Source organism: Thalassolituus alkanivorans, assembly GCF_020447205.1.
GTDB lineage: Bacteria > Pseudomonadota > Gammaproteobacteria > Pseudomonadales > Oceanobacteraceae > Venatoribacter > Venatoribacter alkanivorans.
Genome location: NZ_JAJAEL010000006.1, coordinates 405,351 through 448,659, shown reverse-complemented (window position 1 = coordinate 448,659; position 43,309 = coordinate 405,351). Strand labels below are relative to the sequence as shown.

Sequence of the window (43,309 nt, the reverse complement as noted above, 5' to 3'; positions counted from 1 at the left end):
AAAAAAAACGGGCGCCAGGCGCCCGCTTTCAGGTTGCAGCAGCTCAGGCTTACAGTGCCCAGCGCAGACCGGCAGCGAAGGAGTTTACTTCGGTTGTGACTTCACCGTGCAGGCGGGCACCCGCCGTCAGCAGATCGTTCTGATCAATATCACGCTTCTGCGTCAGGGTGTGCTGATAGCCCACGTCCAGAGTCATGGCTTCGGTCAGTCCGTAGCTCATACCCAGAGAGATGGCTTTGTAATCATCAAAGGCAAAATCGATCTTGGTTTTGTCTTTGTCGATCGGCGTCATATCCAGAGCGAAACCACCACGCAGCGTCAGCTGTGGGCTCAGCTTGTAGTTAGCGCCCAGAGCAAAACGCTGGGATTCACTCCAGTCGTAAACCTGTGGCTCGGCAGCCAGCATGGCGACGGTGCTGTTGGTGCTTTCCACCTGCAGTTTGTCGAAGCGCGACCACTTGGTCCAGGAAGCGTCCGCCTGCAGCGACAGGTCGCCGAGCTGGTGGAAGTAACTGATGTTCGCGGTTTCCGGCGTAACAAACTGCACGCGGCCATCGGCTTTGGTGTTCTCAAGGCCGGCCAGACCGGTGAAGCCTGAAGCGGCGGCCGGGAATTCCACCGTTGCACTGCCGGTCAGCTCATGGGCGATACGGGTGCGGTAGTTCAGACCCAGACGACTGTTGGGGGTGAACTCAACCAGAGTACCCAGGCTGAAACCGAAGGCTGTGTTGTGGCCTTCCATCACGAAGCTGCCGTCGTAGGTGTTGTTGCCCAGCTCTGCAGGGTTAATGCCCAGGCTATTGCAGGTGGAGGCATCAAGCCCACCTAAACACAGGGCTGCAGTATTGACCGCCAGGGCCGTTTTGGCATTCATATACTGAGCAATAATACTGCCGCCAATGCTGACTTTTTCGTGTACACGGAAGGCCAGTGACAGGCCGGCGTCGATACCGGTGATTTCGCTTTCCGTTGTCTGATAACGGGCGATGGAGTCATCACCGAAGTCGGTGCCGGTAGCGTATGGAGCGTTAATAAAAGCACCGGCAGAGAAGCCTTCGCTCAGACTACGGACAAAATACAAGGTTGGCAGAAAATCGAGGTTATCCGCTTCGGCATCTTCACCGCTAATCGGGATGCTGCCGTCGCCGGTTTCAGCACTGCCTTTCAGTTCTGAGCGTACAGAAATAGCCGCTAGGTTGATGGCCAGCTCGTCACGTACCAGCAGCATAGCCGCCGGACTGTAGTAAGCGGCGGAAGCATCGCTGGCTGAGGCTGCACCACCGGAGAAAGCATCTCCCAGGCGCAGGGCGGATTGTTCGTCGACATAGTAGCCCTGGGCGAATACCGGGCTGATGGCCAGCAGAGTACCCAAACCGGCGCAGGCTGTTGCGATGGTTTTAGCAAGGGGTTGGCATTTCATGTTCGTCTCCATCCAATATTGGTCTTTTTATTAGCAATTCAATATCGGGACTAAGGTACATAAATGCCGGGTGATTGCCAAACTGAAATTTTGTCTGACAATCCTGTACTGCAGACGCAGGAGTCGGTTCAGGATAGGAATACGGCTGGTTCTGAGATTAATAACAGCAATGTTCAGCGGCTTTGCTGCTGACTATCGGGAATGGATAAAGGCAGTGCACAGCTGCGGTTCCTGCCCTGATCTTTGGCCAGATACAGCGCTTTATCAGCCTGTTGGTAAAGTACCTCCTGCTGATCACGCTGGGGAGGGATTGCCGCACACAGGCCGACACTGACGGTCAGGCTGAGTATTTGCCCTTCGTGTTCAAGACGCAGGCGCTCAATGCGCTGGCGTACCAGCTCGGCGACCTGTATGGCTCCGCTTTCATCCGTGTTGGGCAGTAAAATTGCAAATTCTTCTCCGCCGTAACGATAAACGCTGTCCTGTGGACGCTTGATGGCCTGCTGCATGGTTTGCGCAACCTTTTGCAGTACCGTATCGCCCAGCTGATGACCATGGGTATCGTTAAATTGCTTGAAGTGGTCAATATCAATCAACAGTAATGCGAGTGGCGTTTGTTGTCTGAAGGCATCCTGATACAGGGTATAGAAACGCTGATCGAAGTAACGCCGGTTGCGTACCCGGGTCAGGGCATCGGTGGTGGATTCTTCCCGCAGGCGCTGGTTCAGCAGCTCCAGATCTTCTGTACGCTCACGGACCTTCTGATCCAGCACTGCATTGGCTTCGCGCTGCATGTTGATGATGACATCCTGAGCCGCTAACCGTGCCTGACGTTCGCGGTTATGGCGCTCGGCCATGCTCAGTGCCAGCAGTACAACCAATATGATGCTGCCCAGCTCGGCGGCATGTTCGGTAACGACATTGACCGGAATGACACCAAACTTCTGCATTGCATACAGGAAGAGGCCAATCAGCAGTGAGAAGGCGGCAAGGAAAAACAGGAACACATCCCGTGAACGGGTTTGCCACCAGAGCAGTTGGCCCAATGCCAGCGCTGACAGACTCATCAGCACAGCCTGGCCTGTAAGCAAACGAATCATGGTGTGATACGGCAGATAGAAGGCCAGTACGGCAAAGACTAGGGCACTGACGACGTAGCTGCTGTACAGCATAAAAGCACGGGGATGCAGTTTACGCAGGCGCAGGAATGAAACCCCGAACAGTGCAAGAAAGGCCTCAGACAGGGCGAGACTGAGCAGAATCGCCAGATCGTTCAGGTGTGGAGATTCTGGCCACAGTAACGCATAAGTCCAGCCATGCAGAGCGGCCATCATCATGGCAAAGGCGCCGATGCTGAGCGAATACAGGAAGAAAATCAGATCGCGGCTCAGTAAAAAAATCAGCAGGTTATAGGCCAGCATACTGAACAGGATTGCGTGAAATGCAGCGTCAAAGGTAACTTCGCCGACCCGTTGCTGCCAGTAGTTCTGTTCCGGAAAAGTGCGGATGGGAATCTGCACCGATGACTCCGAATGCACGTACAGATACAACCATTGTGCCTGGCTGAGTGGCGGCACGGGAAAGGCAAATTCGGGCACAGCCAGAGGGCGGGAAGAATAGGGCAGGTCGTTGCCGGCATCGGTGTGCAGCAGTACAACATCACCGTGCATAATATAAAGCTCGATATGGTCGAGCAGTGGATATCCCAGTTCCAGAATCCAGGGCTGCCGCTGATAATCAAAGGGCAGCTGACTCAGTGGCATCCGTACCCAGACGTGGTCATCGCTGAAGCCAAGGTTGATGCTGGCAGCCGGCATGTCCCGCCACATATCGTCATTTAAGCCCACAACCTGTTGCAGGCTGGAGAACTCTGCAGCCTGGTAAACCTGAGCCATCAGTGGGGCAGGAGCACCCGTTTCGCCGCCCGCATAACGGGCAGTCGCAAAAGCACCGCCGAATAGAAACAGTGCGAGTATGAACAAACGATAATATAAAGACATAAGTACAACAGGCAGCAATATCCCCTGAGTATAGACGGGTCGTACAAATGCACGTCGTGATTGGCCCGGCGGCAGGGTATTATGCAGGCTGTAATATCAGTGGCCCTCAGTCTGGCCCCAGCGCACAGGAGACCCGGAGTCTTGGCTATCAGCAGTTTTCACAGCTTTATCATCGGCGCTAACCGCCCGGTGGGACACTTTCTTACCCGCAGTCTGGCTTCTCAGGATCTTATGTATAAAGGCTTTGGCCTGGAAAGCCGTGAGCGTTTGGCTATGGCGGCCGTTGGCAAACCTTTTTTTGTACTGGTGCCATCACTGTTTCATCCGGATGACTATGCGCATGTTCCTTTCTGGCTGGAACAGGCGGAAGAGCAGGATGTCCCGGTGGTATTGCTGTCCTCCAGCGCTGTTTTCCGTGCCCGCGCGGATGCTGTCTACCAGGAAAGTGATGAGGATTATGCCGATCATCCACTGGCGCTGGATTTACTGGCTCTGGAAGCCTTGACCCGTAATAACCGTCGTCATCTGATCCTGCGCATTGGCCAGGGGTTTTCGCTGATGGCTGACGATTTTGCCAACCGCCTGCTGACGGCTATCCGTGATGAGCATTCCCTCAGCCTCGATATGCAGCGTAAGTTCAGTCCGACGCCTGCTGATGATATTGCCGAAGTGATTCTGGCGATGCTTAAACAGGCAGCCTGCAGCGACGATTTATGGGGTACCTATCATTTTTGTGGTGTGGAGCCAATCTCTTCATATGCCTTCGCAGAGGCGCTGCTGGCGGAAGCCGGTCAGTATGAAAATCTCAGTGGCGTGGAGCTGAAATCACAGGAAGGCGGCTTGATGCCGGCGGTCTGGGCACCGGTTACCGATAATACGCTGCTGTTTCACACCTTTGGCATCAAGCCGAAAGCCTGGCGTAAGGGATTAAGTCGCCTGATCCGCCGTTATTATCGTGCCGAAGGCTAGTGGTACGGGAGACCGTTGCAGGGCGTTAAGATCTGGCCTGGGAATCAGGCCAGGTTCAGGGCTGATGATTCCTGATACAGTTTCATCAGCTTGTCAGTAATGATGGTGCGGATACCTTCGCGCTCAAGGCCGGACAGCGAAGTCAGCTCTTTCAGGCGCAGACGGTTCAGGTGCAGACAAGGCATCTGATCATTGAATTCACGCAGGTCGCCTTTCATCAGTACCGGCAGGAATGGATCTTCGGTATTGGAACGGCGCAGAATCTGGCGGATACCTTCCTGAAAAGGAATCGGTACCGAGCGCACGTTTTTGTCTTTGTGTGAGATCACCAGATACAGGCCGGTTTTACCGATCAGATTGCCAGGGATAACATGCAGACCGGTTGACTGTACCGCATCCGGATTCAGATGGCTGAACGTATCGTGGAAGGCGTAAGGGTCGGGCAGAATAACCATCTGACGGTTGGCTTCTTCGGGGAAGAAAATACTGTAGTTGGTATACAGCTGACGTACGGAGCCGGAGAATACGCAGAAGCGGTTTTCAAACTGCTTAACGAAATTCATAGCGCGCTGGTGCTGGTGGATTTTCTCCAGGTCCCAGACCAGATCTGAATTTTGTTGTTTGTTTACGGCGCTCATAACGAACATCCTCTTAGTCTGCATACTCAGCTTAGCATTACGTCATATTATTATATTTTAACGTTTTTACCACGACGCTTAACGTTAAAAGGCATAATGTGACAAAAATTGTCATCCGAATACGGCAATTGCCGCCATTACCACAGCAGTATCTCAGTTAAATGTTGGGATTTCTGTGACAGCGGTAGTGCTGAAACTGTTAACCAGTCGTCAGCCTTACACCTGTTAACAGTACAGTTAACTCACTTAACAGAAGCCAGGGATCATCGCCGCTGCCTTTAATGGCTGCATCGATTTTTTCGGCCTTACGCAGGGCGGCATGGAGCTGTGGGGCGCGCAGGTTCTGCAGAGCTTTTTTGTAGGGAGGCTGTTGTTTGGGCCAGATATTCTGTGCCTTGAAGGCTTCACTCAGCTGTTGTCCGCCAAGATCCTGCATGGCAATCAGCTGGCGGATCTTGCGCGTCAGGGCGCCGAGTATCATCAGCGCATCGACACCTTCACCTTTTAAATGCGAAAGAATGCGGCTGGCTTCGGCCAGATTACCGAGCAGGCAGGTATCGGCCAGACCAAAGGCGTCAAAGCGGGAGCTGTCGCCAATGGCTTCGTTAATCATCTCTTCGCTGATGGTGGTCGTACCCAGCAGGCGCAGCTTTTCAACTTCCTGCACGGCAGCGAGCAGGTTGCCTTCGGTCTGATGCGCCAGAGCGGCCAGGGCGGGAGGTTCGATCTGCAGGCCGGCAATCTGCAGGCGGCGTTTCAGCCAGCCCGGATATTGCGAGCGTTCGATGGGCCAGATCGGCAGGAAAACACCGGCTTTATCCACCGCTTTAAACCAGGCGCTGCGCTGAATGGTGCTGTCGAGGCGCGGGCAGATAATCAGCAGCAGGTTATCCGGGTTGGGATTATCAAGAATCTGCTGAATAGCCGCGCCTTTATCGGAAGGCTTGCCGTTACCAATGCGTACTTCAAGAATACGGCGACTGGCAAATAACGACATGGCGTTGGCTTCTTCCAGCAAATGGCGCCAGTCAAAGCCGGCTTCAGCATGGAACAGCTCACGCTCCTCGACACCGGCCTTACGTGCAGCGGCACGGATCTCGTCGCAGGCTTCCATCACCAGTAAAGGGTCGTCACCGGACACCAGATAGCAGGGTGCCAGTCCTTTGGCCAGCAGGCCGCTGAGCTGGTCCTGGCGGATTTTCACGGCTGTGTGCCTGTTGCAGAGGACCCCTGATTATTCTGGCTGCTCTTGCCGAGACTCTGCAGGCGGCGCAGCAGCTTGTTGACCAGTTCGCGCTCCAGCTCAGCCCGTTGCTGGCTTTCGGCGCTGGCAGTACCGACGACGTTGTTCACATCGTTGGTCAGGGTGCGGCGTGCTTTCAGTTCAATTTCGACATCGGTGTCGCGGCCAATATGCAGGATATGAGCGGTCAGACGGCCGTTCAGTTCGAACTCGCCCACCTGACCACTGCTGCTGACCGACAGCGTACGCCGTTCGATATCCACCGGCTCAATACGCAGAATGGCCGGGGCGTCTTCGGCGCTGGCGGTCAGCACGACATCGTTGAACTCCAGCTGCAGCTTTAACTGTTGGTTAAAGCTGTTACTGGCCTGACTCTGCAGATACATCACCCGGTATTCCGGCGGCAGCGGCGTAACACCACGCAGATGCCAGCCGCAGGCAGAAAGTAATGATAATGTGAGAATCCAGGCAAGAGGGCGCATAGGCTTCCTATCAGCTGTTCAATGTGGGCGGAGCGTTGGCGAGGCCGCCGGAACAAGGCAAAAATACGTGAGAAGGCGCAGTTTATAAGTCATAAATGAGCATTTCGAACGTATTTTTAACACAGTACCGGCAACGCAGGCAGCTCCGGATCAGTTAGCGACGATATTAACCAGCTTACCCGGTACCACAATCACCTTGCGTACGGTCACACCTTCGAGCTGCTGGGCAACGGCGTCTTTGGCGGCGGCTTCAAGATCGTCTTTGCTGGCGTTGGCCGCCACTTCGATCTTGGCACGCAGCTTACCGTTCACCTGAACCACCACTTCGATGGAATCACGCACCAGAGCGCTCTCGTCAACCACAGGCCATGGCGCATCAATTACCAGACCATCGTTACCGAAGGCAACCCACAGAGCCTGGGTAATGTGTGGCGCAATCGGCGACAGCATGCGGATCACCGCATCCAGGCCTTCTGCCACTACCGCACGGCCACCGGCAGATGCCATATCGGCTTTCTGCAGGGTGTTCATCAGTTCCATAATGGCGGCGATACCGGTGTTGAAGTTGTAGCGGCGACCAACGTCATCGCTCACCTTCTGAATGGTTTCGTGCACCTTACGGCGGGCGTCTTTCTCATCTTTGGACAGGTTCGCCGCATCACCACGATCTGCCTGTTGCAGCAGTTCGTAGCTTAAACGCCAGACGCGCTGCAGGAAGCGCTGGGCACCCTGTACGCCGGAGTCAGACCATTCCAGAGTTTGCTCCGGGGGCGCTGCGAACATGGTGTACAGACGCACGGTATCGGCGCCGTACAGTTCGATGGCTTCCTGCGGATCAACACCGTTGTTTTTCGACTTCGACATTTTGCTCATGCCGGAGTACTGCAGTTCTTTGCCGTCGCTCTTACGCTTGGCAGCGGTCAGGCGGCCTTTGTCGTCGCGCTCAACGCTGACTTCGGTCGGATTAACCCACTCTTTGGCGCCGTGTTCGTTGGTGTAGAAGAACGCATCGGCCAGCACCATGCCCTGGCACAGCAGGTTTTTGAACGGCTCATCGCTGTTCACCAGGCCGGCATCGCGCAGCAGCTTGTGGAAGAAACGTGCATACAGCAGGTGCAGAATGGCGTGTTCGATCCCGCCGATATACTGATCGACCGGCAGCCAGTAATTGGCTTCTTCCGGGTTCAGCATCTGCGTATCGTCGCGCGGTGAACAGTAGCGCGCGTAGTACCAGGAGGACTCCATAAAGGTGTCGAAGGTATCGGTTTCGCGGAACGCCGGCTGACCGTTGTATTCGATGTTTTCGAATTCCGGGTTGTTTTTGATCGGTGAGTTCACACCATCCATGACAACCTCGGTTGGCAGAATCACCGGCTGCAGGCTTTCCGGCGCGGCAATGGAGTCACCATCGGCGGTACGGATCACCGGAATCGGTGCGCCCCAATAGCGCTGGCGGCTCACGCCCCAGTCGCGCAGGCGGTAATTCACTTTGATCTCGCCTTTGCCTTCTGCCGCCAGTTTGGCGGCGATGGCGTCGAAGGCGGCGTCAAAACTCAGGCCGTCAAATTCGCCGGAGTTAATCAGGGTGCCTTTTTCGGTATAGGCCGCTTTGCTCAGGTCGCACTCGTCGCCTTCGTTGGCGGCGATGACCTGATGAATTTCAATGCCGTATTTCTGTGCGAATTCCCAGTCGCGCTGATCGTGTGCCGGAACGGCCATGACCGCACCGGTACCGAATTCCATCAGCACAAAGTTGGCGACCCACACCGGTACTTCTTTACCGGAAATCGGGTGAATGGCAGTAAAGCCGGTTGCCATACCTTTTTTCTCAGCGGTGGCCAGATCGGCTTCGGCGGTACCGGATTTGGAGCATTCTTCGAGGAATGCGGCCAGCGCAGGATTGTTGGCTGCGGCTTCTTTCGCCAGTGGGTGACCGGCAGCAACAGCAACATAGCTCACGCCCATCAGGGTATCCGGACGGGTGGTGTAGATTTCCAGTGCGTCTTCGCGGTTTTTCAGGCCAAAGCGCATCTGTACGCCACGGGATTTACCAATCCAGTTGCGCTGCATGGCTTTTACCTGATCCGGCCAGCCGTCGAGCTGATCGAGGTCGTTCAGCAGTTCTTCGGCGTAATCGGTAATGCGGATAAACCACTGTGGAATTTCTTTACGCTCAACCACAGAGTCACAACGCCAGCAGCAGCCGTCGATGACCTGTTCGTTGGCCAGAACGGTCTGGTCATTCGGACACCAGTTAACCGCGGATACTTTTTTGTAGGCCAGACCTTTGTCGATCAGTTTGGTGAAGAACCACTGTTCCCAGCGGTAGTATTCCGGGTCACAGGTCGCCAGTTCGCGGTTCCAGTCGTAACCGAAGCCCAGCGATTTCAGCTGGCCTTTCATGTAGGCGATGTTTTCTTTGGTCCATTTGCCCGGAGCAACCTGATGCTTGATGGCGGCGTTTTCTGCCGGCAGACCGAAGGCGTCCCAGCCCATTGGCTGCATGACGTTTTTGCCCTGCATGCGCTGGTAGCGCGAAACCACGTCACCAATGGTGTAGTTACGCACGTGCCCCATATGTAGCCGGCCGCTTGGATACGGGAACATGGACAGGCAATAGAATTTCTCTTTATTGCTGTCGACAACGGCTTTGAATACCTGATTTTCTTCCCACTGAGTCTGTACGGAAGGTTCGATAATATGGGGCTGATAAGTCTCTTGCATCATGGCGTATGGTCTGAATCTGAGCGCAGTTAGAAAGGCGGGAAGTGTACCTGAATGCGGGTGCAGGGCACAGCCCCTTATCCATAAGCCTGGCGGTGCGGGAAGCGGATTTGGGCAACTCTGGCCGGAGTTCGCGGTTAGCGCTTGATACAGGTCAGCCTTTATTTAGAAAAGGCTAATACGAAAGGCGATTGGCTCTTGGCCTGACGAGAGCAGACGCGTATGTTTCACTCCCTAATAATAAGTTGATCAGGGTCTTCAGGGCGTTTTGTCCGCGAAAACAGCCGCTCCTGAATAACTCCATAACAGCAAAAGAACAGAAAAGTACACTATGAACAGATTAAGCAGTACGTTGGCAGGATTGCTTCTCTTACTGGGCAGCCAGGTGCAGGCCGAAAGTGTGGAGTCCATGCTGCAGGAAATGGCCATCATCGAAAAAAATACACCGCTGTTACAGGCCGCTATTGAAGATGGTGTTGAGCGTGCGCAGTTGTGCTTCCGCTGTCATGGTGATGATGGCAACAGCAAGCGCGACTATATCCCGAATCTGGCCAGTCAGAATGCCGCTTATCTTTTTACCCAGTTTGAGCATTTTGCCGATGGTGTGCGCAAAGATTATGTGATGAGCAAACTGGCCACCACGCTGAGTAAAGAAGACCGCATTAATATCGCGCTTTATTTTGCTCACAAGCCGGTGGTTAGCCGCGAACAACCCGTACCCACAAGTGCAAAAGGCGAACAGATTTATAAAACCACCTGTTTTGTCTGCCATGGCAACGCCGGCCATGGCAGCAGCCTGTACCCGCGTATCGCCGGTCAGCCATATGAATATCTGACCAAAACCCTGATGCGTTTCCTGCATAACGATCCGGAGCGTAAAAACTCACCGATGATCGGCGTGGTGCAGAATATGGATGAGCAGCAGCTGCGTGATGTGGCCGCCTATATTGCCCATATGCCATAAATGCGCAGGGCAGATACTGCCGTGCTGTATGTATCTGCTGGCGGTGTTGTTTGCCGGCTGTGCCCGTCTGCCGGACTATCCGCATCCCACCTCTGAAGTTCATACTCAGGCTCCGCCGCACAGTCCGCTGACGGATTGGGCGGAGCCTCTGTTACAGCAACATCCCGGTCAGGCCGGGCTGGTGTTGCTGGCCTCCGGAACCGATGCTTTTCTTGCCCGCCTGTTGCTGGCGGCCAATGCTCATGACCGTCTCGACCTGCAATATTATCTCTACCATCAGGATCTGACCGGCAAGGTTTTTACCTGGGCCTTGCTGCAGGCCGCCGAGCGCGGCGTACGCGTGCGGCTGCTGCTGGACGATATGGCAACCCGCGGCGCCGATAACGAGCTGCGGCTGCTGAACCGTCATCCCAATATTGATATCCGCCTGTTTAATCCGTTTCTGCGCGACTATCCGCGCGATATGCAGTTTCTGACCCGTTATGGGGTGTCGACCCGGCGCATGCATAACAAAACCATGATTGCCGATAACACTCTGGCGATTACCGGCGGGCGCAATATCGGTGATGAGTACTTTGATGCCGCGCGTAATGCGGTGGTGTTCGGTGATCTGGATGTACTGACACTGGGGGCGGTGGTCGATGACGCCTCAACCGAGTTTGACCGCTACTGGAACAGCGAGCTGGCGGTGCCGGTGGAGCACGTGTTGCAGGATGCTGATCCGCATGACCAGCAACCGCTGAACGGACTGAGCCAGAAACTGCAGAGCTGGCTGCAGAGTAATCAGCAGCACCCTTATGTGCAGGCTTTACAGGCACGGGCCCAGAACCTGGCGGCGCACTATGAACCGCGGCTGTTCTGGGGAAAGGCGTACGTAGTGGCTGACGCACCGGATAAAATCCGCAGCCGCCGTTACCAGTCGCCGTTGTTGGGAAATCTGCTCACTCTGCTGGAAAATGCGCAGCAGGAAGTGCTGCTGGTTTCGCCCTATTTTGTACCGGGCGATGAGGGGGTTGCCTTTCTGGCGGCACTGGTCGCGCGTGGTGTTAAGGTGCGGGTGCTGACCAATTCGCTGGCCAGCACGGATGTGCCCGCGGTGCATTCGGCTTATAAACATTACCGCACGGCCTTGTTGCGTGCCGGAGTTGAACTGTATGAGCTGCGCCCGGATGCCAGCTCCGGGCGTGAGAACCGCCGCTGGACCGGCTCTTCTTCCGCCAGTCTGCACGCCAAAATGCTGGTGATCGATCAGCGCTACTTTTACGTTGGCTCAATGAATCTTGATCCGCGTTCCATTCGCGAGAATACCGAAATGGGTGTGCTGTTTGAGCAGGCGCAACTGGGTCAGGAAGCCAGCCGGGATCTGCAGCAAAACCTGCCATTCGAAAGTTATCACCTGCAGCTACATCAGGGAGAAGTCCGCTGGCAGGAGCTGTACGGCGATGGCTCTGTGCAGAGCTATAACAGCGAACCCCGGGCCAGCCTGTGGCGGCGCCTGCAATCCTGGCTGCTGGGCGTTCTGCCGCTCGAAGCGGAACTCTGACGACCAACATCGTCCACGTAAGTTCAGGAATTCTTCTTATTATTTGTTGATAATCATTCTCAGACTCAGTAGCATTCGCGTCCTTTCGTATTGCTAATTACCAATCCGTATCAGGACATGCCCATGAAAACTGCTGTTTTTGCGATGATTCCAGCACTGCTGGCTCCGGTGGCTTATGCCGCAGACACACAGCTTCCGGCTGACGCTTCTGCGCCAGCGGAAAAAGTAACGCTGGACCGGGTTACGATCTCCGCCGTTCGTGGTGAGCGTGATGTTGCTACCATCCCGCATATGGTGACGGTCATCGAGCGTGAAACCCTGCAGGCCACTCTCGGTGCCAGCGGCGATCTGACCAGCGCACTGAGCCGTCTGCTGCCAAGCTTTGCGCCGTCGCGCCAGAAAATGACCGGCTCTTCTGAGAGTTTCCGTGGCCGTTCGCCGCTGATTCTGGTGGATGGTATTCCGCAGACCAACCCGCTGCGCGATGGCTCGCGTGACGGCTTCACCATCGACCCGTCGCTGATTGAACGGATTGAAGTGGTACACGGTGCCAACGCTTCCATGGGGCTGGGCGCAACCGGCGGCATCATCAACTTTATTACCCGCAGCGCTGCCGACGGCGATAACGAAATCCGTCTGAATACCGCGCTGACCAGCAGCAACGATTTTGACGGTGACGGTTTTGAATACCGCCTGGGTGGCTCGCTGCAGCGCAAGCAGGGCGCTTACGATGTGCTGGCCTCGGCGCAGTATCAGAACAGCGGGCTGTACTACGATGCCAACGGCGACAAAATTGCCGTGAACGAAACCCACGGCGATCTGATGGATTCTGAATCCCTTGATCTGCTGCTGAAACTGGGTATGGATCTGTCGGCTACCCGCCGGGTGGAGCTGATGCTCAACCGTTACGATCTGGAAAACAGCGGTGATTACCGCAACGTACCGGGCGACCGCGATCAGGGCATTGCCGCCACCACCGAAAAAGGCAAGCAGGTGGGCGACCCGAACCGCAATAAAGCCACCGCCGCCGCGCTGAGCTACAGCGACCGTGATCTGGCCGGTGGTAACTTCAGCGGTAAGTTTTATTACCTCGACCGTACCTCGCTGTACGGCGCAACCCAGACCAAAACCTTTCAGGACCCGGCTTATGGCAGCCAGTACGATGGCACTGGTGCGCTGACGCAGAGCATCTACGATCAGTCGCAGATTGAAGTGCAGCGCAGTGGTGTGCGCCTGAGCTGGAACCGTGACGATTTCCTGCTGAATGAACTCGACTGGGTGCTGGGCTTTGACTGGGTGCGTGATGAATCGAAACAGACACTGGCGATGACCGGCCGTACCTGGGTGCCGGAAATGAAGTTCGACAACTACGCGCCTTTTGCCCAGCTCGATTACGCCCTGACCGATCGCCTGCAACTGACCAGTGGTGCGCGTTACGAGACCGCCAAACTGCAGGTGGATGATTTCACCACGCTGTATAACTACGGCTCGCGTGATGTGGCCGGTGGTGATGATGAATTCTCCGAACTGCTGACCAACCTCGGCTTTACCTACCGCATCAGTGATGGCCTGAACGCCTATATCTCCTACAGCGAAGGCTTCAATATGCCGGATGTGGGTCTGGTGCTGCGCGGCATCAACACCGACGGTCAGGATGTGGATAATCTGGTGCGTATCAAGCCGATCATCACCGATAACTACGAAACCGGTTTCAACTATCAGGGCGAAGCGCTGAGTCTGAAAGCCAGTTACTTCCGTTCGACCTCGGCCTTTGGTTCACGCCTGGCCGACACCAATGGCGATGGCAGCTACGAAGTGATCCGCGAGAAAACCCGCACCCACGGTTACGAACTGCAGACCGCCTATATGTTTAGTTACGATCTGGAAATCGGTGGTTACTACTCGAAGCTGTTTGGCCGCGTCGACTCCGATAAGAACGGCAGTCTCGACAGCGACCTGGGTGCGGCTAATATCAGCCCGGATAAACTCTCGGCCTATGCCCGCTACGAGCTGAATGGCCGCACCAGTGCGCGTCTGGCCAGCACTTACTACTTTGACCGCAGCTTCCACGGTCAGGCCAACGCCAATGCCGAGTCCTTTGCTGGCTATGCGCTGGTGGATATGAGCGTCAGCTACCGTGGCAACAACAGCACTACCAGCCTGTCGCTCGGTAACCTGCTGAACCGCGATTACTTTGATTACTACGCACAGACCTCCGATCTCGGTAATACTGCGCGCTATTACAAAGGTCGTGGCCGCAGTCTGATGCTGGCGTACGAGCACAGCTTCTGACAACGAGTCTCTGAATGACCGCTTATTACTGGTTCCGCCGCCTGCATCTGTGGGTCAGCCTGGTGCTGGCCCTGCCGCTGCTGATTATTCTGCTCAGCGGACTGCTGCTGTTGCTGGAGCCGGTATTACAAACGGGGTTACGTGCGCCGGAGCCTCTGCCTCCGGCAGCGACACAAAGGCTGCAGCAACGCATGGAAGCGTTGCAGGCTGAGCATTACGGTTGTGCGGTCAGTTATCTGGGGCTTTCTTCACCTCTGATTGCTCAGCCGCGTCTGTATCTGCGTTGCGCCGACGGCTTCCGCTCGTATGAACTGGCCGCCGATGGCAGCGCCAGCCCCCTGAGTGACGGGTTTTTCAACTGGGTACTGTCACTGCACCGCACGCTGTTACTGGGTGAGGGCGGACGTCAGCTGGTGGCGATCAGCAGTGTGTTGCTGGCGCTCAGTTGTCTGCTAGGCCTGTTACTCTGGCTGGTGCGTGGCGACCGGATTCAGCTCAGCCGCGAGCATTTTCTGCCGCAGCGTTTACTGAGTGGCAAAGCCGATGGCCTGCGCCGCTGGCATGCGCTGAGCGGTCTGTACATCACGCCGCTGCTGATCGTGATGGTGATTACCGGTATCTGCTGGCCCTGGCGCGCGCCGCTGTACAGCCTGCTCAGCGCCGGGCAACTCGATCAGCCGGCGCTGAAAACGGTGATGGCGGGGCCGGTGGCAACCGGCATTACGGCGGATGCTGTCGCAGCAGTGCCCGATCTGCTGGCCTTAAAGAGCCGGGCAGAAGCTCTGCTGCCGGGCTATCAGCTGACCGGTATTGTGACGCCACGGCCTCCGGCCTTTAACTATCAGCTGCGTATGGTTGCCCGCGATGGCCTCAGTCTGGTGCCGCAACATTATCTCTTTTTGCACCCGGCCGATCTGAGCCTGTTGCAGCAGGTGGATATCTGGCCGGTGCCCTCGTCAGAGCCGCAGGTATCACAAAGCGCCGGAGAACAGGCGCTGACCAGTCTGCGTTTTCTGCAATACGGTCTGCACACCGGTTTTGTGTTCGGCCTGCCCGGTGTGCTGCTGTGGGCGCTGGCATTGTTACTGACGGGCGGACTGTTGCTGGTGGGTGGCATTGTACTGTGGCAGAGGCGGCGCTCATGAGTTTACTGCCGTTGTTGATTCTGGCGCTGATGCTGTTGGGGGGCTGCCTGTTTGTGCTGTATGGCAGCTGGTCGGTGGTGCTGTTCTGGCAATTACGCCAGTTGTTGCGGCAACCGCCTGCGGCCGGAGAGAAAGCACAAAAACGGCGTCTGGGGCAGGAAAAAGCACTACGCCTGTTGTTGCTCAGTGCCCGCCGCTGGTTAGGGCGGGCATTGTTGCTGTTGCTGATTCCGGTGGCGGCAGCGCTGTTCAGTTTCTGAAGAATCCCGCTGTTTGCTGGTATGATCGCTGGCAGTAAATTACGGGTGGAATCATGTCTTCAGTTTCTTCTTTTTCCTCTGTGGATTCTTCGGCCGCGGATGCTGCGCACTCCGGGCAATGGCAGTTCTGGGTCGACCGCGGCGGTACCTTTACCGATATCGTTGCGCTGACACCGGCCGGTGAATTAATTACCCATAAATTACTGTCGGAAAATCCGCAGCATTATGCCGATGCGGCGGTTGAAGGCATCCGTCAGCTGCAGGCCCGTTATCCGCAATACGACAGCGCCATTGCCAGTGTAAAAATGGGCACAACGGTGGCCACCAATGCGTTGCTGGAACGTAAAGGTGCGCGCACTTTACTGTGTATCAGTAAAGGTCTGCGCGATCAGCTGCGCATCGGTTATCAGACCCGCCCGGATATTTTTGCCATTCATATTGAGCAGCCAGAACCGTTATACGAACGGGTGTACGAAGTACCTGAACGTATACTGGCCGACGGCACGGTGGATTATCCGCTGGATGAAGAAACCCTGCTGGTGCAGTTAATTGAAGCGCGCTCACTGGGTTACGACAGCATCGCCGTGGTGCTGATGCACGCCTATAAATATCCGCAGCATGAAATTCGTATCGGTGATATTGCCCGCCAGCTTGGCTTTAAACAGATTTCGTTAAGTCACCGCGTCAGTCCGTTAATTAAGCTGGTGCCGCGTGGTGATACCACGGTGGCTGATGCGTATTTGTCGCCGGTATTACGCCGTTATGTTAATCAGGTCGAGCAGGCGTTGCCGCCGACGGTACTGCAGTTTATGCAATCCAATGGTGGCTTATGTGCGGCGCAGAATTTTCAGGGGAAAGATGCGATTTTATCCGGCCCGGCCGGTGGTGTGGTCGGTATGGTACGCACCGCTCAGGCCGATGGTTTTAACCGCATTGTCGGGTTTGATATGGGCGGAACCTCGACCGATGTCAGCCATTTTAACGGTACGCTGAATAACGATCTTGAGCGTGAAACCCTGACCGAGGTTAACGGCGTAAAACTACGCGTACCGATGATGAATATTCACACCGTGGCCGCCGGTGGCGGTTCGCTGGTGCATTTTTCTGATGGCCGCTTTCAGGTCGGGCCGGAATCCGCCGGCAGTTATCCCGGCCCTGCCTGTTACCGTAATGGCGGGCCATTAACCGTCACCGACTGCAATGTGTTACTGGGTAAATTACAGCCACAGCATTTTCCCCATGTGTTTGGTCCTGAACAGAATCAGCCACTGGATGCCGGTATTGTGCGGCAGAAATTCAGCGAGCTTGCAGTACAGATCCGCAACGACAGCGGTCAGGAATATTCGCCGGAAGAAATAGCCGCAGGTTTTCTGCGTATTGCGGTGAATAATATGGCCGCGGCGGTGAAAAAAATATCGGTGCAGCGTGGTTATGATATCCGCGATTATGTACTCAACGCGTTTGGTGGTGCCGGTGCCCAGCATGCCTGTCTGGTGGCGGCCGAGCTGAATATAAAACAGGTGTATCTGCATCCGCTGGCGGGGGTGTTATCGGCCTTTGGTATCGGTCTGGCTGAGCCGCGCTGGCTGGGCGAAGACGCGGTAGAAATACCATTAACCGATGCTGCGGCGCTGACCCGCGCAGAAGAAAAATTCGCGGCGTTAATGCAGCAGGCGGATTTCACACCGGACAAAGAAAACCCCGTTCAGGAATTGCGCCGTGCCTATCTGCGTTATGAGGGGTCCGATACCCAGTTGTTGGTCAGCTTTGCCGACGCTGCAGCTATGCGTGCCGAATTTGAACAGCAACACCAGCAATTATTTGGTTTTATTGCCGCTCATAAATCCCTGCGCTTAGATGCGGTACAGCTGGAGTTGGTAGCCGCCGGAAACAGCGCTCCGGCAATTCCTTTTGCCAGCGGCGAACAAGCCGCACAGGAAAATGCACAATTATATCTGGGCGGGAAATGGCACAGTGTTCCGGTACTGGCGCGTACGCAGCTGGCGGCGGGTTTTATTGCACCAGGCCCGCTGTTATTAACCGATGCCAACAGCACCATTGTGGTGGAACCCGGCTGGCAGCTTGAAGTGTTAAAAAGCGGGGCTTTATTGCTGAGTGATCAGGGTGAAGAACTACCGGTGGCTGCCAGTAACCTGGTTCAGCGCGATCCGGTCACGCTGGAAATATTCAATAATCTGTTTATGTCGGTCGCCGAACAGATGGGCTTTGTGCTGGAGAAAACCGCCAGCAGTGTGAACATTAAAGAGCGGCTGGATTTTTCCTGCGCGCTGTTTGATGGCCATGGTGAGCTGGTCGCCAATGCGCCGCATATTCCGGTACATTTAGGCTCAATGAGCGAAAGCATTAAAGTGGTGATGCAGGGGCATGCGGATATGCGTCCTGACGATGCCTTTGTGCTGAATACTCCTTATAACGGCGGCACTCATCTGCCCGATGTGACGGTAGTTAAGCCGGTTTTTATCCGGCCATTTACGGCGGGTAATAAAGCCGATTTTTATGTCGCCGCGCGCGGCCATCATGCCGATATCGGTGGTATTACACCGGGCTCGATGCCAGCAGAAAGTACCCATATCGACGAAGAAGGTGTGCTGCTCGATAACCTGATTTTAATGCGCGATGGCCAGCTTAAAGAGCAGGAGATCCGTAAGGTTCTGGCGGCGGCTACGTATCCGGCGCGTAATCCGGATCAGAATATTGCCGATTTAATGGCTCAGCTGGCCGCCTGCGAAAAAGGTGCAGCGGAATTACAGCGCTTATGTGCGGCCTATGGTTTGCCACAGGTGACGGCCTATATGCAGCATGTGATGGATAACGCCGAGCAGACGTTGCGTGAGTGTCTGGCGGATTTACCGTCCGGTGAATTCAGCGCGCAAATGGATGATGGCACCCGCTTTAATGTGCGCATTGAGGTTGACCGGCAGCAGCGTCATGCCCATGTCGATTTTTCCGGTACGCAATACCGTGCAGAACAGAAGCAACATCCCGGTAATTTTAATGCACCGACCTCGGTGGTGATGGCAGCGGTGCTGTACAGCTTCCGCGCGCTGGTCGCCAAACCCATGCCGCTGAATGCCGGGTTTTTCCGCGCGTTAACGGTTAAGGTGCCACAGGCTTCCATTATTGCACCGCAATATCCGGCGGCGGTGGTATCGGGCAATGTTGAGACGGCCCAGTATCTGGTGGATGTGGTGATGGGGGCGCTGGGCTTAATGGCAGGCTGTCAGGGCACCAATAATAATTTCACCTTCGGTAATCAGCAGCTGCAGTATTACGAAACACTGTGCGGCGGTATCGGTGCCAGTGCGCGGGGTGACGGCGCCAGCGCGGTGCACAGCCATATGACCAATTCGCGCCTGACAGACCCCGAGATTCTGGAACAGCGTTTTCCGGTGGTGCTCGACTGGTTTCACGTGCGGCCACAGTCCGGTGGCGTGGGGCAGTATGCTGGCGGTCATGGTGTGGAGCGGCATATCCGTTTTCTGCAGCCGATGCGCGCCAATATCATCAGTGGCCACCGTCAGGTTGCGCCGCATGGCCTGCAGGGCGGCGGTGACGGCAAGCCTGGCGTGAACTTTGTGCTGCGCCATCAGGGGCGGATGCAGCGCTTATCCGGCTGCGCCTGTGTCGAGCTGGAAGCCGGTGATCTGTTCTGCATCCACACCCCGGGTGGTGGTGGTTTTGGCAGTACCGCCGATGGCTGATACCCCAGTGGCGCTGTCAGGCTTTTGCTGCTTTGTGTTAGAATCGCCGCAATTTCCATTCAACGTTTGAGAGAGAAGACCTATGGATATCATGCAGGTCATCAAAGACCAGATCGAAAGCAACGACATTCTGCTGTACATGAAAGGCTCACCAAACCAGCCGATGTGCGGCTTCTCTGCCCGTACTGTGCAGGCGGTGATGGATTGTGGCCAGAAGTTTGCCTACGTGGACGTGCTGTCTAACCCGGACGTGCGTACCAATCTGCCGGTATACGCTAACTGGCCGACTTTCCCGCAGCTGTGGGTAAATGGTGAACTGGTTGGCGGTTGCGATATCGTCACCGAAATGCACGCCAAAGGTGAACTGAAGCCGCTGCTGGAACAGGCGGTTTCTGCCTGATCTTAAGCACCAGAAAAAACCCGCTGCGGCGGGTTTTTTTATGCCTTTTATTTCCCCGTCTGATTTGATCCGGCAGATAACCGCAAGCTTATTCCAGACTCCGGCTGGTGTTGCAGCAGCAGTAATCCGGATATTGTTTTTATTTATTAATTTTCCGGAATTGTTATTGCTGATTAATTTGAATTTAACTGGTGAGTGAATATTTCTGTAAACTTAACTCTAAATAATAATTTTTACTTGATGCTATTGGTTCTTATTAGTATATTGCCGCCATTCAGTTTTTCTTAACCATTACCGGAGTGTTTTATGGATGAAGTACGGCATTGCCGCATCAATCGACCAGCGCTGCTGGCTGTCGCTGTAACACTGGCTTCTGTCTCTGCAGGGTTGCAGGCGGATGAACAGCAGATCCGTTTACCAACCATTAATGTGGTGGGGCAGGATGAAACCGGCGTGGCTCGCCAGCCAGGCTCTGTCACCGTGATTGATAAAGAACAACTGGAAATTCTGCAGCCGCGCTCTACTGAAGATGCGCTGCGTCGCGTGCCGGGTATTGCCATCAAAGGTGAAGAAGAAACCGCGGTGGTGGTAAACATCGGCGTGCGCGGTCTGCCGGCCGACAGCACCAAAACACTGATTCTGGAAGATGGGGTACCCGTTGCTCCGGGTCTGTTCGTCGGTAACGGCCGTTACTTCAACCCGCGTATCCAGCGCATAGAGAGCATCGAAGTTCTGAAAGGCGCAGCTTCTCTGCGCTACGGTCCGAGCACCATCGGTGGTGTGATCAACTACATCACCAAAACACCGGAAGAAGGTGCGGCATTGTCTGTACGCACTGGCAGCTGGAATACCCGTGAAGCAACGCTGGAAGTAGGCGGTGCCTCGCCATCCAAAGACGCGGTATTCGGTGCGGTGATTACCAAGGCCGAAAGCGATGGCTTTATGGATAAAGGCTACGATATGACCGACATCATGCTGAAGTCGGGTCTGGCCATCGGCAACGATCAGTGGCTGGGGATTAAATTCACCGACTACCGCAACGACGCCAATATTTCATATCGTGGTCTGCTGCTGGCCGATTATGAAGCCGGTGCAGATTACAACCCGGCGCCGGACGATTATTTACTCACCGGCCGTCGTGGTCTCGATCTGAACCACGAGTGGGATATCAACCAGAATCTGCGTCTGAACACCTTGGTGTACTGGAGTGAAACCTTCCGCGATTACTGGCGTTATGGGATTAACGAACAAGATCCGGTAACAGCTGATGGTCGTTGGAACTATCGTAATGGCCCGGGAACGCGCTTCAAAAGAAACAGTGATGGCACATTCACAGAAGAAGCATTTGATCTGGCTGGTTACAACCGGCAGTTTGACCGCGTAGGTATTGAGACCCGTCTGTTTGTTACTCACAACAGCTTTGGTATTCAGAATGAAGCCGAAATCGGCGTGCGTTATTTAACCGAAGAAATGCAGGACCAGAGCATCGAGGCAACCCGCTTGAAGGATCGTACCGGTACGATTGCCCGTGACCGTGTCGATACGGCGGAATCCTTTGCGGTGTTTGTGCAAAACCGTTTTATGATCACCGATGCATTGGCAGTAACACCGGGTGTGCGGGTTGAGATGTATGAGCAAGAGCGGAAGGATCTCCGCAAAGACAATGGTAGTAATACCGCAGACACGAAAAATACCGAGGTGTTACCAGGGGTAGGTGCGACTTGGCAACTGAGCCCTGCAGCTCAGTTGTTCGGTGGCGTGTACAAGGCCTTCTCACCGGCCGAAAACGGCGTGGCACTCGACAGCCTGACCGATCAGGAGCTGGAAGCTGAGCGTTCCACCAATATTGAAATTGGTGTACGCGGTGGTTTAGGGGCCTTCCATTATGAAGCGGCGGCGTTTCAGATGGATTTCACCAATCAGATCGTGACCGGTAACTCCAATCCGCTGCTGAGCCAGACCAACGCTGGTAAAACCCTGCATCAGGGGCTGGAACTGGCGGCTGGTTATATGCTGAATAACGGTTTTTACGTTGACGGTAACCTGACCTATATCCCGACTTCGGAATACCGTTCTGGTACTGATAAGGGCAACCGCATTGTGTATTCACCGGAAGTGTTGGCGAATCTGGCGCTGGGTTACAGCACGGGCAGCCTGAAAACCGAACTGAGCGCTAATTACACCGGTTCTCAGTACGCCAGCAGTGATAACCGCAAAGAAATCAGCGGTACCGGTGCTGATGGTCTGGGCGGTATCTGGGGCGGCGAGATTGATGCCTACACCACCCTGAGCCTGAATGCTCAGTATCAGGTAGGCGCGCAGCTGACCCTGTCCGGTTCGGTGAAAAACCTGACCGATGAACGTTACATCAGCGGTCTGCGTCAGGGCATTTACGTCGGTCCGGAGCGCAGCTTCGATATCGGTCTGCGCTATCAGTTCTGATCCTGCATCCATGCCGAAAGAATCCCGCCTTGTGCGGGATTTTTTTGGTTTCCTTTCTCTGTGCGTTGAGTCCGGCGGCCGGTCGTGGTTCCATAGCGCGATGCTGGAATCTGATAACAACCCTGCCGGACACCTTCATGAACACCGAAACTGCTGAAGCAATGCGGCTGTCTGCTGACTCTGCAGTACTGAATGCGTTGTTGCAGATCAAAAGCCGCTGGCCAGAAGCGCCGCACTGCGGGCTGAACCGTCAGGGGTTGCTGGCGGCACCGCTGCAGCAGGCACAGATGCTGTGGCTGAATGCCCCGGCCGGTTACGGCAAAAGTGTGCTGATGGCTGACTATGCCCGTGCGCAACAGGCGTTGGGCGTGCCGGTTTTGTGGTGTCGTATTGATAGCCAGGACCAGCCGGCGGCGCAGTTTCTGCTGCATCTGCTGGAACTGGCCGCCCGCCACTGGCCCGCTATTGAACAGACGGCGCTGGCGCACTGGTATGAAACCGGTCACGGCGGTGGTCTGGCAGGACGATGCTTACCAACTGCAGATTGGCCAGGATTGGTTTGCGCTGGACCTGCTCAGCTATCAGCTGATGGCGGCGACAGCACCTGCCGAACCTGCAGCAGTGCTGCAGGTTTTACCAGCAGAACTGGCCGCAGCACGTAATGAGTCCATCAGCTGGCAGCGGGTGTTGCTGGATCTGCATTCCGGCCGCTGGTTTGGCAGCTGGGGTGTTTGGGTGGTTGATGTTGCCGCGCTGATTTTGCTGTTTCTGGCATTATCCGGAGCCTGGATCTGGTTCAGCCGCAAGCGTGGTTTCTGAACCGCAGAACCACAGCTGATCGGTAAAGAATGGTCATCGCCATCGCTGATGAGTACAGATGCGCCACTTCGTGTAATATGCTGCATAACTTAGCCGCCGCTATGTCGCTGCAATCAGCCTGTGACGGCGGTTTTTGATCCGTTAGCCGAGTCAGACAGTTTTCATGGTGTTTACAGCAAAGCCCGACGCGTCACAGTCGCCCTGGCTGGAATCCCTCGATCAGAAAGCGGTAGCCGCCTGGGTGCTGCTCAAAGGCCGTCGCCCGGATGCGCCGGTACACGCACTCGACCGTGCGCCGCTGCTGCTGAACGCGCTGGAGCAGACCCGTGTAGTGTGGGTTAACGCGCCCGCCGGTTACGGTAAGACCGTCTTATTGGGCGATACCGCCAGAGCGGCCGAGCGTAACGGCACCTCTGTTATCTGGCTGACCCTCGACAGTCGCGATACTCCCGATGCCTTTTTTCTGCGCCATTTCCTCGAAGCGGCTGAACGCCAGCTGCCCGGTGTGGCGACCGATGCCCTGGCGCACTGGCACGAAACCGGCCGCCGCGGGCACGTCGACGTTGAACAGGTGTTACTGCTGTGGCTGCAGGAACTGGCCAGCTTCGAGCGGCCTTTGCTGCTGTGCTTCGACGATGTGCACTGCCTGCAGGACAGCGACAGCTGGCAGGTGCTGAACCTGATTGTTGAGCAGTTGCCTGCTGGTGTCAGCATGGTGCTGGCATCGCGCTATATCCCCAATCACCTTGGCCGTCTGCGGCTGAACTCTGCGCTGGGCTGGCTGGGCGTCGGCGAGCTTTCTTTCAGCGATGATGAAACCCAACAGCTGTTGTTATTGCATGGTGTGGATATCAGTCCGCAACAGATTCAGCAATTGATCCGGAGACTGGCTGGCTGGCCCGCCGGACTGGCAATCTGGCTGGCCTGTTACCGCGCCGCCGGACGACCGCTGGAGCCGGCGGCACAGCTGGCGCAACAGGAGCTGAGCGATTATCTGCTGGGTGAAACCCTGCATCGTTTACCCGCAGATGTGCAGCAGTTTGTGCAGCAGGCTGCGGTGCTGGGCAGTTTTAATGAAGAGCTGCTGCAGCATTGCACCGGCTCGGCGGATTACCATCAGCCGTTGCAGCAGGCTTTACGCCTGAACCTGTTTATTGAGCCACAACTGCACCGTGCGGGCTGGTTCCGCATGCATCCGGTGATGGCTGATCTGCTGGCGCGACAGCTGCCCCAGCAGGAGCGCAGTCATCTTCATCATCTGGCTTATGACTGGCTCAGTCAGCAACAGCAGCCGGTTGCTGCATTGCATCATGCCCGTGCAGCGGGCCTCAGCCAGGAAGTACAGGACTGGGTTGAACATGAGGCCGAAACCATTCTGGCCAATCTGGATATCGCCGGTCTGTTGTCATGGTTTGAATTACTGGGCGACGGGTTGCTGTACTCCTCGCCACGTCTGATGGCCATTGCCGCCTGGTCGTGGTTGCTGACCCATCAGCGTGAAAAAGCCGAAGATATGATCAGCCGCCTGCTGCAACGCCAGTGTCTGGCCAGCTTTGAAGAGGCTGCCTTGCAGGGCTATCTGGCGCGGTTAAAAGGTCAGTTAAGTCAGGCCGAACCTTTGTGTAAGCAGGCGCTGGAAAATCTGCCGCCGGCTCGTTTTACCCTGCGGATTCTGATGAGTTCAACGCTGGCGCAGCTGCGTCTGGCACAGCACGATGCCGATGGCGCACGTATCTGGAACCGGCTGGCGCAGGATCTGGCACGGCAGAATAACGCTCCGGCGATGGAAGCGCTGGCACTGTTTGATTACGCCCGCATTGAACTGAATCGCGGTCATATTGCTCACAGCCGCGAAATCGTTGAGCGTGGCCTGGCCTTGCTGAGTGGCTATGGTGAGCACGGCGAACGTTTACCGCGCGGTCGTTTACTGCTCTACCGTGCCGTGTTGCGCTGGCTTGGCGGTCATGATGACACCTTATTGGATGAAACCCTGCAGCAGGGCATTTCGGCCAGTACCCAGGTTCATGATGTGTGCGTCTGTTACGGCTATGCCATTATGGCGATGCGTTTTACTGCTGCCGGAGATTATGCCGCGGCACTGAATGCCCTCGACAGTGCAGAGCGGCTTATGCAGCGCTGGCAGGTCGAAGTGGACAGCTACCAGTGGCTGATCATGGTGAAAGCCAATGTCTGGATTTCTCAGGGTAAGCTCAGCCGGGCACAAAGTTGCATTGATCAGCTGTTACAGGGACAGAGCTGCGCGCAGCTGCCACGGCCGGAGTTATTTCCTATGCTGCCGGGACTGGCGGTTGCGACCCAGGCCCGGTTATATCTGCTGGCCGGTAAAGCCGCTGAGTGCCTGCACGAAATCGACAGTTGGCTGCGCCAGCGTAATAACAACCTGAGCATGATGCTGCTGCAATTACTGCGTGGTGCCGCGTTGCGCGCCCAGAATCAGCACACAGAAAGCCAGCAGATTTTCCTGCAGTCGGGTCGTGTGCTGCAGCGTGAGGGAATTGGTCTGGATCTGCTGGTCTGGGTGCCGAATCTCAGTGATTCTCTGCCACAGCGTCCGGACAGTGAGCCGGCGGAGCTGAGTGTTAGTCTCAGTGAACGTGAACTGGAAGTTCTGCGCAAGATTGCCCAGGGGTTGTCCAATCAGGAAATTGCCGATCAGCTGTTTATTTCCCTGCATACGGTTAAAACCCACGCCCGCAAAATTAACGTCAAACTGGCCGCCAAGAGCCGTACCCAGGCAATTCATCGCGCCAAAGAACTGCAACTTATCTGACCGTCCCGGTCATTTCCTTTCTCTGTTGTTATATCTGTTGTTATCTCCGTTGCCGGAATGAAGACTCATTTTGGTGGCCCTAGATCATCCCGCAGGCTGGCGGGATGTGTCTTCCTCGACTAAACATTGAGAAGGACTGGATTTGATGGATCGACTATGACGACGCGATATAAAGCAGTTGTACTCAGCAAAAAATCTAATGAACAGCTGAGTGACCTGTTGGACGAAAAATACCATTTACTGCAGGCCGACAGCGTCTCTCAGACGCAGCAGCTGGCGCAGGAACACGACCTCAAACTGATTCTGATTGATGGCAACAGCATTCCCTCGGATGCTGTCATTGATACCTGTCGTCAGCTGAAAGACAACAGCGAGCTTCCGGTTGTTGTGCTGGAAAACGAAGAAACGCTGCAGCATAAACTCGATGCCTATGACGCCGGCTGCGATGATTACCTGTCGCCGTCGATGATGTTTGAACTGAAAGCCCGTCTCGACCGGGTGCTGTTCAATAAAATTGCCAACGACCAGCTGAAGATGCAGCTGAAACAAGCCAACGAAATGGCCTTTATCGCCATGTCTGATACGTCCGATCTGGGCGTGAATATCCAGTTTCTGCTCGATGTGAACCGCTGCAGCAATATTGATGAGCTGGGTATGCGCCTGTTTCAGGCGCTGCAGAGTTACGGCATTAACTGCAGTCTGCAGATGCGCAGCCGTTATGGCGTAAAGAATATGGAAGCCAACGGCATGGCCAAGGATATGGAATCTGTGCTGATGAGCGAATGCAAAGACAAAGGCCGTTATGTCGATTTTGGCCGCCGCTCCATTATGAATTATGGTGGCGTGTCGCTGCTGGTGAAAAATATGCCGGTGGATGACGAGAAAAAATACGGCGCCATTAAAGATAATGTTTTCTCGCTGTTGCAGGGCTGTGATGCGCGTATTCAGGCACTGGATAACTTACAGTCGCTGGCGCTGGAAAGCCGCCTGGTAAAGCGCCTGAGTGGCCAGATGAGCTATATGATGTCAGCGGTGGATGTGTCTTATCAGAATGTGATGCGCGATATCGCCGATGTGGTTGAAAACATGGCCGATGGGGTAGAGCAGAGCCTGCAGTTTCTGGGAATGGATGAGCGTCAGGAAGCTGCAATGCAGAAGATAATGGAAACCGGCATCGCTGAAACCAACCGCGTTTTTAACGAGGGTATCCGGGTGGATGAAGGGCTTAATGTGTTTCTGCAGAAGGTTGACCGGGTCTTTTCTGCCGACCATGTTGATCCGCAGGAGGTACAGGCTCTGCTGGATATGATGCCGAAAAATGACGACACCGAATCATAATCATTAAACCGACAGCCTCTCAGAGAGGCTTACGGAAACGCAGCGTCATGCGGTCGCTTTCACCAACAGCCAGATATCTGGCTTTATCAGTTTCACCCAGCCGCAGTGTCGGTGGTAAGGTCCACACCCCGGCAGGATAGTTTTTACTGTCGGCGGGGTTAGCATTGATTTCACTGCTTGCTTCCAGAATAAATCCAGCCTTTTCAGCCAGTTTCTGCACGTAGGCTTCACTGACATAGCCGGACTCAATCATCTGTGCACGACTGAACTGCGGTGGTGCCCTGTGTTCAACCACGCCCAGAACCCCTCCTGCTTTAAGAGCAACAAACATGCTGTTAAACATCGCTTGCTCCTGATCATTGCGCATCCAGTTATGTACATTACGGAATGTCAGAATACGGTCGGCTTGTATATCAGCGGTTAACTGGTTCTGGCGTGGCGGCTCAAGCATTCGCACATGAACCGGCCCGTATGGCTGGCCTGATTGTACAAACTCCCGGTCAAACGCCGCGCGGCTGTTACGGAAAAACGTGACCGGAGAATCCGCTGCCCAGTGGGCGGCAATAAACCGGCCCTTATCCCGCAGATAAGGTGCCAGAATGCGACTGTACCAACCCGCGCCCGGCCAGATTTCCACCACCGTGTGATGGGGTTCAAGCTGAAAAAAGGTCAGTGTTTCGGCCGGATGGCGATAATGGTCACGGGCCCGGTCTGCTGCTGGGCGGACACTGCTGTTGACCTGTGTGACGAGGGTGTTGCTGCTCAGGGATGCGGCATTTGGGTTACCGGCCGGACTGCTGCAGCCGTTGAGCGAAACCGCTAATGCTGCACTGAATGTGATCAGCAGGGTGGTGGATAAAGCATTCCTGGCCAGCATAAAACATCCCTGTGCAAGTGTGTCGGATCGGGTGGGGCCGTGCTCAGTGCACGGCCGGTTTCTGTACGTCGTCTGCTTTGCTTTTGTCTCCGTTTGGACAAGCGCTTTCCAGCAGCTCCACTTCCCAGGGCGGATTCGGACGGATGCTGTCGATAACGAAATCGACAAAGCTGCGGACTTTGGCCGACAGATGACGGTTGCTGGGGTACAGCGCATGAATCGGGCTGGCTTCAAACGGCCAGTCGCACAGCACCGGTACCAGATTACCGGCACGGATAGCCGGAGCGGCAATCAGCATTGGCACGGGGGAAATACCGGCGCCCGACAGCGTCAGGGCATACAGGCTGGCAAAATCATTAACCTGCAACCGTGGTTTAACCTGAACGGTGTACTGCTCTTCTCTTGGCCCACTCATTGGCCATTGCAGCCACTGGGAGCCGGTCAGCAGGCGGTGTTCGTGCAGTTGCTCCGGGTGGTTCGGCATGCCGTGACGTTCCAGATATTCCGGACTGGCACACAGGATGGCGCGGACATCTCCCAGATAGCGGCCGATCAGGGATGAATCTTCCAGCTGGCCAATGCGGAATGCGACGTCGATCCCTTCCTGCACCAGATCCAGACGCTGATCAGACAAGACCAGATCAACCATCACCTGTGGGTGTTGTTCCATAAATTCGGCCACCAGACTCGACAATACGGTCGAGCCGAACAGGACCGGTGCGGTGATACGCAGGGTTCCCGTTGGCGTGCTCTGCATCTGGGTAACGGCGATATTGGCTTCTTCAATTTCGCTGAGAATGCGTGCGCAGTGGTTGTAGTAAGCGTTGCCGGTATCGGTCAGGCGCAGGCTGCGGGTGGTGCGCTGGATAAGGCGTACGCCGAGGCGTTCTTCCAGCTGGGTGATCTTGCGGCTGACCGTGGACTTGGGCAGACCAAGGTTTTTGGCGGCTCCGGTAAAGCTGCCGGCTTCTACAACATGAACGAAGATAGCCATCTCGTTCAGGTCAAATTCTTCACGCTTACCAATCAACATGGGACAGTTCCTCTTGCGAATGGATTCAGTATGGGGGCTATTTGTGAATTTTAAAGGTGATTTTGGAACAATAGCTATAAAAAAAACATGATTAGCTAAAAATTGCTGTCTTTAGTGGCTTGTCTGCCTCTGGACGTCGATCGTTCAAAAATGTACCTTGGTACCAAAATAATAAAAGATCAGGAATTCTGTATGCGTGATCTGAGTTTCCGTCCCTGTGTGGGAGCTGATGCCCGTGCCGCTGTGCCACTGATTTACAGTTCTGGTCCCGGAGCTTTTAACTACGTGTTCTGCAGTCGTCATGAACAGGAGGCGCAGAATTTTCTCCACCATGCATTCAGCAATGGTCGTTCCGAGTTTGGTTTTCAGCAACATCTGGCAGCGGTGATCGATGGCGAAGTGGTGGGGGTCGGCGCCTTGCGCACGCAGGCGGAAAGTGCGGGATTTATGCTGGCGGCGATACGTGATATCGGCAGCTTTTATGCTGCCCGGCAAGTGCCGGGAGTCATGTTCCGCGGCTTGCGCACTGAGCGGGTGATCCGTCCGCCACAGGCAAACCGCGGATTAATCTATCAGCTGGGCGTTAAGCCGGAAATGCGCGGTCGCGGTATTGGTGAGCAGCTGGTAGAGCAACTGATTCTCCGTGCGCAGACTCTGAGTCTGACCCATGTTGCTCTGGATGTCGCCGATAATAATCCGCGGGCGCGGGCGTTATATCTGCGCTTGGGCTTTAAGCCACGGGTCATCCGTCACGGAGGTTTTCAGTCTGCTTTCGGCGGCATTGGCAGCCATGAATATATGGAAAAGCCCATCGTCTGATGGGCTTGTCTGGCTGTGGTTCTCAGATTTTGGCTTTAATGCCGAACGAGATAATGGTCGGTAAATCGGTAACCTCTTCTTTTTCGCTGTAATCCGCCCCTTTGTATTCGTAGCCGGTGACGTTATCACGTCCGTACAGGTTCAGGATTTCTGCGTAAAAGTCCATTTCCCAGCCACTGAAGCGGTAGGTACGGTCAGCACGTACATCCAGTTTGTGATAGGCCGGTAGGCGTTCGGAATTCAGATTGCCATAGATCGGGTTATACAGTGCAGGATCATCGGCATCCTGTACGGAACCTTCAAGTGGTGTAATTAACTGGCCGCTCTGATAGCGCCATTTAAAACCAATCTGCCAGTCTTTATTCAGTTTGTAATTCGCCACGCTGTTGATAATAACCGGCTGGTCGTAGTTATAACTGAAGTCATCTCCGGTCAGATTATTGGTGCGGAAGGTGCGTGAGTAAGCCACCGACAACCAGCCATACCAGCGCTCGGTCAGGTTTTTATTCAGGAAAAATTCCATGCCCCAGGCTTTGCCATCAGCATCATTGGTATACAGTGGCAGGTCGTTATATTCATCATCTGTCAGGCTGCTGTAATAGGCCTGACCCGGGCGGCCGATAATGATGTTATCCAGGTCTTTATAATAAACTTCGAATTTCCACAGCATGTCATTGGCCAGCTGATTTTCAATACCCAGCTCGTAGTGCGTAGCGGTTGGCTGTTTCAGATCCGGATTACCGAAAGGTGCGACATAATCACCAAAATTATCCGGCAGAATATGGTGGCGGCCATAGGCACTGGTAAACCACCAGTTATTGGTGAACTGCCAGCGGCTTTGCAGGCGAGGTTCACCGAAATACTGCTCGGTATAATCATCATAGGACAGCGCAACACCAGGGGTCAGTGTCCAGTTCTGGGTTACGTCCCAGGCGTCTGCAAGGTGTGCATCGTAGTGATAAATTGTAGGTTTACCGTCACCTTCCAATACTTCGGTGCCATCTACGATACGGCAATCCGGCGTAAATTCATCACAGGGCGGAGCTTCAAAACGGCCTTTGTAACTGATCTGGCTTTCCGTTAATTCCACACCCCAGCGTAATTCATGCTGGTAATTCAGTGGGTAGCTGAACTGACTGCGCAGGTTATAGTCATTTACTTTCACGTCGATTTTGTTGTCGGGGCCAACTCGGAAACCAAGTTTTTGCTCCATTTGCGACAGGCCGATTTTATGGGTCATGCCACTGGTATACAGCTTTTCCCAGACCAGCCCCTGGCTGTTGAAAAAGGCTTCAAAAGCCAGTCCGCCGGATAACCCCGGGTCCTGCAACACAGTGTCAGAATCTTCGGCAAATAACAGACCGGCTTTATCGCGTGAACCAATGGCCTGGAATGACAGGGTTTCCGTTGCGCTGATGCGGTACTCATATTTTCCCTGATAATCGTAATATTCCGGTACAGTTGTGAACTCGAAGTCTTCGTCATCGAGAAAGTTCTCGATGTAGTACTGAAACAGACTCTGCCGCGCAGCAATGTAAAAACTCTGATTTTCGCTGAGCGGTTGTTCGATAAAAATACCGGCCTTCAGCAGGCTTGCGTCAATAATAAACTGGCTGCGGTCATAATAGGGGGAGCGTGATGTGGCATCGATGACGGCGCCGGTTGCGTTGTTGTATTGCGCCGGAAACGCTGCAGTTTCGAGGGTAAAATCTTCAACGACATTATCGCTAAGAATACTGGACGAGTCGGTATGGAAAATATAACCAACGGGAATAAAATCAATAATATAAGCATTGTCATCCGGGGATGAACCACGCACGGCCGGTGCCGATGTTCTTCCTCCGGTAAAGGTCACACCGGGAAGACTCTCGATTGCGCGCAAAGGGTCATTACCTGAACCGGGAATCTTCAACAGCTTTTCTGTGGAAATCTCGGTCAGTTTCTCCTCTTTTCCACTGATCTGTACTGTATCCAGTTCAATAGCTTCAGTTTCATCGGCACTGGCCGGGGCAGCAAAAAGAAGGCCGGAGATCAGCAGGCCAGCCAGCTGTATCTGTGCTGAGAGTGCGGTGCGTTGAGGCAATGCCATCGGTGATTTCATCGGACGTTTTCCCTGTTGATAATTCACAGATATAGTCATAATAGAGCTGATGTTAGCAGGTAAAGATGAATGCAAGGTGAACCATTGAGAGGTTTTGCTGTCATCTGCGCCGCGGCCTGAAGAAACAAGCCGGACGGCGCCATCAGTTCGGACAATCCCCCGGATATTCATAACGGATATCTGCGTGATAGGTATTACCAGCGGAATCCATAATGTTACTCAGGCCACGATAACGCAGCAGGCGCTGACTGTCGCGCTCATAGGTCAGCTCTATCGGATCCAGCAACCAGGCCAGCAGGCGCGATTTCAGGCGCATGCTGAGCACCAGTTGACGATCATCCAGCGATGTCCTCTCCAGCCGGAAATTAACAAGATCCTGACGGGCTGCAGAAGCAAAACTGAAGCTCACCTCTTTACCTGACAGTAACGATTGCCAATGAAGACGTACAAATTCGTCAAATCCGGCATCAATGACCAGATTTTCCGGCAATTCTGTAAGGAGAGTCTTCTGCTCTTCTGCTGCAGAATTCTCCTGCAGGCTCAATAGCAGGCTGCCATCATCATTATATTTGGCCTGCTCATGATAATGATGGCGTAAGTCCTGCAAGCGGAAGTCGGGCGCTGCCGGGTTACTGAAGTATTGATTTTCCTTTTGTGCTATCAGCTTTCCATCGGCATTAAAGTAACTGACGTTACGCCGGTAAGGTTTATCACCGCGCAGCTGCAAACGGTGCTTTTCACAGTAAAGCAGCTGCCGGGGGTTGTCCGGTGCATAAGCCTTTCCGGAATAGATCATAACCTCAGTGACGTCTGCCTGTGCATTAAGGATAAGTCCTGCCAACAATACTTTAACTGAAGTGGTTAACATGATTATCGCTCCCGGCGAAAAAGGGCAACCGCCCCCAACAATAATGCCCAGGCGGAAGCTATCAGCAGTAACGCTGGTGATGTCAGCTGTACCGCATCAAACAGTGAGCCTGCGTAATAACTCCAGGGGGCTGCAACAGCACCAAGGGCTGCGGCCAATAATGGCTTTTTCAGCAACCAGGCCATCGAGTGATACAGGGTTGCTGAAAAAGCTGTCCACAGCAGAATCAGCCACAGTGGTATCAGTGGGCCTTCGTAAGAAGGAAATGTCAGCAAATCAAAATTCAGTAATAAACTGTCAAACAGCGTTCCTCCCAGTGTGATCGTAATAATCAGCCACAATTCTCCGGTTTTAAGCTGCCACCAGTGCCAAAACATAAATAGCGAAACGCAGAGAGAAGCCCATAAGTTTCCGCCAATGACACAGGCAATCCAGCACAGCTGAAAACCGATAATATTCAGCAGAAGAGCCATTTTTTTGCTGCTTACCATTGCGTTCATTGGCAGGTTCATATCAGCTCAGATTACCCAATAGTGGCGGACGGCGATTTAATGGTTTGGCGAATACCAGCTGAACATCACCGATTACCCGCTCGGCAAATCCGCCTTCGCAGTAGGCAAAATAAAAGTCCCATAAACGGATAAAGGTTTCATCATAGCCAAGGGCCATAATCTGCTCACGGTTACTGAGAAAACGCTTACGCCATGCATCCAGCGTGCGCGCATAATGGGGAGTAATATCCTCCATATGAATCATTTTCATATCACTTGCGCGTGTAACAGCCTGACTGATGGCCGTGACGCAGGGAATGAAGCTTCCCGGAAATATATAGCGCTTAATAAAATCGACTTCATTTTTTGCCTGATCATAGCGCTGGTCATCAATCGTGATCGCCTGAATAAGGGCAATACCGTCATCTTTCAGCAGCCGGCTGCAGGTTGCTATGTAGGTATCCAGATACTGATGTCCAACGGCTTCAATCATTTCAACAGAAACTAACTTATCGTACTGGCCTTCCAGCGCACGATAATCCTTTTTTAGCAGCGTGATTTTATCTTCCAGTCCTTCTTCGCGCACACGCCGTTCAGCCCAGGCATACTGCTCTTCAGAAATGGTGGTTGTGGTGACTTTGCAGCCATAGTGTTTAGCTGCATGAATTGCCATGCTGCCCCAGCCGGTACCGATTTCCACCAGATGATCTGCTGCTGTGAGCTGCAACTTCTGGCAGATACGATCCAGCTTGTACACCGACGCTTCTTCCATGCTGGATGTTTCTGCAGGGAATATACCACTGGAGTACATCATGGTCGGATCCAGAAACAGCTCAAACATTTCGTTACCCAGATCATAATGAGCAGCAATATTCCGGCGTGAACCTTTCTCTGTATTGCGATTAAGGTAATGAAAGCCTTTCAGCAGTAATTTCCCAAAGCTGGCCAGTCCGCCGTCGATGCTGTCAACCACGTCTTTGTTGCGTGCGAGCACCCGGATCAGCATGGGAAGGTTTTCACTTGTCCAATCACCGGTCATATAAGACTCACCCGCTCCGACGCTGCCGTTAAGAGCAATATTGCGGTAAGCCTCCGCATCCAGTATTTCAATTGCAGCACTGAATTCTGTAGCGGCCGGATTGCCAAAAATATGCTGCTGATCTCCTTCTTGCAGGCGTATACAACCGGTATGAAGATTTTCCAGTGTATTTAACAGTGCGTTCCGGCATAAGCGGTCGAGCCAGTGCATTTTTTCCGGATTCATCGTCAGAGTTTTCATCGCATTTGCTCCCGGCCAGAGCTGGCCTCAGACTTGTTATTGAGTTCGGTTTCAGGTGAGGGTTTACCCGGATGATCGTAAAAAGGTGAACGGCGCAGCCAAAGCTTAAAAGCATTCCAGTAAATACCGGCGACAACTTTCAGAGTCATCAATGGAAAACGCCACAGCACTTTACTCATCATGGCACGGGAAAATTCTCGTCTTTCCAGCTTCATCGTTGCATCGAAATCTTTATGGCCCAGGTTCGCAAGGTTAAAGGTATCCATATGAATCAGCAGTTCTTCTGCCGGATTCTGAATGACCCAGCGGTACTCCATGGCCATTGGATTAAATGGTGATACATGAAAGTCTTTATTAAAACGGTATTCGTAGCCGTGAAATCCTTTAAAAGAAGTACTGACCAAATGACGGACAGGTACGATACCCTGCTGTTTCTCTATCGTGGTGTTACCGGCGGTTGTGTTACCAGCAGTTGTGTCATTGCTGGTTGATAGCGTGTAGTGAAAACGCTCGCCCCAGGGGGTATTGGTAATTTCTGCAAGAATACCGGCAAGACTGCCATCGCTGCGGTAGCCAAAATAAAATGTAACCGGGTTTATCAGGTAACCAAAGCTGCGCAGGTTGGTGAGCATGGAAACACGCTCGACCCGTTCATTTAACTCCTGATAAAAGGTATTGACCAATAAACGCTTGAGATCCGATGGTTGGTCACAGATCTTATGTTCAGCAGCAAAATAGTCATCACGACAGAAGCGGATCAAGGCCATACCTTTACTGCCGCATTTCCACAGCGGATGCCGTGCCAGTACCTGTTCTGCTTCATCCAGATCAAGCAGTACCATAAAAACCTGGTATTTAAAGGCGTTATCTGTCTGAGTAAAGCGGCGATGGCGAACCCAGCCAGTATAAATCGCGCTGTGCCGAGCCTGAGCAGATGGTCGGCCTGAAGGCTTTTGCTGCTGGAATATCACAGCGACACTCCCAGTGATTCAGTAACGCGCAAAGCACTTTTAACGCCGTCTTCGTGAAAACCATTAAACCAGTAAGCACCACAGAAATGGCTGCGGTTATGACCACTGATTTCAGTATGACGTTGTTGTGCCGCCATACCTTGCAGAGTGAACACCGGGTGTGCATAACGGAAAGATCGCAGGATTTTTTTCGGGTCAATATCTCTGGTCTTATTCAGCGTAACGCAGAAATCAACCGGAGCATCATCAAAGTTCTGCAGGCGGTTCATATAGTAGGTTACCGCGACGGTATCCTGATCTTTTTGACCGATATGGTAATTCCAGGCTGCCCATGCCTTTTTGTTTTCCGGAAGAATACTGCTGTCGGTATGCAATACGACATCATTCATTTTATAAGGAATTGCCCCCAGAATTTCCTGCTCTTCTGTGGTTGGATGGGCAAGCATCTTCAGCGCCTGATCACTGTGACAGGCGAAAATAACCTGGGAATAGCGTTCAGCTCCCCGTGATGAATAGAGCATAACGCCCTGATCATCACGCTCTACCCGGGTAACTTCCGTATTCAGATAGATATGGCCCGCTTCCAGATCCTGCTCTATGCGGCGTACGTAACTGCGTGAGCCATTACTGATTACCCGCCACTGTGGCCTTTCATCCACGCTGAGCATGCCGTGGTTGTTGAAAAAGCGCAGGAAGAAGTACAGAGGGAAATCCATCATCATGGCTTCGCTGGCTGACCAGATCGCAGCGCCCATGGGGATGATGTAATAGCGGCGGAAGTAATCGCTGTAGCCTTTGCGGATCAGGTATTCCCCCAGTGTTTCGCTGTTGCTTACACTGCCGGATGCGAGTTCTGCGCGGGTTTCTTTGTTGAATTTCAGAATATCCCTGATCATCCAGAGAAAACGCAGGTTGAAAATGTTACTGCGCTGGGCAAAGAGAGAGTCCAGAGAATGGCCGTTGTATTCCATTCCCGATCGCTCGCATTTAACACTGAAGCTCATATCCGAGTTTTCAGCGGCAACACCCAGCCGGTCCATAAGACGAATAAAGTCAGGATAGGTCCAGTCGTTAAAGACAATAAATCCACTGTTAACCGGATAGGTTTTTCCTGCGACCTCAATATCATTGGTCTGAGTATGCCCGCCGAGATAGTCACCGGCTTCATACAGATGGACATCGTATTTTTCACGTAACAGCCAGGCACTGGTCAGGCCGGAAATTCCGGAACCGATAATCGCAATACGTTCTTTCATGAGTGATGGTCTCCGGTTTCAGGTTGTGGATTGTTACGTGCCATAGCGCTGGTTATTTTCAGTCGCAGGCGGGCGGGCAATGCACCTGTCAGGCGCAGTATCAGGGTGAATAAAAATGGGAACCGGATTTCCAGGCGACGTTTTTTCAGTCCCCGGATAATGATATCTGCAGCACTTTCAGCATCGATTTTTCCGGGCATTGGAAAGTCATTGCGATCTGTCAGGGGAGTCTTAACAAACCCGGGAGATATAATGCCAACATCAATCCCTTTGTGTTTCAGATCCGCCTGCATGCACTGGAGAAAATGGCGTACAGCTGCTTTGCTGGCACCGTAGGCCTGAGCACGTGGCATCGCCAGCCAGGTCACACTACTGCTCATGCCGGCAATATAACCCTGTTGGCTTTTCTCCAGCAGGGGCAGTGCGGCCTGAACGGTATTGACCAGACCGAAGAAATTGGTTTCATGAACGCGTCGGATTAATGCCCCATCAAAATGGTCGACATCGACATATTCACAGGTGCCGGCATTCGCGATTAAGGTATCGATATAGCCGAACTGGGCCTTAATAGCCGCTGCCGCAGCCAACATTTGTGCGGCATCAGTAATGTCAGCAACCTGAATGCTGACATTACTGTAATTTTCAGCCAGTTTTTGCAGAGCTATCGCATTGCGTGCACTGATTATCAGGTGACGGCACTGTTGCTGTAATTTATGCACAAGGGCTTCACCAATACCGCTTGATGCTCCGGTTAACCAGATAATCTGATCTGTCAGGGGCAAAGGGTTTTGCCTGTTCTTTATATTTCTGAGTGTCATTGCATGCGCTCCTTCAGCTTACGGATAACCCAGCCAAGCAGAGGAATATGCTCATACAGCATGGCACCGGCATCAAAAAAGTCGCGGTGATATACAATGCGGTTATTTTCCCAGCGCAGTTCACTGCAGCCTTCGATGGTAATCAACTCACCGTTACGCAGGCGCGGGTGACGGAAATTCATGGTCCAGCGCAACATACTGCGCTCATCCTGATGCCAGCTGCTGGTGAAAATAAAATCGATATGGTTAACGTTGCTGTACATGCCGATAAAATAGTCTGTCAGTTCGCGGATACCATGGATTTCATGGAAGGGATCGCTGAACACAATATTGTCGGCATAGCAGGTGCTTAACAGCTCACGAGAAATGGTATCGCGGTTAAGGTGGTGGTAAAGCGTCTGAAAGCGTTCAGCACTGTTACTGCCGGAAACTGCGGTAAGCATATTCACAGTGATTTCTCCTGCGATGTTTGCAGAGAGGTGTTACGGCCTTCCTCAAGAACATGGCGTGGAACCGGGCTTAGGTCGTACACAATTCCGATCCAGCTCATGAGTTTCAGAATCAGATAGGTAATATCCAGCTCCCACCAATAAAATCCCTGGCGGGCTGATACTGCCCAGCGGTGATGATTGTTATGCCAGCCTTCGCCCAGAGTCAGCAGGGCCAGAAATGCGTTGTTGCGGCTTTCATCTTTCGTTGCAAAACGCTTTTTGCCCCAGATATGCCCCAGAGAATTAATAGTAACGGTAGAGTGAAACAGTAATACCGTAGAAATAAAGAAACCCCAGACAACCAGTTGCAGACCATTGGTGTTTAATTCCGGTGCCGCTACCGCTAGCCATTCGCCAGCCAGAAACAGCAGTACAATAAGCAGTAAGGGAGCAACGCTGTCATAACGGTTCAGCCAGCGTAATTCGGGAAAGCGGGCAAAGTCTTTGATGCGCTGATACTGGGTGTTGAATGATGCATCACAGGTGAACCAGCCGGCATGACTCCACCAGAAACCACGCTTTACCGGTGAATGAAGGTCTTCATCGGTATCGGCATGCTGGTGATGAGCACGGTGATGAGCAGCCCACCAGAGTGGTCCGCGTTGTGCTGCCATATTGCCAAGTAAGGCGAAAATAAACTGCCAGAAACGATTGGTTTTATAAGCCCGGTGAGAAAAATAACGGTGGTAAAAGGCTGTGATAGCAAACAGTCTTAACCAGTAAAGCGCAAAACACACTGCTAATGCCGTACTGCTTAACGGAAGAAAAAACGCCAGTAAACACAGCAGATGAAGAATAATAAATGGCATAACCCTCAGCCAGTTAAATTCTGTACTGTGCATGTCATCATCCTGACCGCTTTCAGAATCGAACCAGCGCATGATGTTACGCCACAGGTTCCCGTTACGTGGTGATCCTGTGGATGATGAAAGGCCGTCATTGTTATTCATGCTCATCTCCGGCATTGGCCGTGGTTAGCGTCTGTTTAAAAGCGTCCAGCGCCCGTTGGCGGGCAAATTTATGCTCTACCAGTGGCGGTGGATAACCGCAACGCTGACGTTGCAGGTTGTCTGGCTGGTGACGTGATGCGCCGGGAAGATTGATTAATTCCGGGATATAGCGGGCGATAAAATCACCCGAGGCATCAAATCGTTGTGATTGAGTGGTTGGATTAAATATACGGAAATACGGAACGCCATCGGCACCGGTTGATGCACTCCATTGCCAGCCTCCATTATTGGAAGCCAGGTCAGCATCAAGCAGCCACTGATTAAAAAAGGCTTCGCCTTTGCGCCAGTCAATCAGCAGATGTTTGGTTAAAAACATGGCGCTGATCATGCGCAGCCGGTTGTGCATCCAGCCTTCCGCAATAAGTTGTTTTTGTGCTGCATCAACAACCGGATAACCGGTACGACCTTCACACCAGGCTTTGAAATCCGCCTCGCTGTTGCGCCATGGAACCTGCTCGGTATCGGGTTTAAAGGCTTTGTGCTTGCACAGTTGTGGAAATGCGACCAGCAGATGACGATAAAATTCGCGCCAGATCAGCTCGCTGATCCAGCTGTCAAAACCGGGGCTGCCACCGGTAAAGCGGCCATTATTATGATCAAGTGCGACATGCAGGCACTGGCGCACAGAAATCAGACCTAATGACAGGTAAACCGATAAACGGCTGGTTGCGTCTTCGGCAGGAAAATCACGCAGTTGTTTATAGGCACAGCCACGCTCTTCCGCAAAGCGGTTCAGACGCAGGTGAGCTTCGTCTTCCGTAGCGGGCCAGAGCGGATCGGCAACGGCTTTTATTGGTGGAGCACTGAGTAATAAACCGGATTGCGCCTTAATCAGATCTGTTAACGCTGACTGTATTTTCTGATCGCGTTGCTCTGGCCGTGGCAGCGGTGCTGCTATAACGCTTTCTGCCTGCTGAATCCAGGCGCGTTTGAATGGCGTAAAAACTTTAAACGGAAGATCCTGTTTAGTGCGTACTTCACCTGGGGGAACCACACACTGGTCATGGAATTTATACAGTGATATTTCCTGCTCACGGCACCAGCGGCCAAACTCGATATCGCGCCGGCGCTCGTTGACTTCATATTCGATATTAAAAGCTACCGAACGGATATTCAGCTGAATAATGATGCGCTGAAGAATCTGATTGCAGTCAGCAAATGTATTAGCCGTGAGAATCAGAAGAGGAATATTCAAAGACTCCAGTTCAGCCTTCAATGCCAGCATGGTGTTTTCCATCAGCTGTATTTTTCGCTCGCCTAAGCCATGCTGAAGCCATTGCTGACGGGTAACAAAAACGACGCCGACGACACCTTCTTCAATATGTTTGCAGGCATGCCACAGTGCAGGATTGTCGCGGCTGCGCAAATCGGTACGGAACCAGACTAACTGAGTCAATGGAAACCTCCGTTATGAGTATGTTTCTCTGCATTGTTGTCAGTTTTTTTTTCAGTGTTGTTGCCGGTAATAAAGGTTCTTACCTGGCGGGATAACTGATCAGGTAATCTGATCAGTGTTTTATGCTGTACTTGTGTATCCGGAGCAGCACCGGAAAGAAAATGTGTCACATGGCAATGGCTGAAGTAGTCCTGCCACTGTTGCTGGTGAGCCGGAATTAACGGATGAAAATGAATCCAGACATTGGCTGCGGGTATCATCGTCAGGGTTAAACCCAGATCGGAAGGTGTTGGTTGTGGACCAAAGTATTCAACCCGGAATTCTGCAGCTCCCAATGCACAGGCACAGGCAAGCGTTTCTATTTCGGCATGCTCGTGATTGGTGGCAAGTAACAATACCGGGCCTTTATTATGGCGTTGTTGCTGCAACAGCATGGCGCCAAATTTGCGCTTCAGCAGATGTTCGAATGCATGTGTCACAATAAGGGGGGTACTGCTGCTGCGCAGAAAATGCAGTACAGGTGACAGACAGCGCTCGTAATAAACGGCCAGTGGATAGCTGGAAAAACCGGCATTCCACAGCTCGTCGAGATGTTGTGTATTCAGATGCTGTGCGGCACGGATAACCTGCTGCTGCTGGTTCAGCCAGTCGTCATTATTATTGCTGCTGTTTTCCTGACCATCTTTCAGCAGTAACTTTACCTGGCGGATCGGGTAACCCTGATCCAGCCAATACAGAATGTGGCGCACGTGCTGAATATGCTCATCGGTGTAAAAGCGATGGCCTTTTTCGGTACGTTCCGGGCGAATAATGCCGTAGCGCCTTTCCCATGCACGCAGCGTTACCGGATTAACTCCGGTAAGGCGGGCAAATTCCCGGATAGGGTAGGTACCACGATCATCGAGGCGATTCATATCGCGTTCCGTAAACCCAGTTCATAAGGGTGCGGATTCAGATACACCTGCTGACAGGCGTACTGGTTACTTTCGCCATAGCGGTTGAGGTGATGTTTAAGCAGGGTCAGCGGTACGACCAATGGAATAATTCCCTGGCGGTACTGGTTTATGATTTCGCTCAGTTCAGCTTTATCACTGGCGGAGATCAGCTGTTTTAAATAACCCTGTAAATGCATCAGCGTATTGGTGTGCATTTTACGGCTGGCAGGTTTGGCCAGCGCTGTCATTAACTGCACAAAATAATCCTGCGCCAGCATTTTCAGATTACCTTCCCGCAGATTGGCCAGCAGTCGTCCCATGCTCTTGTAGTGCAGCATGCTGTGCGCCATGACCAGATATTTGTAGCGCGAGTGAAAGCTGATCAGACCTTTGCGGCTGATACCGGCCGCCTGAAACTGCTGCCAGTCGTGATAGGCGAATACACGGGTCATAAAATTCTCACGCAGCGCCGCATCATTCAGCCGTCCGGCTTCCTCAACCGGTAACAGCGGGTGAGCTTTGCAGAAAGCATCGGCATAAATGCCACGGGTGCTGCCTTCAGGATGGCCATTGGCGAGGTAGCGCTTAACACCAAACAGGCCGCAGCTTGGGCTTTTCTGCATAAAGATGTAGCCACACAGTTGCTGCTGTTGCTGTGCCTGACGGGCGCCGTATTCTGCCAGTGCATCGGTAACATCGATGCTGCTGTCAGTCACACCGACGGCACGGACGTTGTTGTCGGCGGCATGTTCGCTGACCAGGCGGATAGGCTCGCGTGGTGTGCCCATACCAATGGCAACTTCCGGGCAGATAGATACAAAGTCAAAGTACTGGCTCAGAGTGTCGGTACAGAAACGTGAGCGCTTGTGCGAACCGTTAAAACGTACCGCCTGACCCATCAGGCAAGCGCTGATACCAACCGGGATGCGGTCGGAGCCAATGGTGCTGTGTGTGGTCTTGAAGGGATGCTGCTGAGCCATATGTATAACCTATGCATCGTTTGTTGTATAAGTCCATTCTGGCTCTGATAAGTTCTACAAGTCAATCATCTTTGTATAATATTTTTCACTTTTGTATAAGGCTATGATTGTTAAGGAATTTGTCTGTCAGGGCGGATGGGGTGGTACAGAGTGGCGTTATACAGCGCGCAGAAAGACTGGCTGCAATATCGTGGCGGGGATCTTCGGAAGTCAGGAAATGCGGGCAGGAGGCCTGCCCGTGGGGATGCTATTGCAGCTGGCGCAGTACGACCTGGCTGATGGCTCTGGCGACTTCAGGTTCCAGGCCAATCGGGGGGTGTAAGTGGATACTGATATGCATACCTTCCTGCTGCAGCAGCTGCTGCATGTTATCCAGCATGGCGGGTACGTCTTTACGCAAATGGCGGCCTGCGGCAAAAAACAGCGGTAATACATCGATCTGGCCATAGCCTTCTTCAGCCAGACGCCTTATCTGGCTTTGCAGTGAAGGTTCTGCCAGTTCCATATAGGCCAGTTCGGCCCGTGCCTCCGGGTCGCTCAGGCTGTCACGGATGCGTTGTAATAACTGATCGAATGGCGCCAGCCAGTGCGGGTCGCTGCTGCCGTGAGCAAGCAGAATCGAAGCGGTTTTCAGTGTCATAGTGGTTCTTCTGCCGTATTCGGGAGTGTGGTCAGTAATGTTCGTGCAGCCTGCTGGCCGCTCAGCCAGGCACCTTCAAGGCTGGGGCTGTGGCACCAGTCGCCGCAGACAACGAGTTGCTGCCCGATGTCACTTAAGGCGCCCAGTGTAAG

The 43,309-nt window shown here is 53.5% G+C and carries 36 protein-coding genes (1 of these 36 running past the window's edge); 13 read left to right on the top strand and 23 right to left on the bottom strand.

The annotated features are described in order from the left end of the window. Positions 1 to 49: 49 nt before the first annotated feature. Together LGT44_RS03960 and LGT44_RS03955 are read right to left on the bottom strand one after the other, a co-directional pair. A complete protein-coding gene (locus LGT44_RS03960) occupies positions 50 to 1,420 on the bottom strand; it encodes an OmpP1/FadL family transporter (RefSeq protein WP_230330609.1) in 1,371 nt (456 codons plus the stop codon). 173 nt (positions 1,421 to 1,593) lie between these two features. After that, positions 1,594 to 3,315 carry a sensor domain-containing diguanylate cyclase gene (locus LGT44_RS03955; RefSeq protein ID WP_230330610.1) on the bottom strand — a complete coding sequence of 574 codons (1,722 nt, stop codon included), beginning with the start codon at positions 3,313 to 3,315 and terminating at the stop codon, positions 1,594 to 1,596. 246 nt (positions 3,316 to 3,561) lie between these two features. Between LGT44_RS03955 and LGT44_RS03950 the strand changes: the two genes are divergently transcribed. Continuing rightward, a complete protein-coding gene (locus LGT44_RS03950) occupies positions 3,562 to 4,389 on the top strand; it encodes a sugar nucleotide-binding protein (RefSeq protein WP_225693125.1) in 828 nt (275 codons plus the stop codon). Positions 4,390 to 4,433: 44 nt separating this feature from the next. Here LGT44_RS03950 and LGT44_RS03945 read toward each other — a convergent pair whose 3' ends face one another. The 4 genes from LGT44_RS03945 to leuS all read right to left on the bottom strand — a co-directional run bounded on the left by LGT44_RS03945 (position 4,434) and on the right by leuS (position 9,476). Next, the gene (locus LGT44_RS03945) at positions 4,434 to 5,027 is read right to left on the bottom strand and encodes a hypothetical protein (RefSeq protein WP_145466314.1); all 594 of its coding nucleotides are present in this window, start codon (positions 5,025 to 5,027) and stop codon (positions 4,434 to 4,436) included. A 199-nt stretch (positions 5,028 to 5,226) separates the two neighbouring features. Beyond that, entirely contained in the window at positions 5,227 to 6,231 is a 1,005-nt protein-coding gene (gene holA, locus LGT44_RS03940) for a DNA polymerase III subunit delta (RefSeq protein WP_230330611.1), read from the bottom strand. Continuing rightward, positions 6,228 to 6,752 carry an LPS-assembly lipoprotein LptE gene (locus tag LGT44_RS03935; protein WP_230330612.1) on the bottom strand — a complete coding sequence of 175 codons (525 nt, stop codon included), beginning with the start codon at positions 6,750 to 6,752 and terminating at the stop codon, positions 6,228 to 6,230. Before LGT44_RS03935 ends, holA begins: the two co-directional genes overlap by 4 nt. Positions 6,753 to 6,902: 150 nt before the next feature. Further along, positions 6,903 to 9,476, bottom strand: coding sequence for a leucine--tRNA ligase (leuS, locus tag LGT44_RS03930; RefSeq protein WP_230330626.1), 2,574 nt, complete (start codon positions 9,474 to 9,476; stop codon positions 6,903 to 6,905). A gap of 331 nt (positions 9,477 to 9,807) precedes the next feature. Between leuS and LGT44_RS03925 the strand changes: the two genes are divergently transcribed. The 8 genes from LGT44_RS03925 to LGT44_RS03890 all read left to right on the top strand — a co-directional run bounded on the left by LGT44_RS03925 (position 9,808) and on the right by LGT44_RS03890 (position 22,244). Beyond that, the gene (locus LGT44_RS03925; RefSeq protein WP_145466309.1) at positions 9,808 to 10,440 is read left to right on the top strand and encodes a c-type cytochrome; all 633 of its coding nucleotides are present in this window, start codon (positions 9,808 to 9,810) and stop codon (positions 10,438 to 10,440) included. A gap of 28 nt (positions 10,441 to 10,468) precedes the next feature. Continuing rightward, positions 10,469 to 11,983 (top strand): phospholipase D family protein, encoded by a 1,515-nt coding sequence (locus tag LGT44_RS03920; protein ID WP_230330613.1) that lies wholly within the window; start codon positions 10,469 to 10,471, stop codon positions 11,981 to 11,983. 123 nt (positions 11,984 to 12,106) lie between these two features. Continuing rightward, a complete protein-coding gene (locus LGT44_RS03915) occupies positions 12,107 to 14,275 on the top strand; it encodes a TonB-dependent receptor (protein WP_230330614.1) in 2,169 nt (722 codons plus the stop codon). Between the two features lie 14 nt (positions 14,276 to 14,289). Further along, on the top strand, positions 14,290 to 15,420 hold the full coding sequence (locus LGT44_RS03910; protein WP_230330615.1) for a PepSY-associated TM helix domain-containing protein: 1,131 nt from the start codon (positions 14,290 to 14,292) through the stop codon (positions 15,418 to 15,420). Continuing rightward, entirely contained in the window at positions 15,417 to 15,680 is a 264-nt protein-coding gene (locus LGT44_RS03905) for a hypothetical protein (RefSeq protein ID WP_230330616.1), read from the top strand. The genes LGT44_RS03910 and LGT44_RS03905 overlap by 4 nt, the downstream gene beginning before the upstream one ends. 53 nt (positions 15,681 to 15,733) lie before the next feature. Then, the gene (locus tag LGT44_RS03900) at positions 15,734 to 19,402 is read left to right on the top strand and encodes a hydantoinase B/oxoprolinase family protein (RefSeq protein ID WP_230330617.1); all 3,669 of its coding nucleotides are present in this window, start codon (positions 15,734 to 15,736) and stop codon (positions 19,400 to 19,402) included. An 82-nt stretch (positions 19,403 to 19,484) separates the two neighbouring features. Continuing rightward, complete coding sequence (gene grxD, locus LGT44_RS03895) at positions 19,485 to 19,802, top strand: Grx4 family monothiol glutaredoxin (protein WP_230330618.1); 318 nt, start codon at positions 19,485 to 19,487, stop codon at positions 19,800 to 19,802. A 306-nt stretch (positions 19,803 to 20,108) separates the two neighbouring features. Then, on the top strand, positions 20,109 to 22,244 hold the full coding sequence (locus tag LGT44_RS03890; RefSeq protein WP_230330619.1) for a TonB-dependent receptor family protein: 2,136 nt from the start codon (positions 20,109 to 20,111) through the stop codon (positions 22,242 to 22,244). Here the strand turns inward: LGT44_RS03890 and LGT44_RS03885 are convergent. After that, positions 22,235 to 22,732 (bottom strand): hypothetical protein, encoded by a 498-nt coding sequence (locus LGT44_RS03885; protein ID WP_230330620.1) that lies wholly within the window; start codon positions 22,730 to 22,732, stop codon positions 22,235 to 22,237. The two genes, LGT44_RS03890 and LGT44_RS03885, sit on opposite strands and share 10 nt — an antisense overlap. A 4-nt stretch (positions 22,733 to 22,736) precedes the next feature. Here LGT44_RS03885 and LGT44_RS03880 point away from each other — a divergent pair, with 4 nt between their 5' ends. From LGT44_RS03880 to LGT44_RS03865, 3 genes are all read left to right on the top strand, one after another. Next, entirely contained in the window at positions 22,737 to 23,063 is a 327-nt protein-coding gene (locus tag LGT44_RS03880; RefSeq protein ID WP_230330621.1) for a PepSY-associated TM helix domain-containing protein, read from the top strand. Between the two features lie 163 nt (positions 23,064 to 23,226). After that, positions 23,227 to 25,854: a LuxR C-terminal-related transcriptional regulator gene (locus LGT44_RS20095; protein WP_328296330.1), complete on the top strand. Its 2,628-nt coding sequence runs from the start codon at positions 23,227 to 23,229 to the stop codon at positions 25,852 to 25,854. 156 nt (positions 25,855 to 26,010) lie between these two features. Then, on the top strand, positions 26,011 to 27,192 hold the full coding sequence (locus tag LGT44_RS03865; protein WP_230330622.1) for a response regulator: 1,182 nt from the start codon (positions 26,011 to 26,013) through the stop codon (positions 27,190 to 27,192). Between the two features lie 19 nt (positions 27,193 to 27,211). Here LGT44_RS03865 and LGT44_RS03860 read toward each other — a convergent pair whose 3' ends face one another. Together LGT44_RS03860 and LGT44_RS03855 are read right to left on the bottom strand one after the other, a co-directional pair. Continuing rightward, on the bottom strand, positions 27,212 to 28,069 hold the full coding sequence (locus tag LGT44_RS03860) for a class I SAM-dependent methyltransferase (protein ID WP_230330623.1): 858 nt from the start codon (positions 28,067 to 28,069) through the stop codon (positions 27,212 to 27,214). Between the two features lie 43 nt (positions 28,070 to 28,112). Beyond that, on the bottom strand, positions 28,113 to 29,102 hold the full coding sequence (locus tag LGT44_RS03855; RefSeq protein WP_145466283.1) for a LysR family transcriptional regulator: 990 nt from the start codon (positions 29,100 to 29,102) through the stop codon (positions 28,113 to 28,115). 192 nt (positions 29,103 to 29,294) lie between these two features. Here LGT44_RS03855 and LGT44_RS03850 point away from each other — a divergent pair, with 192 nt between their 5' ends. Further along, positions 29,295 to 29,921 (top strand): GNAT family N-acetyltransferase, encoded by a 627-nt coding sequence (locus tag LGT44_RS03850; protein WP_230331299.1) that lies wholly within the window; start codon positions 29,295 to 29,297, stop codon positions 29,919 to 29,921. A gap of 22 nt (positions 29,922 to 29,943) precedes the next feature. Here the strand turns inward: LGT44_RS03850 and LGT44_RS03845 are convergent, their stop codons facing one another. The 14 genes from LGT44_RS03845 to LGT44_RS03780 all read right to left on the bottom strand — a co-directional run. After that, a complete protein-coding gene (locus tag LGT44_RS03845; RefSeq protein WP_230331298.1) occupies positions 29,944 to 32,022 on the bottom strand; it encodes a TonB-dependent receptor plug domain-containing protein in 2,079 nt (692 codons plus the stop codon). Positions 32,023 to 32,164: 142 nt separating this feature from the next. Beyond that, positions 32,165 to 32,890, bottom strand: a complete 726-nt coding sequence (locus tag LGT44_RS03840; protein WP_230331297.1) for a hypothetical protein — start codon at positions 32,888 to 32,890, stop codon at positions 32,165 to 32,167. A 2-nt stretch (positions 32,891 to 32,892) separates the two neighbouring features. Further along, the gene (locus LGT44_RS03835; protein ID WP_230331296.1) at positions 32,893 to 33,363 is read right to left on the bottom strand and encodes a DUF2878 domain-containing protein; all 471 of its coding nucleotides are present in this window, start codon (positions 33,361 to 33,363) and stop codon (positions 32,893 to 32,895) included. 40 nt (positions 33,364 to 33,403) lie between these two features. Then, positions 33,404 to 34,660 carry an SAM-dependent methyltransferase gene (locus LGT44_RS03830; RefSeq protein ID WP_230331295.1) on the bottom strand — a complete coding sequence of 419 codons (1,257 nt, stop codon included), beginning with the start codon at positions 34,658 to 34,660 and terminating at the stop codon, positions 33,404 to 33,406. Beyond that, the gene (locus LGT44_RS03825) at positions 34,657 to 35,631 is read right to left on the bottom strand and encodes a DUF1365 domain-containing protein (protein ID WP_230331294.1); all 975 of its coding nucleotides are present in this window, start codon (positions 35,629 to 35,631) and stop codon (positions 34,657 to 34,659) included. The genes LGT44_RS03830 and LGT44_RS03825 overlap by 4 nt, the downstream gene beginning before the upstream one ends. Further along, entirely contained in the window at positions 35,628 to 36,887 is a 1,260-nt protein-coding gene (locus LGT44_RS03820; RefSeq protein ID WP_230331293.1) for an NAD(P)/FAD-dependent oxidoreductase, read from the bottom strand. The genes LGT44_RS03825 and LGT44_RS03820 overlap by 4 nt, the downstream gene beginning before the upstream one ends. Beyond that, positions 36,884 to 37,669, bottom strand: coding sequence for an SDR family NAD(P)-dependent oxidoreductase (locus LGT44_RS03815; RefSeq protein WP_230331292.1), 786 nt, complete (start codon positions 37,667 to 37,669; stop codon positions 36,884 to 36,886). The genes LGT44_RS03820 and LGT44_RS03815 overlap by 4 nt, the downstream gene beginning before the upstream one ends. Before the next feature lie 32 nt (positions 37,670 to 37,701). Then, a complete protein-coding gene (locus LGT44_RS03810) occupies positions 37,702 to 38,148 on the bottom strand; it encodes a nuclear transport factor 2 family protein (RefSeq protein WP_230331302.1) in 447 nt (148 codons plus the stop codon). 2 nt (positions 38,149 to 38,150) lie between these two features. Next, positions 38,151 to 39,146: an acyl-CoA desaturase gene (locus tag LGT44_RS03805; protein ID WP_230331291.1), complete on the bottom strand. Its 996-nt coding sequence runs from the start codon at positions 39,144 to 39,146 to the stop codon at positions 38,151 to 38,153. Further along, positions 39,139 to 40,602 carry a deoxyribodipyrimidine photo-lyase gene (gene phrB, locus LGT44_RS03800; RefSeq protein WP_230331290.1) on the bottom strand — a complete coding sequence of 488 codons (1,464 nt, stop codon included), beginning with the start codon at positions 40,600 to 40,602 and terminating at the stop codon, positions 39,139 to 39,141. The genes LGT44_RS03805 and phrB overlap by 8 nt, the downstream gene beginning before the upstream one ends. Continuing rightward, positions 40,599 to 41,516: a MerR family transcriptional regulator gene (locus LGT44_RS03795; RefSeq protein WP_230331289.1), complete on the bottom strand. Its 918-nt coding sequence runs from the start codon at positions 41,514 to 41,516 to the stop codon at positions 40,599 to 40,601. Before LGT44_RS03795 ends, phrB begins: the two co-directional genes overlap by 4 nt. Continuing rightward, the gene (locus LGT44_RS03790) at positions 41,513 to 42,517 is read right to left on the bottom strand and encodes a YbgA family protein (RefSeq protein ID WP_230331288.1); all 1,005 of its coding nucleotides are present in this window, start codon (positions 42,515 to 42,517) and stop codon (positions 41,513 to 41,515) included. Before LGT44_RS03790 ends, LGT44_RS03795 begins: the two co-directional genes overlap by 4 nt. 247 nt (positions 42,518 to 42,764) lie before the next feature. Beyond that, positions 42,765 to 43,157, bottom strand: a complete 393-nt coding sequence (locus LGT44_RS03785; RefSeq protein ID WP_230331287.1) for a sirohydrochlorin chelatase — start codon at positions 43,155 to 43,157, stop codon at positions 42,765 to 42,767. Then, positions 43,154 to 43,309 carry the 3' end of an NAD(P)/FAD-dependent oxidoreductase gene (locus LGT44_RS03780; RefSeq protein WP_230331286.1) on the bottom strand. The gene runs 855 nt beyond the window's last position, so 156 of the gene's 1,011 nt are visible here — the last part of the coding sequence; its start codon lies beyond the right edge, outside the window — the gene reads right to left on this strand; its stop codon occupies positions 43,154 to 43,156. The genes LGT44_RS03785 and LGT44_RS03780 overlap by 4 nt, the downstream gene beginning before the upstream one ends.

What these genes read in the sequence shown, in the direction of transcription:
- LGT44_RS03960 (WP_230330609.1), bottom strand. Translation starts at nt 1,420, where the DNA reads ATGAAATGCCAACCCCTTGCTAAAACCATCGCAACAGCCTGCGCCGGT.
- LGT44_RS03955 (WP_230330610.1), bottom strand. Translation starts at nt 3,315, where the DNA reads ATGGCTCAGGTTTACCAGGCTGCAGAGTTCTCCAGCCTGCAACAGGTT.
- LGT44_RS03945 (WP_145466314.1), bottom strand. Translation starts at nt 5,027, where the DNA reads ATGAGCGCCGTAAACAAACAACAAAATTCAGATCTGGTCTGGGACCTG.
- LGT44_RS03935 (WP_230330612.1), bottom strand. Translation starts at nt 6,752, where the DNA reads ATGCGCCCTCTTGCCTGGATTCTCACATTATCATTACTTTCTGCCTGC.
- leuS (WP_230330626.1), bottom strand. Translation starts at nt 9,476, where the DNA reads ATGCAAGAGACTTATCAGCCCCATATTATCGAACCTTCCGTACAGACT.
- LGT44_RS03925 (WP_145466309.1), top strand. Translation starts at nt 9,808, where the DNA reads ATGAACAGATTAAGCAGTACGTTGGCAGGATTGCTTCTCTTACTGGGC.
- LGT44_RS03920 (WP_230330613.1), top strand. Translation starts at nt 10,469, where the DNA reads ATGTATCTGCTGGCGGTGTTGTTTGCCGGCTGTGCCCGTCTGCCGGAC.
- LGT44_RS03915 (WP_230330614.1), top strand. Translation starts at nt 12,107, where the DNA reads ATGAAAACTGCTGTTTTTGCGATGATTCCAGCACTGCTGGCTCCGGTG.
- LGT44_RS03910 (WP_230330615.1), top strand. Translation starts at nt 14,290, where the DNA reads ATGACCGCTTATTACTGGTTCCGCCGCCTGCATCTGTGGGTCAGCCTG.
- LGT44_RS03905 (WP_230330616.1), top strand. Translation starts at nt 15,417, where the DNA reads ATGAGTTTACTGCCGTTGTTGATTCTGGCGCTGATGCTGTTGGGGGGC.
- LGT44_RS03900 (WP_230330617.1), top strand. Translation starts at nt 15,734, where the DNA reads ATGTCTTCAGTTTCTTCTTTTTCCTCTGTGGATTCTTCGGCCGCGGAT.
- grxD (WP_230330618.1), top strand. Translation starts at nt 19,485, where the DNA reads ATGGATATCATGCAGGTCATCAAAGACCAGATCGAAAGCAACGACATT.
- LGT44_RS03890 (WP_230330619.1), top strand. Translation starts at nt 20,109, where the DNA reads ATGGATGAAGTACGGCATTGCCGCATCAATCGACCAGCGCTGCTGGCT.
- LGT44_RS03880 (WP_230330621.1), top strand. Translation starts at nt 22,737, where the DNA reads ATGAAACCGGTCACGGCGGTGGTCTGGCAGGACGATGCTTACCAACTG.
- LGT44_RS20095 (WP_328296330.1), top strand. Translation starts at nt 23,227, where the DNA reads ATGGTGTTTACAGCAAAGCCCGACGCGTCACAGTCGCCCTGGCTGGAA.
- LGT44_RS03865 (WP_230330622.1), top strand. Translation starts at nt 26,011, where the DNA reads ATGACGACGCGATATAAAGCAGTTGTACTCAGCAAAAAATCTAATGAA.
- LGT44_RS03860 (WP_230330623.1), bottom strand. Translation starts at nt 28,069, where the DNA reads ATGCTGGCCAGGAATGCTTTATCCACCACCCTGCTGATCACATTCAGT.
- LGT44_RS03855 (WP_145466283.1), bottom strand. Translation starts at nt 29,102, where the DNA reads ATGTTGATTGGTAAGCGTGAAGAATTTGACCTGAACGAGATGGCTATC.
- LGT44_RS03850 (WP_230331299.1), top strand. Translation starts at nt 29,295, where the DNA reads ATGCGTGATCTGAGTTTCCGTCCCTGTGTGGGAGCTGATGCCCGTGCC.
- LGT44_RS03845 (WP_230331298.1), bottom strand. Translation starts at nt 32,022, where the DNA reads ATGAAATCACCGATGGCATTGCCTCAACGCACCGCACTCTCAGCACAG.
- LGT44_RS03840 (WP_230331297.1), bottom strand. Translation starts at nt 32,890, where the DNA reads ATGTTAACCACTTCAGTTAAAGTATTGTTGGCAGGACTTATCCTTAAT.
- LGT44_RS03835 (WP_230331296.1), bottom strand. Translation starts at nt 33,363, where the DNA reads ATGGCTCTTCTGCTGAATATTATCGGTTTTCAGCTGTGCTGGATTGCC.
- LGT44_RS03830 (WP_230331295.1), bottom strand. Translation starts at nt 34,660, where the DNA reads ATGAAAACTCTGACGATGAATCCGGAAAAAATGCACTGGCTCGACCGC.
- LGT44_RS03820 (WP_230331293.1), bottom strand. Translation starts at nt 36,887, where the DNA reads ATGAAAGAACGTATTGCGATTATCGGTTCCGGAATTTCCGGCCTGACC.
- LGT44_RS03810 (WP_230331302.1), bottom strand. Translation starts at nt 38,148, where the DNA reads ATGCTTACCGCAGTTTCCGGCAGTAACAGTGCTGAACGCTTTCAGACG.
- LGT44_RS03805 (WP_230331291.1), bottom strand. Translation starts at nt 39,146, where the DNA reads ATGAATAACAATGACGGCCTTTCATCATCCACAGGATCACCACGTAAC.
- LGT44_RS03795 (WP_230331289.1), bottom strand. Translation starts at nt 41,516, where the DNA reads ATGAATCGCCTCGATGATCGTGGTACCTACCCTATCCGGGAATTTGCC.
- LGT44_RS03790 (WP_230331288.1), bottom strand. Translation starts at nt 42,517, where the DNA reads ATGGCTCAGCAGCATCCCTTCAAGACCACACACAGCACCATTGGCTCC.
- LGT44_RS03785 (WP_230331287.1), bottom strand. Translation starts at nt 43,157, where the DNA reads ATGACACTGAAAACCGCTTCGATTCTGCTTGCTCACGGCAGCAGCGAC.